Annotated in this window: 61 protein-coding genes (2 of these 61 cut by a window edge); 7 read left to right on the top strand and 54 right to left on the bottom strand. The window is 42.1% G+C overall.

Annotated elements, in window-relative coordinates:
* The 3 genes in view from ABEQ24_RS18770 to hprK are tightly spaced (at most 24 nt apart) and all read right to left on the bottom strand, a layout consistent with a single transcriptional unit that may run on beyond the window.
* A protein-coding gene (locus tag ABEQ24_RS18770) for a nucleoside recognition domain-containing protein (RefSeq protein ID WP_430008222.1) crosses the window boundary here: on the bottom strand, positions 1-401 show its beginning. 550 nt of this gene lie to the left of the window's left edge; the window shows 401 of its 951 coding nt (coding positions 1-401); it begins with the start codon at positions 399-401; its stop codon lies beyond the left edge, outside the window.
* 4 nt (positions 402-405) lie between these two features.
* Positions 406-1,224 (bottom strand): prolipoprotein diacylglyceryl transferase, encoded by an 819-nt coding sequence (gene lgt / locus ABEQ24_RS18775; RefSeq protein WP_430008223.1) that lies wholly within the window; start codon positions 1,222-1,224, stop codon positions 406-408.
* Between the two features lie 24 nt (positions 1,225-1,248).
* The gene (hprK, locus tag ABEQ24_RS18780) at positions 1,249-2,184 is read right to left on the bottom strand and encodes an HPr(Ser) kinase/phosphatase (protein ID WP_070876453.1); all 936 of its coding nucleotides are present in this window, start codon (positions 2,182-2,184) and stop codon (positions 1,249-1,251) included.
* Positions 2,185-2,574: 390 nt separating this feature from the next.
* On the opposite strand from hprK, the gene ABEQ24_RS18785 reads away from it, so the two are divergent.
* Positions 2,575-3,282 carry an N-acetylmuramoyl-L-alanine amidase gene (locus ABEQ24_RS18785; RefSeq protein ID WP_430008224.1) on the top strand — a complete coding sequence of 236 codons (708 nt, stop codon included), beginning with the start codon at positions 2,575-2,577 and terminating at the stop codon, positions 3,280-3,282.
* 34 nt (positions 3,283-3,316) lie between these two features.
* Here ABEQ24_RS18785 and ABEQ24_RS18790 read toward each other — a convergent pair whose 3' ends face one another.
* The gene (locus ABEQ24_RS18790; RefSeq protein WP_430008225.1) at positions 3,317-4,222 is read right to left on the bottom strand and encodes a metallophosphoesterase; all 906 of its coding nucleotides are present in this window, start codon (positions 4,220-4,222) and stop codon (positions 3,317-3,319) included.
* 112 nt (positions 4,223-4,334) lie between these two features.
* On the opposite strand from ABEQ24_RS18790, the gene mscL reads away from it, so the two are divergent.
* Positions 4,335-4,724, top strand: a complete 390-nt coding sequence (gene mscL / locus ABEQ24_RS18795; RefSeq protein ID WP_430008226.1) for a large conductance mechanosensitive channel protein MscL — start codon at positions 4,335-4,337, stop codon at positions 4,722-4,724.
* A gap of 61 nt (positions 4,725-4,785) precedes the next feature.
* On the opposite strand, the gene ABEQ24_RS18800 is transcribed toward mscL, so the two are convergent.
* The 10 genes from ABEQ24_RS18800 to ABEQ24_RS18845 all read right to left on the bottom strand — a co-directional run bounded on the left by ABEQ24_RS18800 (position 4,786) and on the right by ABEQ24_RS18845 (position 17,050).
* Complete coding sequence (locus ABEQ24_RS18800) at positions 4,786-5,154, bottom strand: phage holin family protein (RefSeq protein ID WP_070876457.1); 369 nt, start codon at positions 5,152-5,154, stop codon at positions 4,786-4,788.
* A complete protein-coding gene (locus ABEQ24_RS18805; RefSeq protein ID WP_070876458.1) occupies positions 5,147-5,356 on the bottom strand; it encodes a PspC domain-containing protein in 210 nt (69 codons plus the stop codon). Before ABEQ24_RS18805 ends, ABEQ24_RS18800 begins: the two co-directional genes overlap by 8 nt.
* 5 nt (positions 5,357-5,361) lie before the next feature.
* Entirely contained in the window at positions 5,362-6,450 is a 1,089-nt protein-coding gene (locus ABEQ24_RS18810; RefSeq protein ID WP_430008227.1) for a DUF4097 family beta strand repeat-containing protein, read from the bottom strand.
* 67 nt (positions 6,451-6,517) lie between these two features.
* Positions 6,518-6,838 carry a DUF4870 domain-containing protein gene (locus tag ABEQ24_RS18815; RefSeq protein ID WP_430008228.1) on the bottom strand — a complete coding sequence of 107 codons (321 nt, stop codon included), beginning with the start codon at positions 6,836-6,838 and terminating at the stop codon, positions 6,518-6,520.
* A gap of 838 nt (positions 6,839-7,676) precedes the next feature.
* Complete coding sequence (gene uvrA, locus ABEQ24_RS18820) at positions 7,677-10,553, bottom strand: excinuclease ABC subunit UvrA (protein ID WP_430008229.1); 2,877 nt, start codon at positions 10,551-10,553, stop codon at positions 7,677-7,679.
* 6 nt (positions 10,554-10,559) lie between these two features.
* Positions 10,560-12,542 carry an excinuclease ABC subunit UvrB gene (uvrB, locus tag ABEQ24_RS18825; RefSeq protein ID WP_430008230.1) on the bottom strand — a complete coding sequence of 661 codons (1,983 nt, stop codon included), beginning with the start codon at positions 12,540-12,542 and terminating at the stop codon, positions 10,560-10,562.
* A 316-nt stretch (positions 12,543-12,858) separates the two neighbouring features.
* Complete coding sequence (locus ABEQ24_RS18830) at positions 12,859-13,098, bottom strand: CsbA family protein (RefSeq protein ID WP_070876463.1); 240 nt, start codon at positions 13,096-13,098, stop codon at positions 12,859-12,861.
* Positions 13,099-13,113: 15 nt separating this feature from the next.
* Positions 13,114-14,703: a peptide chain release factor 3 gene (locus ABEQ24_RS18835; protein WP_430008231.1), complete on the bottom strand. Its 1,590-nt coding sequence runs from the start codon at positions 14,701-14,703 to the stop codon at positions 13,114-13,116.
* 240 nt (positions 14,704-14,943) lie between these two features.
* The gene (locus ABEQ24_RS18840; RefSeq protein WP_430008232.1) at positions 14,944-16,356 is read right to left on the bottom strand and encodes a sensor histidine kinase; all 1,413 of its coding nucleotides are present in this window, start codon (positions 16,354-16,356) and stop codon (positions 14,944-14,946) included.
* Positions 16,346-17,050, bottom strand: a complete 705-nt coding sequence (locus tag ABEQ24_RS18845; RefSeq protein ID WP_430008233.1) for a winged helix-turn-helix domain-containing protein — start codon at positions 17,048-17,050, stop codon at positions 16,346-16,348. The genes ABEQ24_RS18840 and ABEQ24_RS18845 overlap by 11 nt, the downstream gene beginning before the upstream one ends.
* Positions 17,051-17,239: 189 nt before the next feature.
* On the opposite strand from ABEQ24_RS18845, the gene ABEQ24_RS18850 reads away from it, so the two are divergent.
* The gene (locus ABEQ24_RS18850; RefSeq protein ID WP_430008234.1) at positions 17,240-18,703 is read left to right on the top strand and encodes an ABC transporter permease; all 1,464 of its coding nucleotides are present in this window, start codon (positions 17,240-17,242) and stop codon (positions 18,701-18,703) included.
* A 13-nt stretch (positions 18,704-18,716) separates the two neighbouring features.
* Positions 18,717-19,412 carry an ABC transporter ATP-binding protein gene (locus ABEQ24_RS18855; RefSeq protein ID WP_430008235.1) on the top strand — a complete coding sequence of 232 codons (696 nt, stop codon included), beginning with the start codon at positions 18,717-18,719 and terminating at the stop codon, positions 19,410-19,412.
* A gap of 472 nt (positions 19,413-19,884) precedes the next feature.
* Here the strand turns inward: ABEQ24_RS18855 and ABEQ24_RS18860 are convergent, their stop codons facing one another.
* The 6 genes from ABEQ24_RS18860 to ABEQ24_RS18885 all read right to left on the bottom strand — a co-directional run bounded on the left by ABEQ24_RS18860 (position 19,885) and on the right by ABEQ24_RS18885 (position 24,662).
* Entirely contained in the window at positions 19,885-20,832 is a 948-nt protein-coding gene (locus ABEQ24_RS18860) for a siderophore ABC transporter substrate-binding protein (protein ID WP_430008236.1), read from the bottom strand.
* Positions 20,833-20,853: 21 nt separating this feature from the next.
* A complete protein-coding gene (locus tag ABEQ24_RS18865; protein ID WP_430008237.1) occupies positions 20,854-21,609 on the bottom strand; it encodes an ABC transporter ATP-binding protein in 756 nt (251 codons plus the stop codon).
* The gene (locus ABEQ24_RS18870; RefSeq protein ID WP_430008238.1) at positions 21,603-22,553 is read right to left on the bottom strand and encodes an iron chelate uptake ABC transporter family permease subunit; all 951 of its coding nucleotides are present in this window, start codon (positions 22,551-22,553) and stop codon (positions 21,603-21,605) included. Before ABEQ24_RS18870 ends, ABEQ24_RS18865 begins: the two co-directional genes overlap by 7 nt.
* Complete coding sequence (locus tag ABEQ24_RS18875) at positions 22,546-23,496, bottom strand: ABC transporter permease (protein ID WP_430008239.1); 951 nt, start codon at positions 23,494-23,496, stop codon at positions 22,546-22,548. Before ABEQ24_RS18875 ends, ABEQ24_RS18870 begins: the two co-directional genes overlap by 8 nt.
* 210 nt (positions 23,497-23,706) lie before the next feature.
* The gene (locus ABEQ24_RS18880; RefSeq protein ID WP_430008240.1) at positions 23,707-24,138 is read right to left on the bottom strand and encodes a MarR family winged helix-turn-helix transcriptional regulator; all 432 of its coding nucleotides are present in this window, start codon (positions 24,136-24,138) and stop codon (positions 23,707-23,709) included.
* Positions 24,139-24,248: 110 nt separating this feature from the next.
* Entirely contained in the window at positions 24,249-24,662 is a 414-nt protein-coding gene (locus ABEQ24_RS18885) for a VOC family protein (protein ID WP_430008241.1), read from the bottom strand.
* Positions 24,663-24,897: 235 nt separating this feature from the next.
* Between ABEQ24_RS18885 and cyoE the strand changes: the two genes are divergently transcribed.
* Positions 24,898-25,812 (top strand): heme o synthase, encoded by a 915-nt coding sequence (gene cyoE, locus ABEQ24_RS18890; protein WP_430008242.1) that lies wholly within the window; start codon positions 24,898-24,900, stop codon positions 25,810-25,812.
* 66 nt (positions 25,813-25,878) lie between these two features.
* Here the strand turns inward: cyoE and ABEQ24_RS18895 are convergent, their stop codons facing one another.
* Positions 25,879-26,199, bottom strand: a complete 321-nt coding sequence (locus tag ABEQ24_RS18895) for a ribonuclease E inhibitor RraB (protein ID WP_309193064.1) — start codon at positions 26,197-26,199, stop codon at positions 25,879-25,881.
* A 158-nt stretch (positions 26,200-26,357) separates the two neighbouring features.
* On the opposite strand from ABEQ24_RS18895, the gene ABEQ24_RS18900 reads away from it, so the two are divergent.
* Positions 26,358-26,516, top strand: coding sequence for a hypothetical protein (locus ABEQ24_RS18900; RefSeq protein WP_430008243.1), 159 nt, complete (start codon positions 26,358-26,360; stop codon positions 26,514-26,516).
* Between the two features lie 68 nt (positions 26,517-26,584).
* Here the strand turns inward: ABEQ24_RS18900 and ABEQ24_RS18905 are convergent, their stop codons facing one another.
* The 33 genes from ABEQ24_RS18905 to ABEQ24_RS19065 all read right to left on the bottom strand — a co-directional run bounded on the left by ABEQ24_RS18905 (position 26,585) and on the right by ABEQ24_RS19065 (position 56,932).
* Positions 26,585-27,313 (bottom strand): MerR family transcriptional regulator, encoded by a 729-nt coding sequence (locus ABEQ24_RS18905; protein ID WP_430008244.1) that lies wholly within the window; start codon positions 27,311-27,313, stop codon positions 26,585-26,587.
* 113 nt (positions 27,314-27,426) lie between these two features.
* Positions 27,427-28,605: a cell division protein gene (locus ABEQ24_RS18910; RefSeq protein WP_430008245.1), complete on the bottom strand. Its 1,179-nt coding sequence runs from the start codon at positions 28,603-28,605 to the stop codon at positions 27,427-27,429.
* A 102-nt stretch (positions 28,606-28,707) separates the two neighbouring features.
* Positions 28,708-29,061 carry a swarming motility protein SwrAA gene (locus ABEQ24_RS18915; protein WP_430008246.1) on the bottom strand — a complete coding sequence of 118 codons (354 nt, stop codon included), beginning with the start codon at positions 29,059-29,061 and terminating at the stop codon, positions 28,708-28,710.
* Between the two features lie 263 nt (positions 29,062-29,324).
* Positions 29,325-30,788, bottom strand: a complete 1,464-nt coding sequence (locus tag ABEQ24_RS18920; protein WP_430008247.1) for a S41 family peptidase — start codon at positions 30,786-30,788, stop codon at positions 29,325-29,327.
* 506 nt (positions 30,789-31,294) lie between these two features.
* Positions 31,295-32,653, bottom strand: coding sequence for a murein hydrolase activator EnvC family protein (locus tag ABEQ24_RS18925; protein WP_430008248.1), 1,359 nt, complete (start codon positions 32,651-32,653; stop codon positions 31,295-31,297).
* A gap of 67 nt (positions 32,654-32,720) precedes the next feature.
* Complete coding sequence (gene ftsX / locus ABEQ24_RS18930) at positions 32,721-33,611, bottom strand: permease-like cell division protein FtsX (RefSeq protein WP_430008249.1); 891 nt, start codon at positions 33,609-33,611, stop codon at positions 32,721-32,723.
* Entirely contained in the window at positions 33,604-34,290 is a 687-nt protein-coding gene (gene ftsE / locus ABEQ24_RS18935) for a cell division ATP-binding protein FtsE (protein ID WP_070878181.1), read from the bottom strand. Before ftsE ends, ftsX begins: the two co-directional genes overlap by 8 nt.
* A 427-nt stretch (positions 34,291-34,717) precedes the next feature.
* On the bottom strand, positions 34,718-35,050 hold the full coding sequence (gene cccB, locus ABEQ24_RS18940; RefSeq protein WP_430008250.1) for a cytochrome c551: 333 nt from the start codon (positions 35,048-35,050) through the stop codon (positions 34,718-34,720).
* A gap of 53 nt (positions 35,051-35,103) precedes the next feature.
* The gene (locus ABEQ24_RS18945) at positions 35,104-35,970 is read right to left on the bottom strand and encodes a YitT family protein (protein WP_430008251.1); all 867 of its coding nucleotides are present in this window, start codon (positions 35,968-35,970) and stop codon (positions 35,104-35,106) included.
* A 363-nt stretch (positions 35,971-36,333) separates the two neighbouring features.
* Positions 36,334-37,435 (bottom strand): peptide chain release factor 2 gene (gene prfB, locus ABEQ24_RS18950; protein WP_133312702.1). Its coding sequence is split into 2 segments (ribosomal slippage): positions 36,334-37,362 and positions 37,364-37,435, totalling 1,101 coding nucleotides; the frame shifts between segments, so codons are not numbered across the junction.
* Between the two features lie 57 nt (positions 37,436-37,492).
* On the bottom strand, positions 37,493-40,003 hold the full coding sequence (secA, locus tag ABEQ24_RS18955) for a preprotein translocase subunit SecA (RefSeq protein ID WP_430008252.1): 2,511 nt from the start codon (positions 40,001-40,003) through the stop codon (positions 37,493-37,495).
* A gap of 348 nt (positions 40,004-40,351) precedes the next feature.
* Positions 40,352-40,924 carry a ribosome hibernation-promoting factor, HPF/YfiA family gene (gene hpf, locus ABEQ24_RS18960; RefSeq protein ID WP_070878191.1) on the bottom strand — a complete coding sequence of 191 codons (573 nt, stop codon included), beginning with the start codon at positions 40,922-40,924 and terminating at the stop codon, positions 40,352-40,354.
* A gap of 206 nt (positions 40,925-41,130) precedes the next feature.
* On the bottom strand, positions 41,131-41,433 hold the full coding sequence (locus tag ABEQ24_RS18965; RefSeq protein WP_430008253.1) for a hypothetical protein: 303 nt from the start codon (positions 41,431-41,433) through the stop codon (positions 41,131-41,133).
* A 79-nt stretch (positions 41,434-41,512) separates the two neighbouring features.
* Positions 41,513-41,863, bottom strand: coding sequence for a flagellar protein FliT (locus ABEQ24_RS18970; RefSeq protein WP_430008254.1), 351 nt, complete (start codon positions 41,861-41,863; stop codon positions 41,513-41,515).
* Positions 41,863-42,264, bottom strand: a complete 402-nt coding sequence (fliS, locus tag ABEQ24_RS18975) for a flagellar export chaperone FliS (RefSeq protein ID WP_430008255.1) — start codon at positions 42,262-42,264, stop codon at positions 41,863-41,865. Before fliS ends, ABEQ24_RS18970 begins: the two co-directional genes overlap by 1 nt.
* A gap of 16 nt (positions 42,265-42,280) precedes the next feature.
* A complete protein-coding gene (locus tag ABEQ24_RS18980; RefSeq protein WP_430008256.1) occupies positions 42,281-44,059 on the bottom strand; it encodes a flagellar hook-associated protein 2 in 1,779 nt (592 codons plus the stop codon).
* 14 nt (positions 44,060-44,073) lie between these two features.
* On the bottom strand, positions 44,074-44,406 hold the full coding sequence (gene flaG / locus ABEQ24_RS18985) for a flagellar protein FlaG (RefSeq protein ID WP_430008257.1): 333 nt from the start codon (positions 44,404-44,406) through the stop codon (positions 44,074-44,076).
* A gap of 253 nt (positions 44,407-44,659) precedes the next feature.
* The gene (locus ABEQ24_RS18990) at positions 44,660-45,484 is read right to left on the bottom strand and encodes a flagellin (RefSeq protein ID WP_430008258.1); all 825 of its coding nucleotides are present in this window, start codon (positions 45,482-45,484) and stop codon (positions 44,660-44,662) included.
* Positions 45,485-45,664: 180 nt separating this feature from the next.
* Entirely contained in the window at positions 45,665-45,889 is a 225-nt protein-coding gene (csrA, locus tag ABEQ24_RS18995; protein WP_133312712.1) for a carbon storage regulator CsrA, read from the bottom strand.
* On the bottom strand, positions 45,889-46,317 hold the full coding sequence (gene fliW / locus ABEQ24_RS19000; protein ID WP_430008259.1) for a flagellar assembly protein FliW: 429 nt from the start codon (positions 46,315-46,317) through the stop codon (positions 45,889-45,891). Before fliW ends, csrA begins: the two co-directional genes overlap by 1 nt.
* 26 nt (positions 46,318-46,343) lie before the next feature.
* Positions 46,344-46,913 carry a DUF6470 family protein gene (locus ABEQ24_RS19005; RefSeq protein ID WP_430008260.1) on the bottom strand — a complete coding sequence of 190 codons (570 nt, stop codon included), beginning with the start codon at positions 46,911-46,913 and terminating at the stop codon, positions 46,344-46,346.
* A 42-nt stretch (positions 46,914-46,955) separates the two neighbouring features.
* A complete protein-coding gene (flgL, locus tag ABEQ24_RS19010) occupies positions 46,956-47,837 on the bottom strand; it encodes a flagellar hook-associated protein FlgL (protein ID WP_430008261.1) in 882 nt (293 codons plus the stop codon).
* A 10-nt stretch (positions 47,838-47,847) separates the two neighbouring features.
* Complete coding sequence (gene flgK, locus ABEQ24_RS19015) at positions 47,848-49,368, bottom strand: flagellar hook-associated protein FlgK (protein WP_430008262.1); 1,521 nt, start codon at positions 49,366-49,368, stop codon at positions 47,848-47,850.
* An 18-nt stretch (positions 49,369-49,386) separates the two neighbouring features.
* Complete coding sequence (locus ABEQ24_RS19020; RefSeq protein ID WP_430008263.1) at positions 49,387-49,866, bottom strand: flagellar protein FlgN; 480 nt, start codon at positions 49,864-49,866, stop codon at positions 49,387-49,389.
* 17 nt (positions 49,867-49,883) lie between these two features.
* Positions 49,884-50,144 carry a flagellar biosynthesis anti-sigma factor FlgM gene (gene flgM / locus ABEQ24_RS19025; RefSeq protein WP_430008264.1) on the bottom strand — a complete coding sequence of 87 codons (261 nt, stop codon included), beginning with the start codon at positions 50,142-50,144 and terminating at the stop codon, positions 49,884-49,886.
* Between the two features lie 71 nt (positions 50,145-50,215).
* Positions 50,216-50,632 (bottom strand): TIGR03826 family flagellar region protein, encoded by a 417-nt coding sequence (locus tag ABEQ24_RS19030; RefSeq protein WP_430008265.1) that lies wholly within the window; start codon positions 50,630-50,632, stop codon positions 50,216-50,218.
* 57 nt (positions 50,633-50,689) lie between these two features.
* On the bottom strand, positions 50,690-51,382 hold the full coding sequence (locus tag ABEQ24_RS19035; RefSeq protein ID WP_430008266.1) for a ComF family protein: 693 nt from the start codon (positions 51,380-51,382) through the stop codon (positions 50,690-50,692).
* Positions 51,379-51,663: a late competence development ComFB family protein gene (locus ABEQ24_RS19040; protein ID WP_430008267.1), complete on the bottom strand. Its 285-nt coding sequence runs from the start codon at positions 51,661-51,663 to the stop codon at positions 51,379-51,381. Before ABEQ24_RS19040 ends, ABEQ24_RS19035 begins: the two co-directional genes overlap by 4 nt.
* 89 nt (positions 51,664-51,752) lie before the next feature.
* Complete coding sequence (locus ABEQ24_RS19045) at positions 51,753-53,183, bottom strand: DEAD/DEAH box helicase (protein WP_430008268.1); 1,431 nt, start codon at positions 53,181-53,183, stop codon at positions 51,753-51,755.
* 29 nt (positions 53,184-53,212) lie between these two features.
* The gene (locus ABEQ24_RS19050; protein WP_430008269.1) at positions 53,213-53,392 is read right to left on the bottom strand and encodes a Myb-like DNA-binding domain-containing protein; all 180 of its coding nucleotides are present in this window, start codon (positions 53,390-53,392) and stop codon (positions 53,213-53,215) included.
* Positions 53,393-53,785: 393 nt separating this feature from the next.
* On the bottom strand, positions 53,786-54,628 hold the full coding sequence (locus tag ABEQ24_RS19055; protein WP_430008270.1) for a DegV family protein: 843 nt from the start codon (positions 54,626-54,628) through the stop codon (positions 53,786-53,788).
* Between the two features lie 390 nt (positions 54,629-55,018).
* On the bottom strand, positions 55,019-55,702 hold the full coding sequence (locus ABEQ24_RS19060) for a response regulator transcription factor (protein WP_070878231.1): 684 nt from the start codon (positions 55,700-55,702) through the stop codon (positions 55,019-55,021).
* 72 nt (positions 55,703-55,774) lie between these two features.
* Positions 55,775-56,932, bottom strand: coding sequence for a sensor histidine kinase (locus ABEQ24_RS19065; protein ID WP_133312725.1), 1,158 nt, complete (start codon positions 56,930-56,932; stop codon positions 55,775-55,777).
* Positions 56,933-57,081: 149 nt separating this feature from the next.
* Here ABEQ24_RS19065 and ABEQ24_RS19070 point away from each other — a divergent pair, with 149 nt between their 5' ends.
* Positions 57,082-57,148, top strand: partial view of a YigZ family protein gene (locus tag ABEQ24_RS19070; RefSeq protein ID WP_430008271.1) — the start only. The gene runs 569 nt beyond the window's last position; only the first 67 of its 636 coding nucleotides appear in the window; its start codon is at positions 57,082-57,084; its stop codon lies off the right edge, out of view.

Consider the following 57,148-nt stretch of genomic DNA (forward strand, 5'->3'; position numbering starts at 1 on the left):
ATCAGTGCAGAGCTGACCGCAAGCCCGACCCTTACAGCGATGATAATCCAAAGCTTGATGCCCACCTTTGCAGCAACCGTCGATTCAATAATCAAGTTATGTGAGAACGATAGCATAACAGCTAAAATAAACACTTCCTTAACGGATAGATCAAGCGTCAGGATTGCAGCAATACCCGCATACAAATTCAGCATGTTCCCAAGAACAAGCGGAATAGCCGCTTCCCCTGATAACCCCAAAATGCCCATAACCGGCTGAATAAGCTTGATCAGCCACGGAAGAACCGGTGTGTGCTGAAGAAGACTGACAATCAGCGTAACCGGAAAAATAACCTTGCCCAAAGTCCAAGTTGTCTGAAGCCCTGCCTGAAGTCCTTTTTTTAAGCTATTAATCAGAAACATCCCCTTATTCGGCTGATTCTAAATATCTTTCTTTTGAATAACCTTTGACTCTCCTCAAAATCAATACAGCAACAGCAATCGCTATTAATACTAGAGAAATAACTTGTGCAACACGCAGAGATTCCGTCAGCATCAGGCTGTCCGTACGCATTCCTTCAATGAAGTAGCGGCCGATTGAATACCAAATGATATAGGTAAGGAATAGCTCTCCGCGGCGCAAATTGGCTTTTCTGAGAAGCATAAGTCCCACAAACCCAACAAGACTCCACAAAGATTCATATAAAAAAGTCGGGTGATAGTAAACACCGTCAATATACATTTGATTGATGATAAACTCAGGCAAGTACAGCCCTTCAAGAAATTGACGTGTTACCTCGCCGCCATGGGCTTCTTGATTAATAAAGTTTCCCCAGCGGCCAATTGCCTGACCTAAGATGATGCTCGGCGCCCCAATATCAGCAAGCTTCCAAAACGATATCCCTTTTATCTTCGCAAAAATATAGCCTGTAACAAATGCCCCGATTAAACCGCCATGAATCGCAAGGCCCCCGTTCCAGATTTTTACGATGTCTCCCGGGTTTTCTGAATAATAATCCCACTGAAAAATCACATAGTAAATACGCGCACAAATAATCGCGATCGGAATCGCAAACAGCACTAAATCGACGAACGTATCTTTATGAAGACCTCTCCGCTCGCTTTCACGGACCGCAAGCCAAAGTCCAAGCAGAGCACCTATCCCGATGATCAGCCCGTACCAGTGAACCTGAATCGGTCCCAGTTCAATAAAGATTGGATCAATCGGCGTAAAATTCTCCTCCATTGTCTATTCTCCCCCTATTGATGTTTATGCGTCGTCATGCTCAGTATCAGTTATGACGTCTGTTAATTTATTTGTAAATTGCTCAGCTGCATTCAGACCCATGCGTTTTAATCTGAAATTCATCGCCGCTACTTCAATGATGACAGCTAAATTTCGTCCAGGACGGACCGGCACGGTTAATTTAGGGACATCTGTATCGATGATTTTCATTTTCTCTTCATCAAGGCCCAATCTGTCATATTGCTTCTTAGGATCCCAGATTTCAAGATCGATAATGAGAGTAATCCGTTTATAGCTGCGGACCGCGCCTGCTCCAAATAACGTCATGACATTGATGATGCCGAGGCCGCGGATCTCAAGCAGATGCTCAATTAAGTCTGGTGCATTTCCGATTAATGTATCCTGATCCTCCTGGCGGATCTCGACACAGTCATCTGCAACTAAACGATGGCCGCGCTTTACAAGCTCAAGAGCTGTTTCGCTTTTACCGACTCCGCTTTTTCCGACAATCAGCACACCTACACCATAAACGTCTACCAATACGCCGTGAACAGCAGTAGTAGGAGCAAGCTTTCCTTCTAAAAAGTTCGTCAGATGGCTGGATAGACGGGTAGTTTTTAAAGGAGAACGCAGAAGCGGAACTGATTTTTCCTCAGATGCATCCGTTAATTCCTGCGGGATCTCCATTTCGCGGGAAACAATTATAGCCGGAGTCGAATCTGTACAAAGCTGATCCATGCGGTTTTTCTTTTCCTCATCTGTCAGCTTTTGAAAAAATGTCAGCTCTGTTTTGCCGAGTATTTGCACTCGTTCTTTCGGGTAATATGTAAAAAAGCCTGCCATTTCAAGCCCTGGACGGGACAAGTCACTTGTAGTGATGGGACGATTAATTCCTTCTTCACCGCTGATCAGCTCTAAATGGAATTTTTCAATTAAATCTTTTGTGCGAACCTTTGCCATTTTTCTGCTCCTCCTTTTTCAAGCTTAAAAAAGTAGATGTTTTTGCGAGATGTTTGCTCCATCTTCTAACTAAGCGCTTACGGTTTTCTGCGGTGTCTAGCTCCACCGCCCAACTCCTCGGCCAGAACAAAATCCCCCAAAAAGTCAAACCCGAACTTTCCGGGTGATTTCTTATCTGTCTGTCGTAGCTAAACGGATGGTTCCGCTTTTCATATAAAATCCTCTCTTATTTTAGCACTTTTACCTATTAAACGGAAACGGGGATTGCTTTCATATCAATATAATCTACTTTCTCTATTTTTTTTACCCGCATAGGGCAATCACCGCTACTCTATCGTGTATACGGCAATATATTAGTAGGGTATTGAATATTTAATAGGAGGACTGCAAGTGAAGATTGCAATTGACGCCGGACATGGTTATACGACTTCCGGGAAAAGAACAGTAGATGGTATGAGAGAGTATGAATTTAATCGTGCTGTGGCAAACGAAATGAGGGACCTCCTCTCTGAATATGAAGATGTTACCATTCTTTTCACTCATTCAGACACAAGTGACGTTCCGCTGAAAGAGAGAACAGATAAAGCCAATAATGCGAATTCAGATGTGTTTGTGTCTATTCATGCGAATGCATTTGGAAGCGGTACTGCCTGGAATAATGCAAAGGGCATTGAAACGTATGTTCATGATTCTAAACCTCAGGAATCATATGCTCTCGCTGAAGCAGTTCATAAAAAGCTTATTGAAAAAACAAAACGGGAGGATCGTGGCGTTAAGCTTGCCAACTTTCATGTTCTGAGGGAAACAAAAATGCAGGCGATTTTAATTGAGTGCGGCTTTATGACAAATCAGGAAGATGCCCAGGCTTTAAAAACAGCAGCTTACCGCAAAACATGTGCCCAGGCTATCGTTGAAGCTCTAGCTGCCTTTTATAAGCTTAAGAAAAAGAAGGCTCCTCCGGTAGTTGCTGCGCCAACGCCTCAGCCGGGAAAATTGTACAAAGTGCAAGTCGGAGCCTTTGCTGAAAAAGAAAACGCCGTAGCCCTTGCCAATGAATTAAAAAATAAAGGATACAATGCAATCGTGCTTTACGAATAAAAGAGTAGAGACAGTGTGCTGCAAAGCGCTGTCTCTACTCTTTTATTTTCAGAAAGAACCTCTCTTTTGGCATATGCTTCTTAGGCCGGAATTTATTCAAGTATGGTGAGTAAGTATCAACCTGAATTCCAGTTAGATCTTGTTTAAAAAACAGCAGACGCATAAAACCATTGCCCCCGTGCTTTTCAGCCTGATAATTCGCAAGCATTTGAAAAACTCTTTGATTTTCTGAAATTCTGGTCTCCAGGAAACCTGTTCCATAATAATGGCCGGATAAGACCATTTTTACATTTGGATTTTTTAATACAACTTTGTTATACAGCTCATCACCTGCAGGACTTCTCTCATCTTTATAGTTCAAATAATCATGAAAAGCGAGTATGGCCGTGTGTTGCCTGTATTGCTTCAAAACTTTGTTCATCCACCTGATCCCGCTCCGGTTTACATCCCAGCCCATATATATCATTATGTACGGCTGATTGTGGATTGTCAGAAGATCATAATGGCCGCGGTTATTTTCAAACGAACCTCCATAAAATGGCTGCCGGATAAACCGGTGATAGCCAAAATGATCCGTGAATACTTTATAGGGCTGTTCCGTATGAACCAAATCATGGTTCCCCGCTAAAACGCCATATGGAATTCGTGTCATATCAAGCATTTTTAATATTTGATCTGTCCTCTCCCATTGCACATCATCATTCGGCTGATCGACAAGATCTCCTGTATGAAAAACATATCGGATGTTGTATTTATCCCGATTTTCAATAATCCACTGTATTTGTTTAATCATGATTTCCGGATAGATTTTCGCGTAATATTGCGTATCAGAAAGCCATACAATCGTTGCATCGCCCTCCTCAAATGAAAATTTCGCGTATGCAGGAGATGCTGTTAAACAAATCAGCAGCAGTACTGCCGCAAACCAAGTTTTCTTCATAACTTTCACCCATTTTTAGCGTACCCACCCTAGCGTGTCCTTATGTTACCGATTTACATTTATCATCATTGGTCTATACTAGATATGGAAACCAAAACGAGGAGACTTGCATATGCTGAAGGAATTTAAAAAGTTCGCCATTAAGGGCAACGTGATTGATCTTGCAGTCGGGGTTATCATCGGAACAGCATTCGGAAAAATTGTCACTTCACTAGTAAATGACATTGTCATGCCGCTGTTCGGCGTCCTGCTTGGGGGAGTCGATTTTTCAAAATTGCAATACCCATTCGGTGATGCCATTATAAAATACGGAGCATTTCTGCAAACCGTTCTTGATTTCTTCATTATCGCTTTTTCTGTGTTTTTATTCATTCGATTCTTTGAACGTTTTAAAAGAAAAGATGAACAAAAGCCTGTCCCAACATTAACAAATGAAGAAAAGCTGCTCACGGAAATTCGTGATTTGCTGAAGAAGGATGTTCAGCGGGAAAGAGAATTTTAAGAACTGATTACATGAATTTTCGGCATCAAAAAGGCGGAATCCAGAGGATCCCGCCTTATGTCTATTTCTTTTTACTTTCTCTAAGCGGCTCAACGACGCCTTTTTGAATCAGCAAGTGCAGCAGCGAAATCACAATCGAAGCTAAGATGGCTGTGCCAAAACCGTCGATGTTAAAGGAATCTCCCATAATCCCCTGTGCAATCATCAGTGTAATCGCATTGATGACAAACAGGAAAAGCCCGAGCGTTACCACCGTAACAGGCAGTGTCAGCAGGATTAGGAACGGCTTCACCAGAACATTTAAAACGGAAATGAGCAAACTTGCAAGAATGGCGGCTCCTACACCGCTGATGTGAAAAGAATCAAAGTACCCTGATACGACAATCAGTATAAGGGCATTGACCAAAATACTGATGGCCCATCTAATCATGCTTAATGACATCCCCCTCATTCGGAACCAGGAAGATCATGACCAAGTAAATGAGACCAAATGGGAAGAATGCAGTCGTGAGCAATAGAATCACAAATAGAATCCTGAGCAGGGTCACGTCCATATTCAAATAATCAGCCAAGCCTCCGATGACGCCGCCAATCATTTTTTTTGATTTGGATCGATATAATTTCTTTTTCATTTGAATTACCTCTCTTTTAATAGAATGGAGCCTGTTTTAGAATCTGCAAAAACAGACATCGTTTGTTCAGACACAGAACTCGATTTGAACCTAAGTTCCTTTTGAACGGTTTCATTCTTTTCAAAAAGCACTTCAAGGTCCTTTAAATCAGCAGCCACTGAACCTAAATTCGATTTCAGTTCACCGTCTATTTTCACATTATCAGGAACATACACGTCTACGTTTCCAGTAGCCGTTTTCGCATAAAGAGTGTGGCATCTTTCGTCTTCAAGCTTAACGATGATATTTCCATTAAAGCTCTGAACATCGATTCTCTCACTTTTTCCGTTTAAGTGGATCAGACCGTTGATTGTTTCTGCTTCAATATGTGCCGCCTCAACATTTGTCAGGCGAATTTGACCATTCGCTGTCTCAGCTTCTATTTTTTCACCCTTAAAATTCAGGACAGAAATGACACCATTTGCCGTTTTCGCATTAAAATCCCTTACATTTAAATCTTCCCCTCTGATTGGGCCGCTAAACAGCTTAATTTTAACAAGCTCATACTGCTCTTCTGGAACAAACAGAGTCATGTTGATTTTTACTGTTTTCTTTTCCGTGAAAAAACGGAACTTTGAACCGTCCACTGAACAATCAACATTCTGCATAAAGGTTTCTCTCGCAATCTCCTGATTCTCGGCCCGGTAAACTTTTGCATCACACTCAACCCGAACATCACCTTGAGTCCAGGATTGAAGATTTACACTGCCATGGATTAACTGAATATCAAAATCACGGATATCAGCATCCTTGAACTGATAAATGTGGTGAACATTAAGAGCACCGCCAAAATTCAAATCAAGATCAAGCTCCTTTACCTTCTTGACTGCTGTATCAATAAAGGTCACAAGCTTTGAAGAAAGAGAGGACCCGGCAGTTTTCTCTTTTTCTACGAAAGGATCCTTTGAGAAACTTTCTGAAGATAAAGACGTCAGCATCTCATTTTCTTTATGACTGTATTCCTCTTCAAGCTTTTCAATGAGAGTCAGTGCTTCACTTGCCGACAGTTTTCCCTGTTCAACTAAATCTAAAATGCGCTTTCTTTGATCCTTCACGTTTCCCATCTCCCTGAATATGTATTTGAAAAGAAAAGCCCTGAGCATGAACCCAAAGCCTTTGAGATTAAACCGATTTTAAAATTTTAATTCCCTGCACAATGTTATAAATAAATACAACAAGATTCACGATGCCAACCAGGATAAACCCAAAAATCACAACTCCCACAGCAAAGGCTTCCGGCGAACTGAACATACCTGCAAACAAAATCATGAAGAATGGGGCAATAATCGTCACGATTGGAATAATATGTGACAGCAAAGATTTTTTCGCGTGCTGCTTAACATCTCGTTCATCTGAAATAAAGTAGACGATGATTGGAAATAAAAACGGCGCAAAAAAAATACTGAAATAGCATAATGATGAAAGTAATTTATCTGTTTTCATTTGAATTCCAACTCCTTATAACAAATATACGATTGAATCAGAGATAAGTTTCATTAAATTTTTGTGCGGAGTCAGGATCTCAGGATTTTCCTGAATTAAAAAGCTAATCTTTTTTTATGAGGGCTTTAGTATGGATTGTTTTTGAGTATTAATGTTGCCTGAGCGGTTCGGCTGGGAATGCTGCCACGTTTACCGATTAAAAGCTTAAGAACTGGCTTCATTCCTGATAGTGCTGCCACTTTGAACGATCCAATGCTTAAAACGTGGCGTCATTCCTAATAGTACTGCCACTTTGAACGATCCAATGCTTAAAAAGTGGCGCAACTCCCAATAGTGCTGCCACGTTTATCGATTCAATGCTTAAGAATTGGCGCCACTCCCAATAGTGCTGCCACTTTGAACGATCCAATGCTTAAAAAGTGGCGCCACTCCTAATAGTACTGCCACCTTAAACGATTCAATGCTTAAAAACTGGCGCCACTCCCAATAGTGCTGCCACGTTGAACGATCCAATGCTTAAAAAGTGGTGCCACTCTCAATAGTGCTGCCACTTTAAACCGTTCAATGCTTAAAAAGTTGCGTCATTCCCAGCAGTGCTGCCACTTCGAACGATCCAATGCTTAAGAACTGGCGCCACTCTCAATAGTGCTGCCACTTCGAACGATCCAATGCTAAAAAAGTGGCGCCACTCCCAATAGTGCTGCCACTTTGAACAATCCATTACTTAAAAACTGGCGTCACTCCCAATAGTGCAGCCACTTTTGATAAGGCAAGGTCACAAAAGAAGGGACTGTCCAATAAGTCAGGAATAAATGACTTGATGGACAGCCCCTCTTATTTAAGCTTTTGCCACTGCTTCTTTTTCTTTTATGGCCTTTTTCATCCGGTCGCGGTCTCTTAGTAAGATAGGCTTTAAATACTTGCCTGTATAAGATCCTTCTACCTTGGCAACTTGTTCCGGAGTTCCCGTTGCGACGATTTGACCGCCGTGGTCCCCGCCTTCCGGCCCAAGATCGATCAGATAATCTGCCGCTTTAATGACATCAAGGTTATGCTCAATCACTAAGACAGTATCTCCATTTTCGACTAGGCGCTGAAGGACTTTCAAAAGTCTTGCGATGTCGTCCACATGCAATCCTGTTGTCGGTTCATCCAGAATGTACAGGGAACGTCCTGTTGAACGGCGATGCAGCTCCGAAGCAAGCTTCACACGCTGCGCTTCTCCTCCGGACAGGGTTGTTGCAGGCTGCCCAAGTGTAATGTAGCCGAGTCCTACATCATAAATGGTTTGAAGCTTCCGTCTGATTTTAGGAATGTTCTCGAAAAATGCGACGGCATCTTCAACCGTCATTTCTAAAATGTCAGCAATGTTTTTATTTTTGTATTTCACTTCCAGTGTTTCGCGGTTATACCTCTTTCCATGGCACACTTCGCATGGTACATAAACATCAGGAAGGAAATGCATTTCAATCTTGATAATTCCGTCTCCGCGGCATGCCTCACAGCGGCCGCCTTTTACGTTAAAACTGAAGCGGCCTTTCTTGTAGCCGCGCACCTTTGCTTCGTTTGTTGTAGCGAAAACGTCGCGGATGTCATCAAAAACACCTGTATAAGTTGCCGGGTTAGAGCGGGGAGTACGGCCAATCGGCGATTGATCGATATCGATGACCTTATCAAGCTCTTCTGTTCCTTTGATTTCTTTATGCTCTCCAGGCTTCGTTTTTGCTTTGTTCAGCTTTTGAGCAAGCGACTTATGAAGAATTTCATTGACAAGCGTACTCTTGCCAGATCCCGATACACCAGTAACGGCAACAAACGTGCCAAGCGGAAATTTCGTTGAAACGTTTTTCAGGTTATTTTCGCTAGCGCCTTTAATCTCGATGAACCGGCCGTCCGGCTTTCTGCGTTCTGCCGGCAGCGGAATGAATTTTTTGCCCGATAAATATTGTCCTGTTAATGAATTCTTATCATTCATGACGTATTCTGGTGTTCCTTCAGAGATGATCTCTCCTCCATGAACGCCTGCGCCAGGACCAATATCTATTAAATAGTCTGCAGCAAGCATTGTGTCTTCATCATGCTCAACAACGATAAGGGTGTTGCCGATATCCCTCATGCTTTGAAGTGTCTGGATGAGCCTGTCATTGTCCCGCTGATGAAGCCCGATAGAAGGCTCGTCAAGAATGTACAGAACACCTGTCAATCTTGAACCAATTTGAGTCGCAAGCCTGATCCGCTGTGCTTCTCCGCCTGAAAGTGTTCCGGCAGCACGGCTTAAAGACAGGTAATCAAGACCGACATTGTTCAAAAAGCCAAGTCTCTCTTCAAGCTCTCTTAAAATCAGTCTTGCAATCTGCATTTCTTTTTCTGTAAGGTCTACTTTTTCAAAGAAATCGATTGCTTCATGAACAGATAATGAAGTGACATTTCCAATGTGATTGCCATCAACAAGAACAGACAGGCTTTCTTTTTTTAAACGATGCCCTTTACACTTAGGGCATGCCTGCTGAGCCATATATTTTTCCATCTGCTCGCGGATATAGTCTGAGCTTGTTTCCTTATAGCGGCGCTCTACGTTACGGATGACACCTTCAAACAGAATGTAATTTTCACGCACCTGACCGAAGTCATTTTCATAGCGGAAGTAAATTTCATCGTTTCCGCTGCCGTATAAAACCTTGTCAAGCATGTGGGATGGGATTTCTTTTACCGGGACATCCATCGGGATGCCGTAATGATTGCACACAGCCTCAAGCAGCTGCGGGTAATATTGAGAGCTTGTCGGTTCCCATGGTGCCAGCGCATGCTGCTTGAATGATAACTCCCTGTTTGGAAGGACTAAGTCTACATCGACTTCAAGCTTCGTTCCAAGTCCGTCACACTCGTTGCAGGCGCCAAACGGACTGTTAAAAGAGAACATTCTGGGTTCCAGCTCTCCGATAGAAAATCCGCAGAGCGGACAAGCGTGATGCTCGCTGAAAAGAAGCTCCTCTTCTCCGATGACATCAATCATGACTCTGCCTTCGCCCAGACCAAGTGCAGCTTCAAGCGAATCTGCAAGCCGTGCTGCAATTCCTTCTTTGATGACGATGCGGTCTATTACTACCTCAATACTGTGTTTTTTGTTTTTCTCAAGGGTAATCTCATCACCGATCTCCATCATCTCGCCGTTCACGCGAACCCTTACGTACCCTTGCTTTTTGATCTCTTCAAAAACCTTGGCATGAGTTCCTTTTCGGCCGGAGACAATCGGTGCAAGCACCTGAAGCTTTGTTCGCTCAGGGTATTCTAAGATCCGGTCGACCATTTGCTCAATCGTCTGCGATGAGATCTCAATGTTATGATTCGGACAGGTCGGTCTGCCGACACGCGCAAAAAGCAGTCTCAGGTAGTCATAGATTTCTGTCACGGTCCCTACTGTTGAACGGGGATTCCGGCTCGTTGTTTTCTGATCGATGGAAATCGCCGGTGAAAGTCCTTCTATTGAATCTACGTCCGGCTTATCCATTTGTCCAAGGAACTGACGGGCATATGCAGAAAGAGATTCAACATATCTGCGCTGTCCTTCTGCATAAATCGTATCAAACGCAAGCGACGATTTCCCCGAACCTGATAAGCCTGTCAAAACGACAAGCTTATCCCGCGGTATCGTCACATCTATATTTTTCAAGTTGTGAGCGCGCGCACCTTTCACAATAATTTTATCAATTGCCATCTAGTTTCATCCTTCCGCTTTTAGCTCTAGAATCAGATCGCGAAGCTCAGCTGCACGCTCGAAGTTCAAGCCTTTTGCAGCCTCTTTCATCTCTTCTTCCATTTGTTCGATCACCTTTTCGCGCTCTTTTTTCGTCAGCTTGCCAAGCTTTGGAACTTGTGCACCCAACTCTTCCCCATCCTCCGGTGCAATAACAGCGCGAATCGTTTCTCGAATTTTTTTCTGTATCGTTTTTGGCTCTATGCCGTGCTTTTTATTAAAAGCCTCCTGCGTTTCGCGGCGGCGTTTCGTTTCGTTCAGGGCAATTTCCATTGAATTCGTCACTTTATCGGCATACATAATAACGTGTCCGTTTGAGTTCCGGGCTGCACGTCCGATCGTCTGAATGAGCGATCTCTCAGATCTCAGGAAACCTTCTTTATCTGCATCGAGAATGGCTACTAAGGACACCTCAGGGATATCGAGACCTTCTCTTAGCAGGTTGATTCCGACCAGAACGTCATACTTTCCAAGCCGGAGTTCACGGATGATTTCAATCCGCTCTAAGGTTTTGATTTCTGAATGCAGGTAGTTCACCTTGATGCCTATGTCCTTCAGATAATCAGTCAGATCCTCGGACATTTTTTTCGTCAGTGTTGTGATAAGGACACGTTCATTGCGTTCTGTTCTGGCCTGAATTTCTCCGATCAAGTCATCAATCTGACCCTGAATCGGCCTTACATCAATGGTCGGATCAAGAAGTCCCGTCGGGCGGATGATCTGCTGAACCATTTCAGGTGTATGATCAAGCTCATATGGGCCTGGAGTAGCCGATACAAACAGGATATTATTGATATGTTTTTCAAACTCGTCAAATTTAAGCGGACGGTTGTCTTTTGCTGATGGCAGGCGGAACCCATGGTCAACGAGCACCTGTTTTCTAGCCTGGTCGCCATTGAACATCCCTCTGATCTGAGGAATGGTCACGTGGGATTCATCCACGACAATCATGAAATCTTCCGGAAAGAAATCAAGCAAAGTATAAGGAGTGGAACCTGCAGGACGAAGTGTCAGGTGTCTTGAGTAGTTTTCAATCCCCGAACAAAAGCCCATTTCCCGCATCATTTCAAGATCATAGCGGGTACGCTGTTCGAGCCGCTGAGCTTCTAGCAGCTTGCCGTTCTCATGCAGATCTTTCAGCCGTTCATCAAGCTCCTGCTCGATATTCGTTATCGCAACCTTCAGCTTTTCCTCTCGGGTAACGAAGTGGGATGCAGGGAAAATGGAGATATGTTCACGGTCTCCTTTGATTTCTCCCGTTAATGCATCCACTTCTCTGATCCGGTCGATTTCATCTCCGAAAAATTCAACTCTCACGCACTGCTCGTCTCGTGACGCAGGGAAAATTTCCACAACGTCACCGCGCACTCTGAACGTCCCGCGTTTAAAATCAATATCATTTCTTTCATACTGTACATCTACTAATTTTCTGAGCAGCTGATTGCGCTCAATCTCCATGCCCGTACGAAGAGAAACGACGAGGTCACGGTATTCTTCAGGCGAACCCAAGCCGTAAATGCACGATACACTCGCGATGATAATGACGTCTTTTCTCTCAAACAGCGAGGCAGTCGCGGAGTGTCTGAGCTTATCAATTTCATCATTGATGCTAGCGTCTTTTTCTATGAATGTATCAGTCTGCGGCACATAGGCCTCCGGCTGATAATAATCATAGTAGCTGACAAAGTATTCGACCGCGTTGTTTGGAAAGAACTCTTTAAATTCGCTGTATAATTGTCCAGCCAATGTTTTATTATGGGCAATAACAAGCGTCGGTTTGTTTACTTCCTGGATGACGTTTGAAACGGTAAACGTCTTTCCTGTACCTGTAGCGCCAAGAAGCGTCTGATGCTTCTTTCCTTCTTTAATGCCCTGGACGAGCTGTTTTATAGCCTGTGGCTGGTCGCCCTCTGGCTTATAATTCGAGACTAAATCAAAACGATCGCTCAACAGGAGGACCTCCATTCATATGTAATCAATATTCATATTTTACCATAAACGAGTGAAAAATCACCAAAGATACGAACTATAGTTCGTATCTTTCGTTCGACATTTTGTATTTGATTCTATCATTATCGCCTGATTTTGCTATTTAAATGCCTGACTTATCTTTTTCCATACCTTTTTCGGAGGGATAGTAAACCGGCGGCAGCCAGGCGGTCGAAACATGTAAACTGATAAAAGATCATTTTAGACTGATACATCAATGAAACTCGGTTCGCTGCAAAACAAAAAAACCCGCTCCCATAGGGAACAGGTTCATGCCTTAATTCGTTTTTTCGCGTCTTGTGCGCCGTGCCATTTTCGCAGCATACAAAAATCCGGCCGCAACAGATATCACATCTAAAACAATGATGATCCATGAATCCATATAGCCTTTTGTATATGCTGCAGCTAAAAGGGCAATGGTCAGGACAGTCGCTACGTAGTGGTTATATGAGACCCTGGCAAACAAGGTCAAGATAATAAAAGGCAGAGTCAGGGCCAGAACGGCTTTTAGTAACATGGAATCAGCTCCTGCTTACTTCTCTGAAGCAGAAAAGCTTTGATAGTCATTTTCCTGCAGAAGATCGATCAATTCGATCTCTTTATGATTTTCTTTAAAATGCCTGAAGGTAAAATCATTTTCAAAAAGGACTGCATATTGATCATTGCGGTCTCGTACAAGCAGGCTTCTTGAATCAAAGAAGCGCTTTTCGAATTTTTCATTGCCGATCCATCTTGGAATGCGGTCGCCCATAGGTACAAATTCGATTTCTACGTTGTACTCAGCTCTCATCCGGTATTCAAATACCTCGTACTGAAGCTGTCCGACAGCGCCAAGAATGATGTCGTCCGTTGAATCCTGGCGGAAATACTGGATGGCGCCCTCTTGAACAAGCTGGTCAATTCCTTTACGGAACTGCTTCGCTTTCATGACGTTTTTCACGCGTACTTTTTTGAACATTTCCGGCGGGAACTGAGGAAGCTCATCATAATGATAGCCTTCTTTTCCTGCCGTAAGCGTATCGCCGATTTGATAAACGTTCGGATCATAGATTCCGATGATGTCGCCTGCGAATGCTTCATCAACCGTCTCTCTGTCTTTTGCCATAAACACCTGCGTCTGATTCAGCTTGAGCGTTTTATTCGTTCTGCTCAGCTGTACGCTCATGCCTCGCTCAAATCGTCCGGAGCATACGCGCAGAAACGCGATGCGGTCACGGTGGGCAGGGTTCATATTGGCTTGAATCTTAAAGATATAACCTGAGAAATCTTCTGTTTCAGGTGCAATGAAGCCCTGATTTGTTCTTCGCGGCTGCGGAGGAACGGCGTATTGTAAAAACACATCAAAAAATGATTTTACACCGAAGTTCGCAAGCGCGCTTCCAAAGAAGACAGGTGTCAATTCTCCGCGCTTAACACGCTCAGCGTCGAACTGGTTGCCCGCTTCCTCAAGCAGCTCCATTTCATCCTTTGTTTCCAAGTAAGTCGGATGGCTGCCAATCTCACTTGCATCCACTTCATCTGATGGGATAATTTCTTCCTGCTCGTTTCCTTTAAACTGTACAACAGTATGCTGTTCGCGGTCGATTATGCCCAGGAAACGCTTCCCCATGCCGATCGGCCAGTTCATTGGATAAGATTCAATGCCGAGTACTTCCTCAATCTCAGAAAGCAGCTCAAGCGGATCTTTTCCTTCACGGTCAAGCTTATTAATAAAAGTAAAGATAGGAATGCCTCTCATGCGGCACACCTTGAAAAGCTTGATCGTCTGAGGCTCGACCCCTTTTGTAGAGTCGATGATCATCACTACGCTGTCTACTGCTGTAAGCGTGCGGTATGTGTCTTCACTGAAATCTTCATGTCCGGGAGTGTCGAGAATGTTCACGTGGAAATCGTGGTATGGAAAACTCATGACACTTGATGTAACCGAGATTCCGCGTTTTTTTTCAATTTCCATCCAGTCGGAAGCCGCAAATTTGCCTGTCTTCTTCCCTTTAACCGTACCTGCTTCACGGATGACTTTGCCGAAATATAATAATTTCTCTGTTAGTGTCGTCTTTCCCGCATCCGGATGGGAGATGATGGCGAAAGTCCGTCTCTTTGATATTTCATTATCTATGTTCATTTACATTACCCTCACAAAGTTTACTTCGTTTGAAATATATCACATTTGGAGCAATAGAACAATTTCACTCTGGACTTTCTCCTGCTTTATACCGGCGCTGTAAAAAAGAGCACATTCACTGCAGCCATCACGACTGCGCCGATAATAATAAATGCGGTATCCTTCTTTTTCATGTGTTTACCCCCTTATAAATTTGTTTTCACATAGTGTATCAGGAATTTATGTCTAAACTATTAACAATCAATCATCATGCTTCTTATCAGGAAATTTCAGAATAAATTTGGTGCCTTGATCTTTTCGGCTATCAATCTCGATTTCTCCATGATGAAGGTGAACAAGCTGTTTGACAATCGATAATCCAAGGCCGAATTCGCCAAATTGATGGCCGGTTCTGGACATATCTGCTTTGTAAAAACGCAGCCAAATGGACTCAACTTCTTTGGGGTCCATTCCGATTCCTGTGTCTTCAATTTCAATAATTGTTTCCTTATACCCCTTTTTCCCCCGCAGCCAAACGGTCCCGCTCTCTGTAAATTGAATACTGTTTTTCGTGATATTGATTAAGATTTGAATGAGGCGGTCATAGTCGGCAAAAACCGTTATTTCTTCATTTCCGCCAATCTTGAGCTCCACCTGTTTTTCTTCTGCCTGAAAAAATAAATGCTCTTTAATGATTTCAAAAGCTTCTGTCAGCTGAATTTCCTCTTTAAAAAGCTTCACCTGATTGGAACGGATTTTTTCATAATCAAGGTTTTCATTTACAAGTCTGATCAGGCGTTTTGCTTCCTGACTGACAAGCTGAATGCCTTTTTCTTTTTCAGCCTCTTCTATCATGTTGTTTTTAAGCCCTTCAATCACTCCGCTGATGGTCGTAAGCGGTGTTCTTAATTCGTGAGAGACATCCGCCATGAATTTTCTTCTTCGATTCTCTAAACTTTCGATTTCCTGATTGGATTGCTTAAGCTGCTCTGCCATATTATTAAAATCGTTTGCAAGCTCCCCGATTTCATCAATATTGGACGATGGCACCGATATATCATATTTTCCTTCTGCAATCATGGAGGTCGCATTCCGGATCCGCTGAATTCTTTTCACATGAACGTTTGAGAGAAACCAGCTTAATAAAAGCGAAATGGATAATGAAATTAAAATGGTATATAGAAGATAGCGGTTAATTTCGCTGATGGTTTCTCTGGATCCTTTAATCGGAGATACAAGCAGAATCCCGCCGGATAGATTGCCGTCCTCAAGATACGGAAGGGCAACTAAAGAAACCTCCTGATCAAAACGCTTGATCTCATGCTTAACGACGATTCTCTCGCCTGCTTTCAGATTCTGCCATTCTTCCTCTGTCGGCTGAAACCTTGGAGCGTTGCCTGCATAAGGGTAAAAAATCATTCCTTTTTCGTCAAAAAGACTAAATCGAATACCTCTCGCACTCAGCACATGCTCATATTCTCTCAGCGCCCGCTCTCCCCTGTTATTTTTTACGTCAGTTAAAATTCTGTTGCCATACTGCTCAAGCTCTTCCACTTTGTTTTCATAAACAAAGGATTCCGCATATTGGGCGACAACAAGACTTAAAATCATAAAAGCGATAATGAGAATGCTGATATGACTTAAAAACAGCTGATAAATATACTTAATTCTCATTCGGATCTACCGTTTCATCGAATTTATAGCCCACTCCCCATACCGTATGGAAAAAAGGCCTTGTTTGCGAGCCCAGCTTTGCCCGCAGTCGTTTAATATGAACATCAACCGTCCGTTCATCTCCGTAAAACTGATAGCCCCAAACCCGCTCAAGCAGCTGTTCGCGCGTAAAAACCTGACGCGGGTGCTGCGCGAAATAATATAAGAGATCAAATTCTTTAGGCGTTAAGTTTTCGACTTTAGTGTTTTCAAGCAAGACTTCCCGTGTCTGCTTGCTGATTTTGAAATAAGAAGTTTCAAGACTGCCTGTCTCTTTTTTAGGTGCTTGCGATACGGAGTGCCGGCGGGATACCGCTTTAATGCGCGCCATAAGAGCAAGCGGGCTGAAAGGCTTTGTTACATAATCATCTGCTCCCATCTCTAAACCAAGCACCTGATCAGACTCGCTGTCCTTTGCTGTCAGCATAATGATCGGAACCGAGCTCTTTTCTTCCCTGATTTTTCTGCATAGCGTAACCCCGTCCATCCCCGGCAGCATCCAATCGATAATCAGCACGTCCCATTCTTCCCGTTTATATGCATGGTAGCCTTCAAGTCCGTCATTTATAAAAGCACCCTGAATGCCTTCTTTTGAAAAAAACATTTCAAGCATCGCACTGACACTCTGATTATCTTCTATTACTAAAACCTTCATATTTGCACCATCCAAAAATATGACTTTCTTTTCAAAGTAAAGTGAATTTCATCGTTTCGCAACAGTTTTCTAAATTGTTCCCTGTTTTTTAAAGGTTAAGAAATAGTTTGGACATAGTTTGTTCATTTCTCTCGCCTATTCTTTGAAAGCAGGGAAGTTGTACTACGTCTAATACAAAGGAGAAACAAAATGAATTTTATCAAACGCGGTTTTTTAAGTGTGAAAGCACGTGCAGGAAAAAGCCTGCTTCAAGTCTTTATTTTTACTGTCATTTGCGTATTTGTTCTATCAGGTCTCTCAATTCAGTCCGCTGCTGAAAAATCAAGCGTGCTTGCGAGAGAATCTCTCGGAGGCGAAGTGACTCTGAATGCTGATATGGAAAAGATCATGGAACAGCAGCGCAGCCAAAGCACAGAAGGCGAAAGAGTCCGTTTTCAGTCTGTTCCCATACCGGTAGAATCAGCTGAAGAACTAACAGCTTACTCTCAAGTAAAAGGCTATAATTTCTTATCCTCAACTTTCGGAACAGCAGTAAACTTCGAGCCAATCGAAAATGATGCCGCTGATACATCAGAAACAGAAGAAGATGCTCCTCGCGGGGGCATGGGCGGCGGACCTATGGCTGCAGCTGATATTACGCTGCAGGGCGTTATGTTTACCGATTCTGCCGAGTCCTTCTTAAACAGCGAATCTACTATAGTAGAAGGCCGTCACCTGACAGATGAAGATTTAGAAAAAAATGTGACAGTCATAGAAAAAACACTCGCTGAAGACAATGAGCTTTCAGTCGGTGATAAGGTCACTGTGCAATCAACAGCTGATGAAGAGTCATCTTTAGAACTTGAGATTGTTGGCATCTACGAAACCTCCTCGGCAGGCACGGATCTTGGCGGAAGAAACGTCACAGCTATGAATCCATATAACCTGCTTTATGTCCCATATACAGCTGCCTCCGCTCTTAAGGGAGCAGATTACGAAGGAACTATTGATCAGGCCGTTTATTACATGAATGATCCTGAGAAAATCGACAGCTTCACAGGGGAGGCAAAAGAAAACAGCAGCATCGATTTTGAAACGTTCAAATTGGATGCCAATGATCAGGCGTACCAGCAAATGATCGGACCAATAAACAATGTCGCTTCTTTTTCAAAAAATGTCGTGTATTTAGTAACGATCGCCGGTGCCGTAATTTTAGGACTTATTATCATGATGTCTATTCGCGAACGCAAATATGAAATGGGCGTTCTGCTTGCGATTGGAGAAAAGAAGTGGAAACTCGTCGGACAATTTCTGTTTGAGATCTTAATTGTCGCTGTCCTTGCTCTTTGCGTTTCATCTTTTTCCGGCCAAGCCGTGGCAAAACAATTCGGAGATCAGCTGCTTTCTCAAGAGCTTACTCAAACTGAGGAAACCGCATCAAATCCAGCTTCATTTGGAGGCGGACGGGGCGGCATGGGAATGGGCGGACCGTTTGGCATGCAGCAGTCTGCAGCAGAGGCAGATCCGATTGATGAGCTTCAAATTGAAGTGACCGGCAAGGACTTAGGCTTACTCTTTGGCATCGGACTGTTAATCGCCATTATTTCAGCCCTCATCCCAGCTTTATCAGTGTTAAGACTTCAGCCGAAAACCATCTTAACGAAACAAGACTAAGGAGGAAACTTCCATGACAAATCTGCTGCAATTTGAAAACGTCAGCTACTGGTATCATCATGAAAATAAAAAACATGTGATCTTGAACGACATATCCATTGGCTTTAACAAAGGAAACTTCTATACCATCGTCGGTCCATCCGGCTCAGGAAAAACAACCTTTCTGGCACTCGCAAGCGCACTGGACGTTGCGAAAGAAGGTTCCGTTTTATATGAAGGAAAAAACATTAAGAAAATCGGCCTTGCCAACTTCCGCAACAAATACGTATCCATCGTTTTTCAATCCTATAACCTGCTGCCGTATATGACAGCCCTTCAAAACGTAATAACGGCTATGGAGATCACTGGTTCAAACCAGCCAAACAAAACAGAATATGCTTTACAGATGCTTGAAAAGGTTGGCATTTCCGAAAAACAGGCACGGCAAAAAGTTCTGACTTTAAGCGGCGGGCAGCAGCAGCGCGTTTCCATCGCCCGGGCACTTTCCTGCAAGTCTGATTTAATAATTGCAGACGAGCCGACGGGGAATTTAGATGAAGACACAGCGAAAGACATCGTCCGGCTCTTTCAGGATCTGGCCCATAAGGAAGAGAAATGCATCATTGTTGTCACACATGATCAAAACATCGCGGCGATCTCAGATGTGACGGTAAAACTTTCTAAAGGCAGTTTTTATGTGCAGAAGAATCGGGGATTGGTTCATTATTAATAACGAAAGGCCGGCTCTCTATATGAGCCGGCCTTTCGTTATTATTTTTCTGCGATGCCTGAGAGGATCAGCTCCCATACTGATTCAAACTCTTCGTTGATTCGCGGGGTTTCCTACAAGCAGGAAAATTGAAAGTCAACTTCTTCGTTTTTTATAATTGGTTAGAATAGTTGTATATACACATTGAAATAAGGAGTGTTCACATTTGAAAGCATTATTGCTGAAAAGCAAAGGCGAATGGAAAGAAATGCGCGTCGGAGAGACAGAAAAGCCTTCTCCTGAGCTGAGAAGCTGATTCCTTGCTGAAACCAGGTTTACTTTCCAAATCAAGGTCTTTACTTGCCAGTTTGTCCTATTTACTGGCGAAAACCGCTAAAATACTAGCCGATTTGTCTGATTTACTTTCTTTTTTCCATTTACCTCCTAAAATCAAAAAAAACTGCGGGAACACGTCCCCGCAGTCTCAGCTTTATTATTGAATAGCCCCCGCTGCTTCTTCCGTCATCCCTGCAACAGATTCAAGTCCGCCGCCTGACAGGTACCAGTAGTCAGGATCAAGATAAATGATTTTCCCATTTTTATAGGCTTTTGTATTTTTCACCAAATCATTTTCTACAACTTGCTTCGCAGAAGATTCACCGCCGACAACTGCACCTCTATCAATTACAAATAAGTAGTCAGGGTCTTTTTCGACAATGTATTCAAATGAAATGCTTTGCCCGTGAGTAGATGCTTCAATCTTTTCATCCGCAGCTGCAAATCCAAATTCGTCATGGATGATTCCAAAGCGTGAGCCTGCTCCGTATGCACTTACTTTGCCGTCATTTGCGAGGACGATTAACGCTTTTTCATCCCCTGCTGAAGCTTTTTCTTTAAGCGCTTTAATAGACTCTTCTACACTAGCAAACTCTTTTTCAGCTTCATCTTCCTTGCCGAAAATCTCGCCTAATGTTGTGACATTTTCTTTAAATGAATCCATATACTTCGTTGTGTCCACACCCATGAAAATCGTTGGGGCAATTTTGCTCATCTCTTCGTATGAATCCTGCTGTCTGCCTGAAATGATAATAAGATCAGGTTCCATTTCGTTGATCTTTTCAAAGTCAGGCTCTTTTAAGCCGCCGACATTTTCGTATTTCGCATCTTCATATTTTGAAAGGTAAGAAGGAACATTTTTCTGCGGCACTCCCGCTGCTTCAATGCCCAGTTTATCCATTGAATCCAGCGTTCCGAAGTCAAAAACTACAACTTTTTCAGGGTTTTTAGGTACTTTGGTTTCGCCCAGCTGATGCTTTACTGTTATTTCTTCTTTCGCCTTCGCACCGCTTGCAGCTGTTTTTTCAGCCTCTTTCGTTCCGCATGCCGCTGCAAAAACAGCAAGTATCATTGTTAATAAAACGAATACTAAATTCTTTTTCATTTTCTTCACTCCTACTATTTTTTAAAAATAAACACAAATGCGATTGCCGTTAATTGTTTGGATATCGATATCCATTTCATAGATTTCTTTTAAAACAGGTGATGTAATGATTTCTTCAACAGGACCTTCCTTCACGATTTTTCCGTCCTTTAACGCGACAATAAAATCCGAATAGCAGGAAGCAAAGTTGATGTCGTGAATTACAATCACAACTGTTTTTCCAAGCTCGTCCACAAGCCTTCTCAGCACTCTCATAATCTGCACCGAATGCTTCATATCGAGGTTGTTCAGCGGCTCATCAAGGAGGACATATTCCGTATTCTGAGCGATGACCATGGCAATAAATGCCCGCTGCTGCTGACCTCCGCTCAGCTGATCCAAGTATTTATCCTCCATGTCCTGAAGTTCCATATACTCAATCGCCTCATCAATGTGCCTCACATCGTCTTTTGTCAGCTTTCCTTGAGAATAAGGAAACCGTCCAAAGCTGACGAGGTCTCTGATTGTTAATCGGATATTCAAATGATTGGACTGCTTTAATATTGAAATTTTTCTCGCCAGATCATTGCTCTTCCATTCACCAATATCTGTGCCGTCAATAAATACTTGTCCACTATCCTTTTTAATCAAGCGGCTGACCATCGACAGCAGCGTGCTTTTTCCCGCTCCGTTCGGTCCGATAAAAGAGGTGATTTTCCCTTTCTCGACCCTGACGGATACATCTTCTACTACATTCTTATTTCCATACCGTTTTGAAACCTTGCTGACTTCTACCATGATTTATTCTCCCTGAGCAGCAGATAAATAAAGTACACGCCGCCAATGAAATTGATGATCACGCTGAGCGTTGTTGAAAAGGTGAATACTTTCTCCACGATAAATTGACCGCCGAGCAAAGCAATGATGCTGATTAAAATAGATCCTGAAATCAGAAATTTATGCTGATGTGTTTTTAAAAACTCATGCGCCACATTTGCGACAAGCAGACCGAGGAATGTAATTGGACCAACAAGAGCTGTCGCAATAGAGACTAAAATAGCAACGATAATCAGCAGTCTTTTCACCACGCCATCATAATCGATCCCGAGATTTACAGCATGCTCTCTCCCAAGCGAGAGCACATCAAGGAAAGGACTGAATTTCATAAAATAAATCCCTATCGCCGCTGTGATAAGAATCGCAACAACCAGCAGATCGGTATTTACATTGTTAAAACTTGCAAACATCCGGTCCTGCACAATCTGAAATTCATTCGGATCGATCAGCACCTGCATAAACGAGGACATGCTTCCGAATAACGTTCCAAACACAATCCCGACTAACAGGAGAAAATAGATGTTTCTCCCTTCTCTTTTAAAGAGCAGCTGATAAAGCAGCAGCGCAAACAAAACCATTAAACCGACAGATATAAGAAAGTTTAAATTCTTATTAGCCATCGTCAGGGACTGAGACCCAAAGACAAAGATGATGAACGTCTGAATAAAAAGATAGAGAGAGTCTAATCCAATGATGCTTGGCGTTAAAATCCGGTTGTTTGTAATCGTTTGAAAAATCATCGTTGAAAACGCGATGCAGCTTCCGGTCAAAACAATCGCCAAAATCTTGATTCCGCGTTTTGGAATAACATAATCGGGATTCCGTCCGACATCATAGAATAGGAAAACAGCCGCGAATAATACAGAGATAAAAGCAAGGATGATCAGTTTCGTTTTATTATTCATAGGCCTTTCTCCTAAACAGTAAATAAATGAAAATGATGCTTCCGATTACACCGACAGTCAACCCAATCGAAATTTCATACGGGTATATGATGATGCGCCCCAAAATATCACAGAACAGGATAAATACAGCACCAAGCAAGGCTGTATGAGGCAGGCTTTTTTTCAAGTTATCACCTAAATAAATGCTGACGATGTTCGGTATGATCAATCCCAGGAACGGAATGACGCCTGCTGTCAAAATAACGACTGTTGTGACAAGTGCTACAATGATAAGCCCGATATTGACAACCTGCTTATAATTCAGGCCAAGATTGGCTGAAAACTCTTCTCCCATTCCCGCTACCGTAAACCGGTTCGCATAGAAATAGGCAATAATGACAAGAGGTATACTTATGTAGATCAGCTCATACTGCCCTTTTACAATCATTGAAAAATCGCCCTGGAGCCACGACGACATATTTTGAATCAAATCATTCTTGTAGGCGAAAAAGGTGGTAACTGAACCGATGATGTTGCCGAACATTAAACCTACAAGCGGAATGAAGATCGTATCTTTAAATCTGATTCTCTCTAAAATTTTCATAAAAATGAACGTACCTGCTAATGCAAAAAGAAAAGCAACACCCATCTTTTCAAGCGGACTTGCCGAAGTGAATATCATCAGCGAGACTAAAATGCCCAATCTGGCTGAGTCCATCGTACCTGCAGTTGTCGGAGAGACAAATTTGTTCCTCGTTAACTGCTGCATAATTAAGCCGCAAATGCTCATACTTACACCGGCAATCAAAATGCTGATCAGCCGAGGCAGCCTGCTTATCAGGAGGATTTGCACCTGGTCATCCTGCAGATTCAGAAGATCTAGCGGCGTAATGTCCTTCACCCCGATGAAAAGGGAGCAAATTGATAAAATGGTCAGCGCTAAAAACAAATATCTCTTCTTCATTTCATAACGTTTCCTTACATGCTTGTATTTTTGAAGCTCATTTTCCGGGAATCACCTCATTCGTCTTAATAAAGATAATCATTCTCATTTAACCCTAAAAAAAAGAAGCTTTCGCTTTGTTGTTATCTACCCTTTAAATGATAATGATTTTCATTGTCATTTGTCAATATAAATTTACTTGTTTAAACAAGTATTTATGAAAAAAAACATTTATTTTAAGTTATTTCTGATTTTATCAAGGACGGCGAGACAGATTTCCATGTCCTGTTCACTAATTTCTGCTGAAGCATCTGCAATGGTTTGACTGGCTAATCCTTCGAGTTCTGTCTGCAGAGCTTTCATTGCTTCAGTCAAAAAAATCAAATTTGTGCGCTTATCACTTTCGTGAGGAACTCGTTTCACGAGCCCGCGCTTGATCATATTATCAATAAGCCGTGACACACTTGCCTGGTCTCTTTCATTAAGCAGAGCCAGCTGATTTTGCGTTTGGCCGTCCTTTTCATAAAGTCTGCACAGAATTTGCCACTGTTCATATGTAACAGAATAATCACTTAAATTTTGATTCAAACGGTTGCAAATAAGCCTTGAAGCATGAAACAGCTTATATCCGAGTGAGTTGTCCAAATAATATTTTTTGACCATAGGTGCACACCTCTTTTTATCAGTATGTCCACTAATAATGGTAGTAGAAGATACTTGTTTGAGCAAGTATTATTCAAAAGAGAGATAACAAATCGTTATCTCTTTAAAACTTATTTAGCTTTTTCAAAATTCAAATCCCAGATAATCCCGAATGTATCCTTCACCTTTGCAAAAGTAGCACCCCAAAATGTATCCTGAAGCTCCATTAAGATCGTTCCTTTTTCAATTAGAGCACTGTAAACAGTTCTGATTTCATCCTCTGTTTCAAACTCCAGGACCAATGAAAGATTGCTGCCGGTTTCAACGGGGCTGTCTGGAAAGGCATCTGAAACCATCAGAAGAAACTCGCCTTTTTTCAAGCGGGCATGCATGATCTTATGTTCAGCTTCTGGCGGAGTTGGATAATCCGCTTCGCCATACGTCTGGATTTCAGCAATCTCGCAGCCGAAAACTCCTCTGTAGTATTCCAGCGCTTCTTTTGCATTCCCATTAAACATGAAATAAGGTGTAGCTTGATGCTTCATGAACAAACACTCCTTTGTTATGGATGATACTGTCATTATAGTGGACAGTTTCCAGATACTCAATCCAATAATTATCTGAAAAATATGAAAACGTATGGAAAATGTTCACAAAGATACGACATCTTTTTGTCAAATGCACCCGACTATTACTTTCCAGTACAAATAACTGTTAATATGTTAGATAATCAAGTATGTTGGTATAGGTTTTGGATTTAATAAGAAAAGGAGAATTGTGATGAAAAGTACAGAGGTAATCGTAGAGGATTCTCTTTCTATAAAAAGCATCTTTTCTTGGAGTAATTTTAAAGCTATCGTCAAAGACGGCATTGTGAAGTCTAACCTTCTCGGTATGTTTGCCGGCCTTTCTGTAGCATTATCTGTATATAATGTCAGCTTCGTTGATAATATTCTGGTCGTCATTCTTGCTCTGCTTGGCACAGCAGCTGTTGTAGGCGGTGCAGGTGCGATTAATAACTATTACGACCGTGATATCGACTCTCTAATGAAACGTACGATGGAGAGACCGACAGTAACGGGGTCCATTCATCCCAAGTTCGCTTTATGGCTTGGAACCGCACTTTCAATAAGCGGAATTGTATTCTTATTTATCATTTCGCCTTTAACAGCTTTTATTGGAGCTCTTGGCTTATTTTTATACCTTGTCCCTTATACAATGTGGACAAAAAGAAAAACAATCTATAACACTGAGGTAGGAAGCTTATCCGGCGCCATCGCCCCTTTGATCGGCTGGGCAGCGATTTCGCCTGACATGTTCCACCCTGCAGCAATCGGACTATTCGTTTTAATGTTTTTATGGCAGCCGCCGCATTTCTATGCAATTGCCATCAGACGTTTAGAAGATTACAAGAATGCAAGTGTGCCGATGCTTCCTGTTGTCAAAGGAACACCGCGCGCTAAAATTCAAACAATCGTTTATTTAATTTTGCTGCTTGCATCATCATTCCTGTTTTTATCATTCAGCAAAGTCGTCGCTTTCTCCATGTTCGCCCTGACGCTTGCTTGGATGCTTGCCGGAATCATCAGCTTTAAAAAAATGGATGATTACAAGTGGGCAACAATGATGTTCATTTTCTCACTGAATCATTTGACGATTATTTTTGCAATGCTTATTATTGTTTCTTTCCTATAAGAAAAGCGCAAAATTCTATACTTTCTTATCTCTATAAACAAAGTCAGCCCTAAGGCTGACTTTTTTCTATTCCGTCATGACGCTCCATCCATCTGCATAGCCGCCAAGAGGCTTGGTGATGGCATCAAGCTTCTTTTGCATGGCTGTAATCTCATTATGCTTTAAATGCATCTTAACAGAACCAAAGCACGTCCACTCTTCCACATCATCGTCATACTCCATCATAAATTTATAGCCTTTATCAGCCAGTGCTTTCAAGATGGCTTCCCCGTTCTTCTGATCTGGAACCGCCACATAAAAATCAACCATATGGGGCTTTTTAAAATTAACGCCCTCTTTATACAGCATATTCAGTACTTTTCCATCTTCATCCTTTGGAAAATTCATAGAAACCCTCCATTCATTAAAAGAAGTGCATCTTCATTATCTTACAACTAACAAAAATTGCAATCCCCATCTAAAGTCTGAGAAAACTTCATTCCAATGATGAATTTTTCCGCGCAGTTTTTTCCATATAATGAAAGTAACAAAAGGAGGCGGAAACGATGGATACAAACAACTTTTACGTTTTAGAAGAACTTAGAAAATTGGAGCAGGAGAACCTTCATAAAAGAATGCAGTATAACGAAACCTATCAATTATATCCTGAGGTGCCGAGAAAGAAAGTATGCGCGGACTTTATCTTGTTTAAAATTTGCATGTAAAAGAATAACAGCCAGATCTTACATCTGGCTGTTTTCTTATTCAATAAACGCTCAACATTAAATTATTCTTATTTCTTTTGGTTATCCGCGTAAACAGCCATGGCATCCCGCATGTATGCAGCTAAGCCTTCACCGAACTTATCTATATTTTTCGTAAATCGTTCATCATCTACGTACATTTGACCGAGACCTTTAAATGCATCAAGGGAATAATCGCCAAACTCGTTCAGCAGGACATACCATTCTCCGATTGCAGCCTGCGACTCTTCTGAAGAAGGGGATTCATGACGCAGATCTGCAAGCTTTCTATAAAGATTGTTAAAGTTCTCCTCCATTTCTTTTGTCATGCCGGCTGCTTTTGCGTTTGCCTTATCAACCGCCTCGTCTCCAAAGCGTTCACGCGCTTCCTGTTCATAAGGATTTTGACTGAAGTCAAAGCCTTCAAATTTTTCTTTTTGTGACATCTCAATATCTCCTTTCGCATGTTTGATTGTTTTCTCAACCGTTGCAATCATCAGATCCAGCCTGTTCCGCTTCTCAAGCAGCATTTTTCTGTGCAGCCTGAGCGCTTCTTCCCGGTCAAAGGAAGGACTGCTGATAATTTCTTTTATTTTCTTTAAAGGGAAACCAAGCTCTTTAAAAAATAAGATCTGCTGCAGCGTTTCAAGATTTTCATTGGAATAAAGCCGGTATCCAGAATCGGTCACCTCATCTGGCGTCAACAATCCGATTTCATCATAATGATGCAGTGTGCGCACACTAATTCCAGTTAAATCCGCGACTTCTTTTACTTTCATCAGCTGTCAGCCTCCCTTCACTATTCACTTTAAGGTATGACGTAACGTTAGAGTCAATCTATTTTTATTTTTCCAAAAAAAAAGACTTTAGCATTATGCTAAAGTCCAATTTGTCAGACTGCTTCTGTCCCCCACTTCTTCTCATCCTGCACAAACAGAATGCCAAGCTCGTGGTGTTCGCCTTTGTAAATGGCTCCCTGGACATAGCGGATCTCTCCGTTTAAGCCGATGACTTCCATTTTGCAGAAAGCACCGTTAATTTGCAGAGCCTGGTAAAACTCATCGACCGTCTTGACCGAGGCTCCATTTGTTTTCATAATGATTTCGCCAACTTCAAGCTCAAGTTTAACGGCAGGTGAGTGCGGCAAAATGCCAAGCACCATCAGGCCGTGATCCCGCTTTGAGAAATAGAAGGCTGCCGAGTTATCATTCATTCGCTGCCTGACGGTTAAAAATTCCCTGCCGATGATGGCGAGCAGTGCTGCTGCGAATGCAAGCGGCATAAACCAGACACTTACGGCCGCAGCGGCAGAAATAATCAATCCAAGCCACATGACGCGCTTAGACGTAACCATAATACTTTCTTTAGGCAATGAACCCTGAACTCTTTGATGAAACCCAATGATGTAAGGAATGAAGACAAAAAGAAACGGCTCGTCTCCAATAGTAAGTACAGGCCACCAAGACAGGCTTTCCGTTAAAGAGCCTCCCGGAATGAGCAAAAACAGCGGAAGCAGCCATGTCCGGTTTGCGACATGATTTCCAATCGGAAGTCCCCTGCTGCTTTTTAAGAGAAACGGAGAAGTCTTTAAATGCGCTGTCCGGTAAGCAAGCACACCTTCCGCGATCAAAAGCAGTCCCATTACGATCGCAAGGATAGAAAAGCTTGTCTCATTTAAATCAGGTAAAAAAGAGACGGCATCTGTCTGCATTAGGAAAAATGCAGCAAAGATGGTCAGTCCCATCGTATAAGCAGGCGTAAGAAAGCGCAGCTGAAAAGTAAGCGACAGAATAACAGTCACAATTGCCAGCAGAACAATGGAACCGAGCGGAATCATCACGCCAAGTCCAAATGTAACGGCAGACAAAAGAAGACCAGCCATCAGCCCTTTAGAATATGTAAAGCGCACTTCTTCATAGATATCTTGAATTCTTGTATGGAAGGATTTACGCTCCCGCTTGATGCGAATAAACCCAAGCACAAGTGAATAAATAAGGAAAAAATAAACGAGAGGATGAATAAAAAACCTTCCCATTGCCAAAAGAAATTCCAGCAACCAGTTTTCGAGCAAACTTCATACACCACCTTGATTGCTTTCGTCTGTTTTATAAGTAAACGATTAATGCTATTTTATCAGATATAGAATAGGATGAATATCTTATTCTGACCGAGTTTACTTTAATTTGCTCCAAAGATGCAAATTCGAAAGTGAAAAATCAAGGAGTGAATCATCTACTTTAATATCCAGCACTTCTTCAATCAGCTGCATAGACCGTTTTATATCCGTGAGGTTTAACGAAAGACGCTTGTAGTTCTCCGTTAAATAGTGAAAGTATTCTTGAATGCAAACTTTATCGATTTCCTGCAGTCTCTTAACATCTGTGTAGTTTGCCAAGTACATGCAGAACAGCTGAACCCATTTGCTGACCTTCGCATGTGAGGAATTTTCAGTTTGTAATCGTTCTTTGAATTCTTCTGTCAACTGTCGATAAGTTTGTTCTCTCATCACACTTGCCCTTTTTTTCAATTGATCTCCCCATCTTTCTGTGTTTAGAGTGTGTTGTAGAACAGTACTTCCATCGTAAAACTATTATCCCGATTAATCAACTAGCTAAAGTTTCATTTTTATGTGCGCGAAAAGTCTGAACTAATTATAAAAATACGGAAATCCCTTCTGATTTTCGTCGTATTTTCCACAAATAAATTGAAAATCGTCCTAAATGTAGCTATTTTGTTAGTAATTCCCATAAAAACAGGGCCAGCTCACTAGTTTGCAAGCTGACCCTGTTTTTATTTAGATAATGTTTCAATCGCTTTCTCAAGCTGAAGATCATGTTTTCCGTCCAAACGCTGCTCAGAAACCTTTTGATTAATGGTGTCTGCTGTCTGAACATCAATATTCCCTGTAGCTGCAAGTTTATTTTTCTTTTGAAAATCCTTTACGGCTACAGCCATCTTCTTGCCAAAATATCCATCTTCTCTGCCCGGATCATAGCCTAATCCCTTTAGAAGAATTTGTGCTGTTTTGATTTGTTCATCATTCATATCGACTGCGAGCGGTTTTTCCAGCTGAATCGGCGGGGTTGTCAGATGTTTAGGCTGTGAGACCCTAACGGTTGGTTCAACCCCTTTTTTATGAATCCAATTGCCTTCAGGTGTGAGCCATTTATAAAGAGTCAGCTTGATGTTGCTTCCGTCACCCATAGGCACAGCCTGCTGAACAGTGCCTTTACCAAAAGAAGTCTCGCCAATAATCTCATACTTCCCGGCTTCTTTTAAAGCACCCGCAAGAATTTCAGAAGCAGATGCACTTCCTTTATCAATCAGCACTGTAACCGGATAGTCTTTTTTCTCAGTCAAGCTTGAGAAATAGCGTTTTTTATCGCCATTGCGCTCTTCAATTTGAATATATGGCTGTTCCTTTGTCACAAACTGCTTCAGAATCTCCTCGACACTCTGCAAGTAACCGCCCGGATTTCCGCGAACATCAAGGACTAATCCTTTTATGTTTTTTTGCTCAAGCTTTGTTAATTCTTCATTGAAATCTTTAGCCGTATCCTCTGAAAAAGAGGTAATTTCAATATAGCCGTATTTTGATTTCCCTTTCGTTTTAACTGAGCTGAAGACTGTTTCAATTGGAATTTCGTCACGGGTCACATCAAAGCTCAGCTTTTCTTTTGAACCGGTCCGCAGAACTTCAATCTTAACCTTTGTCCCTTTTTTACCGCGGATCTTCAGAACCGTATCGTTCAAATCGCTGCCCACTACAGACTCGCCATCAATGGCAATGACCTGATCATTCGGCTGCAAACCTGCTTTTTCTGCAGGTGAATTTTTAAACGGGGAGACGATAATGATTTTGCCGCCATCCATTCCCACTTCAGCTCCGATGCCTTCAAAAGAAGAATCAAGACTGTCAGAGAATTGCTTGGCCGTTTCTTTATCCATATAGACAGAATAAGGATCATCGAGAGTCGACAGCATGCCTTGAATGGCACCCTCAAGCAGCTCCTCCTCATCGACTTCTTCCACATATTTGCTCGAGATTAACTCATAGGCCTGTTTCACTTTATCAAGGCCTTCAACTTCCTGATTCCGGTCTTGCTTTAACACATCAGTCACAGCAGGAACGGCAAGCTCTTCTGCTCTTGTCTCCTGCTGATCATGCTCCATAAACTGCTGACCTGCGTACATGCCGCCCGCACCCAGTGCCACTGAGAGAACCATCATAAGAGCTGTGACTTTTTGCTTCATCTTGTTCCTCCTTCTAAAAGGTAAAGTATGTACGGTCTTTTATATAAACTCGTATCTCTAGTATATGTGAAAAAAGGATAAATCATGTAGGACAAGATGATTCCTCTGAAAATTAGGGGAACATACGAAAAGCGCGAGCGTCTTGGTCAAATCCTGCAGGCAGATAAGGATCCGAAGGAAAAGAGAGGTTAGCGGTGGTATTCTAACCCTCCGTTACTGTTATTCGGTTTGGCGGGGTACGATTCTGGCGGTTTCCTACCCTCCCATATCGTTACTCGATTTGCCGGGGTATGATTCAAGCGGTTTCTTACCCTCCCATATCGTTTTTCGATTTTGCAGGGTACGATTCTGGCGGTTTCTTACCCTCCCATATCGTTACTCGATTTGGCGGGGTACGATTCAGACGCTTCCTTATGTTAGATTGTTGTTTTTACTATAAAAATAATAAATCAATACACGTGACAAATAAAAAACTCCTAAAACAAAATGTTTTAGGAGTTTGATTACTATTGTAAGAACTGCATTGGGTTAACTGGGTTTTTCCAAGCACCATCGTGAATTTCGAAGTGAAGATGCTTCCCTGTTGAACGTCCTGTGTTACCCATGAATCCAAGCTGCTGGCCTTTGCTTACAGATTGTCCGCTGCTTACATGGCGTGCATCTAGATGAGCATAAACAGTTGTGTATACTTTACCGTCGATGTTATGTGAGATGAATACACAGTTTCCATAGCTGCTTGAGTAGTAAGAACGGATAACTGTTCCTGCTGCTGCTGCAACAACCGGTACATTGCTTGCTCTGTTTGCAATATCAATACCAGCGTGCAATTTGCCCCAGCGATGGCCATAACCTGATGTAAATGTACCTTGTGCAGGCCACATGAACTTGCCTCCAGTTACTGCCGGTGCAGGTGCTGGCTCTGGAGCCGGAGCTGGCGCTGCTGATTCGTTAGAAGAACTGTCAGATGAAGAAGCTGCAGGCTTAGCCGCTGCTGCCTTTGCAGCTGATGCTTTCGCTGCCGCCGCCGCTGCTGCTTCCTGTTTTGCTCTTGCTGCAGCTTCTGCCGCTTCACGCTTACGCTGTTCTTCTAATTGTTTTTGACGTTCCATTTCTTTTTGGATTGCTGCTTCCTGCTCTTTCAAGAATGATGCTTCGTCTTCTAATTCATAGATCGCAGCTTCTGTTTCTTGATGCTGGGCTTGTACTTGCTTAACTAAAGCAGCTTTTTCTTTTGCCTGCTTATTTAACTGCTGTTTTAATGCCTCTAATTCAGTTAAAGCTGTTTCAAGCTTCTGAAGCTGGCTACTTAGTTCTGCTTCACTTTGCTCTAGAAGTTTTTTGTCTTCCTCGTGAGCTTTGATAATTTCTTTATCTGCATCAACGATCGTTGTCACTGCACTTACGCGTGTAACAAGATCACCGAAATCCTGAGCACCTAGTAGCACATCTAAATAGCTTACTACGCCGCCGCTCTCCTGTAGAGATCGCACACGGTCCTCTAGAAGTAGATTGCGTTTTTTGATACGCTCTTTAACTTCTTCAATTTGAATCTTTAATTCTTCGATTTTCTGTTTTGCCTCTTCGATCTCAGCTTGACGCTCACGGATTTTCTCATTTGTATCCGCTGTTTGCTTATCAAGTTTTTCGATTTCGCTGTTCAAGCTTTTCTCTTTTTGTTCAAGCTCTGATAATTGACCTTGTTTTTCTTGAATGTTTGAATCAATGCCGGAACGCTCATTTTGAATATCTGCTTTTTTCTTTTCAAGATCAGCGTTTGCATAAGCTTTTTCTTGGGTAATTGGAATAATAATAGAGCTTGTCCCTATTAAAGCAGCCAACCCAAGCGATAAGATTTTCTTTCTCACTCTCTAGTTCCTCCCTTTATCTATCATCCTCTGAACGAGGAAACCAGCAATCAGTCAGATTGCCAGTTTATACTCTTAAGAACTTGCGGACAGACATTAAGCTTCCCCATACTCCGATTAATGCGCCTATTAAGATCAGAATAGCTGATACTTGGAAGACGAATGGACTAAACGGAAGTAATTGAACGAATGAACCTGCAACTTTCGGTTCAACCCATGTAAATAAATAGTTGTACGTGGCCATTACGAGTACAATCGGAATGATTGAGCCCATAATTCCAAGCATTAATCCTTCTAAGAAGAACGGCCAGCGGATAAACCAGTTTGTTGCGCCTACTAGTTTCATAATCTCGATTTCATGCCTTCTGGCAAAAATCGTAATTTTAATTGTATTTGAGATAAGGAACATGGCCGTAAAGACTAATCCAATAATCAATGCGATGCCGATGTTTCTTGAGATTTCAACGAAATTGAACAGTTTTTCTACTTCTTCCTTGCCGTACAGAACTTTATACGCTCCATTAAAGCCCTCAATCTTCTTCGCGATTTGAGGTGTATCGCGCGGATCTTCCGTTTTGATGACGATCACATCATTCAAAGGATTGTTCTGTTCAAAAAGCTGATATGATTTCCCCTGTTCTCCCATGCTGCTGATCAGGTTATCAAGCTCTTTTTCTTTCGGAGAAAGTTTGGCAGATGCAATTCCGCTCAGGTTATCTACCTTGTTCCTGAGCTCTTTTTGTTCCTCCGGCGTGCTTGTCACATCAACCAGCACCCGTATTTCAACGTCCTCTTCAACTTTAGAAGCAAAGTTGTTTAAGTTCATCATAATAACCAGGAACGTTCCGACAAGGATTAAAGTGACAGTTACGGCACTGACTGACGCAAATGTCATCCAAGCATTACGGCTTAAGCTTTTTAACGTTTCTTTGAAGTGACGCCCAAGGGTTCTAATCATAAATCCCATACTCCCCTCTAGCCTCGTCACGCACAATCTTTCCATCTTCGATCGCGATGACGCGTTTTTTCATGGTGTTTACTATCTCACGGTTGTGTGTCGCCATCACAACAGTCGTTCCTCGATTGTTGATTTCCTCGAAGATGCTCATGATCTCCCAGGACGTATCAGGGTCAAGGTTTCCTGTCGGCTCATCTGCAATGACAACCCCAGGATTGTTAATAATTGACCGTGCAATCGATACGCGCTGCTGTTCTCCTCCTGATAACTCATTAGGGAAAAATCTAGCCTTATGCTTGAGCTGAACAAGATCTAAAACGTCCAGCACTTTCTTTTTGATAATTCTAGGATTCTCTCCAATAACTTCAAGGGCAAATGCAATGTTCTCAAAAACTGTTAACTTAGGCAAAAGTTTAAAGTCCTGGAAAACAACACCGATGCTTCTTCTTAAATAAGGAACTTTCTTTTCCCGCAATTTAGCAAGATTAATTCCATTGATCACAATTTTGCCGTCTGTTGGTCTTTCTTCACGGTACATCATTTTAATAAATGTTGATTTACCAGCACCGCTCGGACCGACAACATAAACAAATTCGCCCTGATCTATTTTTACATTTATTCCATTAATGGCGAGTACGCCATTTGAATACGTTTTAAAAACGTCTGTCATTTCGATCATATTTTTATCACCCAAAGCTGTTTATTTTGTAGATTACGTGGTGTCCGCTGGTTCGTGTTTAGTAGAGTCTCGGAATATGTATCCAATATTTTCATATATTAATAAGATTACCCACAAAAAATATTATAACATCAAAGTTCGGCAAAAATAGACTTAAAAATATTACAGTTTCATTTCAACGTCGTAAATTGTAGAATTTTATCGATTTACAATCATTTATAGTTCCAATGTTAGAGCTATTGACAGCGCTTTAATCTAAATATTAGAACTTTCTGACTAAAAAGACAATCTTTTTTTAGGGATTTATTAATGGAAAATATTTCTGAGTGTCGAAAGGTTTTACTTGCGGATTTGGATTAATTAGGTTAAATAGGGGGATAAAAACAGGAAAACCAGCCATATGATCTGGCTGGCCTTTTTATGCAAATTACTTTTTCTGAGCAAGCCATTCTGCTACGACAGCTGCGTCTGTTTCATTAATAAGACCTGCAGGCATTCCGCCCTGACCTTTGTTAATAATGCTTTCAATTTTCTCTTGATCATATTTACCGCCTACTTTTTCAAGGCTTGGTGCCGCCCCGCCGCCTTCAAGATTTTGACCATGACAGCTGATGCAGTTTTGCTGAACGATTTCTTCAGCTTGTGCCGTATCCTTTGACCCTGTATCGTCCTTCGGCTCTTCTCCGGCATTATCTCCGCCTCCGCATGCCGCGAGCGCAAGTGATGTTCCAAATAATAGTGCGAATAGTTTTGTTTTCATTGCCAAAATCCTCCTCAAATAAGGATATAAAATACATTTCTATTATATCCTATCTAGGCCCTCTTGAAACCTTCACCGAGGACATCAGAAGCATCCATAACGACGACAAACGCAGACGTATCAATGCTTTTTACGAGTTGTTTCAATTTGGTGAATTCTGTTTGATCGACTACACACATCAAAATCGGCCGTTCATTCTCCGTGTAGCCTCCAAAAGCAGACAGCTTGGTAACGCCTCTGTCGATTTCACTGAGAATCGCCTTTCTGACCTCTTCTTCCTGGTTCGTAATGATCATCGTCATTTTTGAACGGCCAAGGCCAACTTGAACGATATCAATCGTTTTGCTGGTCACATAAAGAGCTACAAGCGCATAAAGGCCGAGTTCAATATCAAAAACAACCGCCGCTGTCAGCACAATCAGACCATCTATTAAAGCTACACATGTTCCGAGAGACAGACCCGTGAACTTATGAATGATCTGTGCAGCAAGGTCTGTCCCTCCTGTTGAGGCTTTTCCTCTAAAAACAAGACCGAGGCCAAGGCCAACCCCGATCCCGCCGAAAATCGCTCCAAGCAAAGGGTCTGTAGTTGCAGGTGACATATCTTTCGTTAAAAAAACGACAAACGGAAGGAAAATAGTTCCTATCAATGTTTTTAAACCAAATTGTTTGCCCAGGAGCAGCACTCCCGCAATAAATAAAGGAATGTTGAACGCCCACTGCACATAAGCAGGTTCAAATCCAAATAACGAATCTGTAATCGTACTGATGCCGCTCACTCCACCGGATGCTATGCGGTTAGGCAGAAGAAACAAATTAAAGGCGATGGCAACGATTCCAGACCCGAGTAAAATAAAGAAATAGGAAGAAATTTTTTCTAAAACAGGATTGTATGTACGAGTGCGTTTACGCTGAAACATCTTATATCCTCCATCTATGAAAACACTTGTTTTTTAACATAACCTTACAGAGTATAGCACCAGGCTGATCAAGCTGTAAATAACAGTGAAATAACGTGCTAAAGAGGTAAAGCGGTGGAGTTAGTTTTTACTATAGAATAAAGATTTAGCCATATTTAGTTTAAGTCGAAACAGTTAACTTCGCTGAATTACTGTCCGAAATTGGAACTATACTTGCCGAATAGCGTATTTTACTTGAAAAAATAATAGAAATACTTGCCGAATTGATTCATTTACTTTCTTTTTTCCAGACACCTCCTAATTTTCCGACCGTGCAGTTGGCCATAAAAAAGCAGCCGCCCAAAGGACAGCTGCTTCATTTCTTTATGAAAGTTTTGAACGCAAGTAAGCATCAATAAACGGATCCAAGTCCCCGTCCATGACACCTTGAACGTTTCCGCTCTCCGTACTTGTACGGTGATCTTTTACAAGAGAGTACGGGTGGAAAACGTAAGAACGGATCTGGGATCCCCAGCCGATTTCTTTTTGTTCTCCGCGGATTTCGTCAAGCTCTGCCTGCTGCTCGTCAAGCTTCAGCTGATAAAGCTTTGCCTGAAGCATTTTCATCGCTCTCTCACGGTTTTTAATCTGTGAGCGCTCAGTTTGGCAAGTCACAACCGTATTGGTAGGAACGTGTGTGATGCGGACGGCTGAGTCAGTTGTATTGATATGCTGACCGCCGGCACCGCTCGCACGGTACGTATCAATTTTCAGGTCCTCTGTGCGGATATCAATATCAATTTCATCATTGAATTCAGGCATCACTTCGCACGATACAAACGATGTATGGCGGCGGCCTGATGCATCAAACGGAGAAATACGGACAAGACGGTGAACACCTTTTTCCGCTTTCAAGTAACCGTAGGCGTTATGGCCTTTGAAAAGAAGCGTGACACTCTTGATGCCGGCTTCATCGCCAGGCAGATAATCAAGTGTTTCAACCTTAAAGCCTTTCTTTTCGCCCCAGCGGGTATACATGCGGAGCAGCATGGAACCCCAGTCCTGGGACTCCGTGCCGCCAGCGCCCGGATGAAGTTCAAGAATCGCATTGTTTTTGTCATGAGGCTCGCTTAATAGGAGCTGAAGCTCAAATTCGCTCATAGCCGTTGTCAGGTCTGTTACTTCACTTTCAAGTTCAGCATGAAGTTCAGCATCAAACTCTTCTTTTAAAAGCTCATGAGTCATTTCGAGATTTTCATGTGTTTCGTTCATTTCATTAAATTGATTGACCGCTTCTTTTAAAGCATTGCTTTCATTAATAACTGCCTGTGCTTCACTTTGACTGTCCCAGAAATTTGGATGGGACATCATTTCATCTAGCTCATCAATGCGAGCCTGTTTATGATCGAGGTCAAAGAGACCCCCTAAAAGCCGCTAATTTCTTAGCCATTTTTTCAAGTTCGTTCCGGATATCTGCTAGTTCCATCATAATTCTCCTCTAAAATGGGGTAAAGAGAGGTGCTTAACACCTCTCTTTCCTGATTTACTTACCGCAGCAGTTTTTGTATTTTTTGCCGCTTCCGCATACACATGCTTCATTTCGGCCAATTTCCATCTGCTTTTTCACAGGTTTTTTCTTAGGCGCCTCGTCTCCCTCTTTCGTGTGTGTGGCCTCCTGTGGTTTTGCAACTTCCTCACGCTCAAGGTTGTTGCGGATTTCTGCTTTCATGATATATTTTGCAGCATCTTCTTCAATCGATGCAATCATGTTTTCAAACATTGCAAAGCCTTCCATTTGATACTCGCGAAGCGGATCTGTCTGACCATATGCGCGAAGGTGAATACCTTGACGCAATTGATCCATCGCATCAATATGATCCATCCATTTCGTATCAACCGCACGAAGCAGAATAACCTTTTCGAATTCGCGCATCTGCTCTTCGCCGAACGCTTCTTCTTTTTGGCTGTAGCGTGCTTTTGTTTTCTCAAGCACAAGCTCTGTGATTTCTTCAGATTCTTTTCCTTTGAAATCATTCACTGTAAACACGCCTTCTTCAAGAAGATTGGCATTCAGATAATCAAGCAGTCCTTCAAGATTCCATTCCTCAGGAAGCTCGTCCTTAGGAGTGTACATCGCAACCACACGCTCAACAGTGGATGTAACCATTCCTTCAACGATGCTGCGAAGATTTTCTGAATCAATCACATCAAAGCGCTGCTTGTAAATAACTTCACGCTGCTGACGAAGAACATCATCATACTGCAGAAGCTGTTTACGCGCATCGAAGTTATTGCCCTCAACACGTTTTTGCGCAGATTCAACCGCACGGGTAACAATTTTACTTTGAATCGGCTGTGAATCATCCATTCCGAGACGGTCCATCATCGCCATCATATTCTCAGAACCGAAGCGTCTCATCAATTCATCTTCCATTGAAAGGTAGAATTGAGTCACACCAGGATCTCCCTGACGGCCGGAACGTCCGCGGAGCTGATTATCGATTCGGCGTGATTCATGACGCTCAGTACCGATTACAGCTAAACCGCCAAGCTCTCTTACACCAGGTCCAAGCTTGATATCCGTACCGCGTCCAGCCATGTTTGTTGCGATTGTAACAGAGCCTTGGTGACCGGCATTTTCGATAATTTCGGCTTCGCGCTCATGGTTCTTCGCATTAAGAACATTATGAGGAACACCTTTTTTCTTCAAAAGCTTAGAAATAAGCTCTGACGTTTCAACAGCGACTGTACCGACCAAAACGGGCTGTCCTGCAAAATAACGAGTCGTTACATCATCTACAACTGCTTTAAACTTGCCTTCCATTGAACGGTAAACAAGATCTGCGCGGTCATCACGAACAACATCACGGTTCGTCGGAATCGCAACAACCTGCATGTTGTAAATGTTGCGGAACTCCTCTTCTTCCGTTTTCGCTGTACCGGTCATACCGGAGAGCTTCTCGTACATGCGGAAGTAGTTCTGGAACGTAATCGTCGCAAGCGTCATGCTCTCATTTTGAATCTCAAGACCCTCTTTAGCTTCAATCGCCTGATGAAGACCATCACTGTAGCGGCGGCCTTTCATTAGACGTCCTGTAAACTGGTCAACGATGACAACATTTCCTTCTTCGACTACGTAATCTACATCATTGTGCATCACAACATGCGCTCTTAATGCCATATTAATATGATGATTCAATGAAACATGTGTAAGATCAAATAGATTTTCAATATGGAATGCTTTTTCAGCTTTGGACATCCCGTCTTCTGTCAGCTGAACGCCCTTTGTTTTTTCATCAAACGTATAATCCTCATCACGTTTAAGAGAACGGACAAAACCGTTTGCCTGCACATAAAGCATAGTTGACTTAGCAGCAGAGCCGGAAATAATCAGCGGTGTACGCGCTTCGTCAATCAAGATGGAGTCAACTTCATCAATAACAGCAAAATGAAGCGGACGCTGAACCATCTGCTCTTTGTAAAGCACCATGTTATCGCGCAAGTAATCAAAGCCTAATTCATTATTAGTAGAATACGTAACATCAGCCGCATAAGCTGCACGCTTTTCTTCTTTTGAAAGGCCGTTTGTATTTAAGCCTACCGTTAGACCAAGGAATTCATACAGCTTGCCCATTTCAACAGCATCACGGCTTGCCAAGTATTCATTGACTGTTACAACATGAACGCCTTTTCCAGAAAGAGCATTCAAATAAACAGGCATTGTGGAAGTCAATGTTTTACCTTCCCCTGTTTTCATCTCAGAGATATTCCCGTCATGAAGGGCAATACCCCCCATTAGCTGAACAGGATAAGGATATAAGCCAAGAACACGCTTTGAAGCTTCACGTACGACTGCGAATGCTTCAGTCAGAAGGTCGTTTACGCTTTCGCCTTTTGCAATGCGCCCTTTGAACTCCTCTGTTTTCGCTTTTAGATCTTCATCAGAAAGCTTCTCCATGTCTGATGCAAGCGACTCTATTTGATTAGCCATTTTTTCATATTTATTTAATGCACGTTTGTTAAAATCAAACACCTTATTTAAGATTCCAAGCATTTTATACGCTCCTCTGTCTAATGAAGTGCCATACATGAACAGTATTCATGAGAACCCGCTAGAAATTTCAAAACTATTATCTATTTTACCATATATTTAATGTTTTCAACAGTATATCGGGTATGCACACAAAAAGCATGTTTCTTGTTGAAAATATGGGCTGTTTTCGCATAGATTGATGTGTTTTCGATTATAAATGTATTTCGTTTCATTCCGCTTAGAGTTTTAACATTTTGTCTATAAGCGACAAAGATTATGAAAAGAACAAAAAAAATAAGACCAAGATAAAATCCGGTCACATTAAAATGCAGCCCGCTCGGTAGAACGGACTGCATTGGGTTATTGGTATTATTCAGTTGGTTCAATAATCGCGTATTTACCGTCTTTGCGCTGATAAACCACATTCGTTGTATTCGTTTCAGCATTTGTGAAAACGAAGAAATTATGGCCCAGCATGTTCATTTGAAGAATCGCTTCTTCACTGTCCATCGGCTTTAAGTTAAAGCGCTTTGTGCGGACAACTTGAATTTGATCTTCTTCTTCCTGAACAGCCGTTTGCGCCTGTGCACCTTCCGGCTCGTCTGTTCCATTAGCGAACATGAATTTAGCAGAACCCTGCTCGCGCAATTTGCGGTTTACTTTCGTTTTATGTTTACGGATCTGACGCTCAAGCTTGTTTGTCACAAGATCGATCGCAGCGTACATATCCTCGTTGTATTCCTCAGCACGCAACACTAAATTGGTCATTGGAATCGTCACTTCAATCTTTGATTCTTGATCATTGTAGAATTTTAAATTCACATTTACGTTTGCTTCAATTGAATCCTCAAAATAGCGTTCCAGTTTGCCGATTTTCTTCTCGACATACTCTCTTAAAGCTGGAGTTACCTCAATGTTTTCGCCTCTGACGTTATAATTCAAAATGAACTCCTCCTTTGTAAAGGATATGTAAACTTAATTCTTCTTTTCCCTCTAGTATTCCTGCTCAAACTTAAAAATAATGTTAAACGTTTGTGAATTTTGTTGAAGATTGCGGATGAACGTCTGGCCTGGAAGGATGTGAATAGAATATGCCGGGGAATCTTTATTTATTCTAAAGAAAAAATCCCATCCGGATACAGATGAGATTACTGGAGAATATATGGCATAAGGTATGCCTGAACCTCCCTTTTCCACTGGAGAAACAGGACGGAAAGCTCTTCTTTAATAAAAACCTGAAATGAAAACACATCGTCCTTATTTAATGTAAACGGCTTCAACACTTCAATGATCTGATCAAATAAGAGAATCTGATTTTGGAGATACTCATCTTCTCCAGCCAGGTGAAACATGCCGGAATGTTTCGTATCTATTTGGATGAACGCATCCACAAGATCGTCCATGACATGCTCGCCTTCTGTGTATTCCATCGATGAAAAGCTCTGAATCAAAAAGACCAAGTCCTCCTCAATGCAATTCAGCAATTCATTATAGGCATAAAAGAGCTCATATTCACTTTGTGTGAGGAGGTTATTTCCGTTTATCATAATACATCCCGTCCACTGATGCGTTCTGATAAGGATTAATATACTTCTGATTCGATGTTTTTTGGACTCTAAGCCTGGTTATATCATTTTTGATTTCCTGTTTCAGCAGATTCAGCTTGTCATGAATGATGGCGTTCCATTCGTTAATCTCTTTGCCAAGCTGTTTTTCCTCACGATTGTACGGAGGCTTCAGCTGATGGATCAGGCTGTCACGCTGTTCAATCCACTCCTGGATGTTCACGATGTGGCTGTCTCTCATGTCTTTATCCCCGGCACCGTGCACTTCTGACAGCAATTGCTTTGTAAGCTGATGCAGTTTGTTTACGGCACTCACTACACCTGACCGCCTTGCCCGAACTGCTGCTTGCGGTTCGATTGAATCACTTGCTTCCACGCATCGCGGAACTCCGTTACATACTCTTCCACTTCATGAAGAATTTCCAAATCGTTTGATATATTAGCTTCTACTAAACGGCGATTTATATAGTCATACATCGCCATCATCGATTCTGATACAGCAGCTTCAGGATTTAACGTGATCATCAGCTCCTGAATAATCCGCTGTGCTTTTTGAAGATTGAGGTTTTTCTCTTGCGTATTTTTCTGCTGAATTGCCTGGCGTGCCTGCTTAATAAACTTAAGACAGCCATTATAAAGCATCAGCGTTAATTCGCCCGGTGAAGCTGTACTCACAGAATTTTGCTGATACGCTTGATAAGGGTTGTTAAGTGCCATATTTATTCCTCCTTTTTTAACCGAATTGCTGCATAAGATAACTCATTTGTTCATTTGAACGCTGAATCGCTTTTTCCATCGCCGTGAACTGCGCCCAATAGCGGTCTTCCACTTGCGTTAACCTGTCTTCAAACCGATTAATTTGATTGTCAATCGATGAAAGGTTTCTGCCGATTGTAAACTGCTGGCTAGTTGAGCTTGAAGTTCCTGCCTTGGCATTCAGCTTATCCATTGTAGTCTTCAGATTGTCATAGAGATTTGTGATAATCCCTTTTTCACCGCTTGTCGCACCGCTGCTTGTGAATAGCTTCTCCACACCTTCAGGGTTCTCTTCAATCGCTTTTTTCAGCTTCGCTTCATCGATAATCAGCTTGCCGCCTTCACGATAGTTCGAAGTAGTTGAGATACCAATGTTAGACAGATGAGTGAAAGACGAGCCAGATGCGGCTGATAGAGTAGAATAAAAATCTGAACGCATTTGGCTGAGTGCACCCGTTAAGATGGAGTCTTTTCTGAGCAGTCCGCTTTGCGCCTTTTCATCCCATTGTTCCTGCTGTTTATCCGTCAGAGATTCGCGCTCTTCATCCGACAGCGGCTGGTAATCACGGTAGCGTGTTTCATCTGTTTTACCCTGAATTTTAGCAATGGTTTCATTATATAGAGTCACAAACTTTTTAATGTTGTCGAAGACAGCGTTCGTGTCGTTTGTGATGTTAATGGAAACGGCAGGGTCTGCTGCTGTGAATGTGTCTTTTAGAGTAAAGGTAACTCCGCTCATTTCAAAGGTGTTCGATGTACGCTCTGTTGAAAGACCATTGATCGTGAATTTTGCGTTCTGGCCGCCCGTTTCCGTTCCAGAACCAAATCTCAGCACATTGTTCAAGAAACCGGTAGAAGTAATGATTTCATTGCCAGCTGTATTAAAGTCACCTGTCTCTTTTCTGGTCAGCGTAATTTTATCTGAAAAAGAATCATATAAAGCGGTAACACCCAGCTGAGATGAGTTTATTTTATTAAAAACGGTATTTAAGGAATCTGTTCCCTTGATCAGAAAATTTTCTTTGATTTGCCCTTTGGACGTGTGTGTCTGCATATCAAAAGACATGTAATTGTCTGTACTGTCGATTACGTAATCCACTTTTACTGTACTGCCTTTTTTGACAGTCTCTCCGAATGTGAGATTGCCGGCACTGTCTACCTGTACTTCTCCAGCCTGCGGCGTTCCTGTTACTAGAGTAAACGATTTTCCGTCCACTTTTACGACTGCATCTTTATCAAAGTTTTTAAGAACTTCTCCGCTCTCTAATGTCAGTTTTAAAGAACTTCCATCGGCAGCAGCAGTAATCGTCTGATTTTTCACCGTCCCTGTCTGCCAGTTGAAATTCTGGTTGGCAAACGAATCTTTGATTTCGTAAAGAGACTTTGAAGGATCAACCTTTGATCCGGATGCCGAGATGGCACCAGCGTTAACTTTAGTTGCAGCAGTTGCCAGCTGGTCTACCTTCGAAATACTATAAGAAGATGTACTAGCAGAACTCGTCGCAGTTGCCGTTACCTTATCGGAGTTCGAGCTGTTCGTTGCCCGTGCACGGTAGTTGCTGGAGAACTTCATATCAAATGTCGCATTACGAAATGTAAACAGAAGGCTGTTCATTTCCCGATAGCCGTCCCGCTGCCACTCGAGCGTCTGTTTGCTTTGCTTTAATTTATTTAGCGGCATTCTCTCTGCTTTCATAAGATCGGCTACAAGCGAATCAATGTCCATCCCGCTTGCTAAACCACCTATTCGAACCATGCTGAATCACCTCTTTAAATTTTCTTATCTACAACAAAGCCAAGGAACTCTGTCATAGCTGCATATAAATCGAGCATTTTTTTCGATGGAATTTCTCGTACAATCTCTTTTGTTTGATTATCAACAACTGTTACGTAATATTCATTTAGCTTTTCATGCAGCTGGAATTGAATATGCGTGTTAGTAGGCTGCAGAAAATCATTCATGCCATTTATCACTTTTTTTAATTCATCTTTGGGAAAAACAGGTTTGTATTCTTCTTTATTATGTTCTGGAAGTTTAATAGGTATTGTGTCGATTTCTGAGATGCGCGGACCAGGCTGCGATGACATTTTTTCGATCATCATGGTGGGTCGCTCCTTGGATTTTATTCTATTTGTAATATCGGATGTTTTAAGAATTTTTTACACTTTATATCAAAACATTTTATTTTTGTTGGAAAGCAAGACATAAAAATAGAACTACTATCTCTTCTTAGCAGTTCTTAATTTTTTTATTTATTTTGATTTTAATATTCAGGAAAACTGATTTTGTATTGCACACATCTATTAATGAAAGAGGAACCCTCATTACTAGGGTTCCATGTATAAAATACCTGTATTAACGTAATAATTGTAAAACGCCTTGAGGAGCCTGGTTGGCTTGAGCTAGCATAGCTTGAGAAGCTTGAGCAAGGATAGAGTTCTTAGTTTGCTCCATCATAGTTTTAGCCATGTCTGTATCTCTGATACGAGACTCAGCTGCAGTTAAGTTTTCAGATGTAGTTCCAAGATTATTGATGGTATGTTCTAAACGGTTTTGAACAGCTCCTAAGTTAGAACGGTTTTCAGAAACAGTGTTAATAGCATCTTGGATTTTTGTTAAATTAGCTTTTGCAGTTGCGTTAGTTCCATCTAATGCTACAAGCCCAGCAGCAGTATCTACTCCTAATGTTGCTGCTTTGTTATCAGTCAAAGTAAGAGTGATCGTTTCGTCAGCATTTGCACCTACTTGAAATACAACATCACTTGTACCATCAAGTAATGATTTCGTATTAAATTTTGTTTGTGTAGCAACATTATCGATTTGGGCAGATAATTCTACTAGTTCAGCTTGAATTTTATCAGAATCATCTGTAGTTAGTGTTTCGTTTGCAGCTTGAGTAGTTAACTCTGCCATACGTTGTAGCATAGCATGTGTTTCGTTTAATGCACCTTCAGCTGTTTGAATTAAAGAAATACCATCTTGAGCGTTACGAGATGCTTGATCTAATCCACGTACTTGGTTACGCATCTTTTCTGAAATTGCAAGACCTGCCGCATCATCTGCAGAACGGTTAATTTTCATTCCTGATGACAACTTCTCCATTGACTTAGCTTGTGCATTGTTTGCATTTCCAAGCTGACGGTAAGTGTTCATTGCTGAAATATTATGATTAATTCTCATTTTAAAATTTCCTCCTTGAAATAAGTGTAGTAATCCACATCCATGTGAATTCTTATATACTAGCAGTCGCAACGGTCGGCCGCCTGTTGGTTCTGCTTGTTACACTTCTTATATCGACATGTTCTGGAGTTGTTTTATAGCATTTAGAAAATTTCATAAAAAAACCTTAAGCGAATGTGCTTAAGGTTTTCTGTTCTTCAATTGAGCAAGCATATCTAAAGATACTTCTGCTGCTTTGTTATTTTCTTCTTGAATGGAGAGGTAGATTTCTTTTCTATGAATATCTACATTTTTAGGAGCGTTAATACCGATTTTGACTTGATCGCCAGCGATAGATATCACTGAAAGTTCAATATCATCGCCAATTTGAATGGCTTCTCCCGTTTTTCTGGTTAAGACAAGCATTATGCTCCCTCCCATAAACGGTGTTTGGTTGTGTACTCCGGCTGGTTTAGGATGAGCTGCTTGCCCAATTTTTTGCCTTTATTTAAGATCAGCGGACCTTGTAAATTTGCCGTTGAGTTCGTAAACGGATCACTCACTGTTAAAATCACAAACACTTCGACATCATTTGGAGATTCTATCATTAGTAATTCTTTTGTTGATTCATCCAAATCAAATTCATAGTCTTTGAAAAAGACAAAAGGGCTCGTTACGACAAATGCTGTGTTTTGGGATTGAACGGATTGCAGAATAAAGAATGACGAGTCATCTTCAAGCGGAAGCATGATAAAGTGCTTCTCTTCAATAAATCCTGGAATCCCATGTTCAAAGGTGATCTTTTGGGCTTCATCAATTGTTGCTTCCCCATGATATTTCGTTTGAATTAACATGCTTCACATTCCTTTTTTTGAGTCTATTAAATCTTTCTGTCGATTGAAACGAAGTCTATCTTCAGCTGGTTTTTTTCAGCAAGTTCCACTTTGACCTCTCCAGCTTGATACTCCATGATCGGCTTGTTGATTTTGCTCTCAATGATCGGAGCATTTCTTTGTACATCGATTTTCACTTCAGCAGGCTGATAGTCGAGCTTGACGCTAAAATGTGATGGAAGAAAGCCAATGTTAAATTGCTTGATTTCGCGTTCGCTGTTTTTTTTCGCCTGAGCCGTAAGAGGCTTGCCGCCATTTTCAATTCTCATTTGTTCGTCGCCTTGCTGGATTCGTCTTGCAATACCGGAGAGAACATCTTGATGACCTTGATCTGCCGCTTCAGCTATCCGCTTAGAAATATGCTTTAAATCAACATCTTCTCTGGCTTTTGTCTGATCGATTGTTAGCTTACCTGGTGTAGTTTGAATGGATAGCTCTGCTTTAGGCTGCTGGATGGACAGGTCCGCTTTGGGCTGCTGAATATCAAGTGAAGCATTGACCGTTTCTAAACCTAGTTTAGCAAACCGGCTTTCCAGTCTTATTTGAGGAATGTTCATGTTTGTCCTCCTAGTAAAAAAGCTATCTTATAAAAAGATAGCTTATCTTAAAAAGTCCATTAATGTTGGCTGTATGATTCTTGCGCCGACCGATAAGGCAGCGCGGTGGATGCTTTCTTGTGCCGTCATATCCATGATGACCTTCTCTAAATCTGCATCTTCATTTTCAGAAAGGATGCGCGTGGAGACAATTTCTTGTTTGCCTACTCGATCTTCGATTAGCTCTAAGCGGTTGTACCTCGCTCCAAGCTCTGCACGTTCTGCTGACATTAAGTCCATTTTTCCGTCAAGATCAGAAAGTAATCCGTCTAGTCCGGAGGCATCACCTGAACTTAACGCCTTTTCTATTGAGCCCATCACTGCAAATAAATCCTCGCTGAAAACATTGTCGGAATTAATATTCGCTTTCAATTGAACACCTTTAGAAACCTCAATTTCAAAGGGTGATTTATCAATATTTACCGTTACTGTTCCATCTGCATTCAAAGTAACAGGTGCCTTTTTCGTTTCAGTCCCATTAAAAATATAATTCCCTGCCACCTGCGTATTCGCAGAACCGACTAAATCTTCTTTCAGCTGTTTAATCTCGGCACCGATTGCTTTTAAATCTTCAGGTCCGTTCGTGCCGTTACTGGCTTGAACCATCAGTTCACGCACGCGCTGCAAAACTTGTGTTCCTTGTTCAATCCCGGCCTCTGAGTTTTCCATCCACTGATAGGTCTCAGAAATATTGCGCTGGTATTGTTCGACTTCGGTTAAGTTTGTGCGATAGTGCATTCCCTTCATGGCTACCACCGGATCATCTGAAGGACGGTTGATTTTTTTGCCGGTTGCGAGCTGATCCTGGTAGGTGCCCATTTTTTCATAGCTTTTACTTAAATTGCGGAGTGAGTTGCCTGCTAGCATGCTTTGGGTTACGCGCATGACTGTTCACCTACCTTCTTAGTCCGTTAATAATGGTATCGAGCATTTCATCCTGCAGTGAGATCATTTTGGCTGAAGCATTGTATGCGTGCTGGAATTGGATCATGTTTGTCATTTCTTCATCCAGTGAGACAGCGCTGACTGACTGGCGGCGCTGGTCGACTGCTGAACGGAGCACATCGCTGTTGCTGACTAAGCGGTTTGCTTCCTGTGCATCAACGGCCATGCCTCCAATTAAGCTTTCATAAAAATCCTGGATCGTTGTCGTTTTGCCTCCGATTGAGAAGGTCTGATTCTTCACTTCTGCAAGTGCAAGCGCATTTTTGCCATCACCGATGTTGCCATTTGAAGAAGCTGCAATGTTATCAGTTGAGTCAATGATAGACTGATGAAGGGTTAACAAAGATGCTGCGTCTTTTGGCGGATCTGTCATGTTAGTAAAATCAAAAAACGGTGTACTGCTTGCCCCGCCTTCCTCAATTCTCTTGATGCTGTATCCTGCCTCCTGAACTTTGTTCACTTCAGTTGCAAAGCTGTAAGCCAGCTGATCAAGCTGTCCAAGCATTTCCGGATACAGCCCGGCTGCTTCTCCGTCAAGATTGTATCCGTACGAATCGATTAGACTGCGGATTTCTCCAACACTGCCAAAATCTTTTACATCTATTTTATTTGACCCGATAGAAACTGAGTCTGCTAGTCCATTATCAGAAGAAAAGTCAATGCTGATTTCATTGACGGCTTTACTTTTACCATCAACTAAAGTTCCAAGAGATTTACCACTCGAATCCATGATTTCAATGGTGACAGAGCCTTCTGCTATAGAAAGCGAGTTCCCGCCGCTTTTTTCGTTCGAAATTTTAATGTTCGCAAGACCTGATAACTGATCAAGCAGGCGATCGCGTTCATCGTATAGATCGTTCGCCAGGTAGCCATGCGGTTCTATCTCAGAAATTTGTTTATTGATGCTGTTAATTTGCTTTGCCAGTGAATTGATTTCTTTTGTCGATACTTCTAATTCACTTTTCAATTCTCCCTGTACAGCTTTAAGAGAAGTTGATAAGTATTTGAACGTTTCTGCCACTGCAGCCCCGCGTTCGCGGACAACCGCACGCGCCCCTGCATTTGTAGGATTCAACGCAAGGTCCTGCATCGACTGCCAGAAGCGGTCAAAGCTTTTGGAAAGACCCGTTTCCGATGGCTCGTTCATGATCTCTTCCATTTTCAAAAGAGAATCGGCACGAGAATCCCAGTAGCCTACTTTGTTATTTTCATAGCGGAATTGTGTATCGAGAAAGCTGTCTCTCACCCGCTCAATGGTTCCCGCTTCAACACCCGTGCCAATTTGACCCGGAAACTCAGGTCGGTTCATGGATGGTGCAGGATATGGCTCTGTCTGCACAAAATTAACACGCTGTCGTGTGTAGCCTGGCGTGTTGGCGTTTGCAATATTATGTCCAGTTGTATTTAAGGCGCTTTGCTGTGTAAACATACCTCTTTTTGCGATTTCAAGACCTGAAAAAGTCGAGCGCAAGGTTCATTCCTCCGAGCATTAGGCTTTTGAATCAAATAAAGATCTTCGTTTTGGTACTGAAGCCGTTCCGCCCGGAGGCTTATAGGCTGGAGATTGTTCCTTCGGCATCAGCATGTCCAAAGAGATTGAGACAAACTGCAGGGCCTGGATGGTCAGCTGCTGATTCAGCTTGTTCGCGTTCTTCAGCTTCTCCATAACTTCTGTTAATGACTGAAAAAGACCTGAAAATTTTTCTTTGTCTGCTCCCTCTGCTTTTTCAATGCAGGCTGATAAAGTTAAATCATTTTCACGTTTTAAATAAGCCGAAGCAAGGGCGATCCGTTCATTTTCCACTTGCCTGATGGCCTGTACATAGATTTGTTCCTGCTTGAGTGTTTGCTGCAACACAGTCAGGTCTTCTGTCTTCAGGGCTTCTGTTTTCGTTTGAGCTAATTGATACAGCTGCTGATTCAGCCCGAGCAGCTTTTCAAGTTTTAGAATTAATGAATGTGCTGACACTGCAAGTCCTCCCGAATCTACTTTTGATAGTGTTTAATCACGCTGCTCGCGATAGCTTTTGGATCAATCGTATAGGTGCCTGTTTCCACCTGTTTTTTTATGGCAGCTACTTTTTCCTGTCTTGCCTGATCAATGGCATTTTGCTGCTGAAGCTCTTTAGCCTGTGTTGAGATTTCAACTTTATCCTGCTTTTTTGCCGGCTGCGCTGCTTCCTGCTGCTTTTCTGTATTTCGTTTATAAGGGTTTATCCCTGCTGAGTTTAAGTGATTGATCTTCATCCCTTTTCCTCCATTCTTTCGTTCTTCACGTTACTGTTTATATCGGCTGAAAAAAGTCGTTGTTAATATATTTAGGTATTTTTAGGCTGAATGGTATAGTAGGTTGCCTGCTTTTCTGTGACTTTTTGCCGGCGTTCTTCTTCTTGCTCTAATTCAAACAGCTGGGTTTTGATGTCTTTTCCGCATGAAGTGCAGAGGTTGTTTTCTCTGATCAGCTTTCCGCATTTCCGGCACGGATATCCAAGGTTTGGAAAGTTAGCCAGCTGAATTCTGCCTTGTCTGATGAATTTCAGAATCAAGTCTTCTTCTACATCTGTTTGTTCTTCCACCTCGAAAAGTGTTGCCATTCGATTTTTACTCTGCTTTAAAAAGCCGTAAACCACTTCGAATTTTTGTTCTACTTCTTTATAACATGCATCACAGACGGTTTTAAACTGTGTTCTCACAAATAGCTGGTAGCATTCCGGACAGTTCGATAGTTCTCCCATTGATGATTCTCCTATCATTGTACTATATCTTTACTATCGGAAGCTGGCTGAAAACGTTTAGCCCCGGACGAGCGTAAGTGAAGAAACAGTTTCAGCGCCGTTGCCGATTAGAAGTTTGGCTGCGTGTCTGATTGTGGTTCCTGTTGTATAAATATCGTCAATCAGCAGCAGTTTTTTTCCGTATATTTCAGAGGCATTATCAATGTAAAAAACATTTTCAGTCTGAAGGCGTTCCGTTCTTGTTTTCTTGGATTGTTTTTCTAAGTGAATTCGCATGAGCGGTTCGCGGATGGGGGCATTGAGCAAGTCAGCCAGCAGGCGGGCCTGATTGAACCCTCGTTCATAAAGCCGTTCTTTACTTAGGGGAATGGGGGCAATAAGATAATCCTTTGAGAAGTGTTCCAAGAAGACGGTTCGGAGGGGGGATGAAAAGAGATCCGCTAATTGGGCATCGCTTCTATATTTATATCTGGCAATCAGCTCTTTCATAAATTCATTGTACTGATATACAGATCGATTACCCGCAAGAACGCTGCCAAACACAGGATCTGCTTGCCATCTTTCACAGTCATAGCAGGTCTCAGCATTCGATTGAGGCCGATCACATATTGGACATGCAGTCTCCCCAATCAAACTGAACTTAGATGAACAAACAGAACAGCAGGCAGTTCCTTGCTCATCTAAAAAAAATACGCTCCTCCAGGAGACAGTTCTTTCAAGCTCAGCATGGCAAATGAGACATTTGCTCATATCTCACCTCTCACATAAGTTTCGCACCGCGGCATGTTTGAGACCATTTTTGCACATTCAGCTAAATTGACGATTAAAGACGTCATCTGCTGTTTGTCGACAAATTCAGCTTTTACATATGCAACCTTCTCAGGATTGGTTACATATCTTGGCTGAACACGGTTTAAAACAAGGGCAAGCACGTCATTTAAGCATTCTTCACACGTACAGGACATCTGCAGGGCACTCTTATATTCATATAATAAATCAATCATGATTCGTTCCATCGCATTTACTACCAACGCTCTATCCCCTGTCTGTTTATCTTTTAAATGATTATGCCACAGAAGGAATATGTTGGATAGAAATAACACTTTAAACAGTTACAAAGTCACTTCTTCGCCTCTTCATTCATCATTTGAATGTGCTTTTTGGCACGGAGCATCGCTTCTGTTTTCCCGTAATGGAAAAAGCGAACATCGCCGCTTGGATACTTCGCACTTCTGCCTGCCCGGCCGGCAATTTGCACAAGTGCGCTCTCTGTAAATACGCTGTCCTCTGCACCTAACACAGCGACATCAGAATTCGGGATGGTGACGCCTCTTTCTAAAATAGTGGTTGTAATCATAATGGGAATCCCTCCATTTCGGAAGCGCTGAACCTTTTCCTTGCGGTTCGGGTCTTCTGCATAAACTCCTTCTATTAGAGGGTTCTGCTTTTTTAATAGAGCCGTTGTTTCTTCTAATACCGGGATGGATGATACGAACAGAAAGGCTTGTTTTTGATTTTCCAGATGGGAAGTGATCCATGCTTGAACGTTTTTGGGAAGGCTGCCTTTTTGAATGGCGCGTTTGTAATTTCCGCACCATGAAAAGTCAGGTACAGGAAGAGGATGACCATGGTATCTCTGTGGGATTTTGACTTGATTGACGATTTGTTTTTTCAGGGCAGCGGATGGAGTTGCGGTTAAATAAATAAGGGTACTGTGTTCTTTTTTTGCCCGTTCTGCAGCAAACTGGAGACTTTGATCAGCTGAGTAAGGAAAGGCATCAACTTCATCTATGACCATTAAATCAAACGTTTGTTTAAAACGGAGAAGCTGGTGGGTTGTGGCTATAGTGAGGCTGGCACGCTTAAATCGGTCTTCGCTTCCACCAAATAGAGCGGCAATTTCCGCTTGAGGAAAAACGGACTTAAGTCTCGGAGCGAGTTCGAGAACAACATCTGTGCGGGGAGTAGCAATGCAGACTTGCTTTCTCTCAAGTAAGGCTTGTTCAATTCCTTTAAAGAGCATTTCTGTTTTTCCTGCACCGCATACAGCCCATATGAGCAGATCACTTTTATTTTTTAGAGCATCAAGCATGCGGTCTGACCCTTTTTGCTGCTCTTTTGATAGCTGCCCGTCCCATTGCATCGCATTAAATTCAGGCTGCTGGAACTCTGATTCAGGACCTGTCCATTCAAGAAGAGGTGTACATTCGCTGACTCTTCCCATAAGGATGCAGGCGCGGCAATAAGAGCAATGTTCACCGCACCTTGCACACTTAAAAGCACCGATCATGCTTAGATCACTGTTATTGCAGCGATTGCATTTTTGTCTTTTATTCACTTTCTCCAAGCCATACTCATATTTAATATAGCCGTTCTCATAATGCTGTTGTATGATTTCGAATGGAAATGGGATTTCATCAATGAGCAGCTTTCTTCCCTGAAGGTGTTTTTGGAGGTCTTTGGAATATGCAGACGATGGATTGATTTGGCTAACACGGAGGTGATGCTTTGAAATTGGGAGTCCTTCTTCGATTTTCTCTGTGGGTTTCAACAATCCGTTATGTATGAGAAATCTCATTTTTAATTAAATTTCGTTTTTTCGATTTTTCTGAAACGTTTTTCCACACTAATAGGTGTACGGTTTAATTGTTGAGCAATTTCTCTGAATTTAACGCCTTTTTTCCTCAAGTCTACCAGCTTTTTGTCTTCTAATGTCGTCCAGTGCCGGTATGCCCGTTTCTGGATGTCAGTTTCCTGCATATCATCGCTCCTCTACCATAATGAAGTATTATCCTTAGTATCTAAAATTTTGCAGGAAATGTCTAGTGTTATCCACAAATAACATCTATAGAATTCAATATTTTCGGTGCCGTTTTCGTTATTTTTTCGTTGATTTTCATATTTTGTTGTTTCGTGGACCGAAAGATCGTTGCGGGCCTTTTAAAAACAAGGAAAAATTGCTCGTGCATTGAATTAGTTGAGCGTTTTTAAGATGGATCTTTATAAACACAATGACGAAACAAATTTTCAGTTTGACCTCTCAAATTTTTATTTTGCCTATCAGCTGATTTTTCAATATAACAAATCCATCTGCATAAAAAAACTGACTCTTAAAGCCGCATGCTGCGACTTTAAGAGCCAGTCTCACGTTCCTTATCTCTTATACCATCCAAGTCCCATCGCACCTTCGCCTAAATGCGTGCCGATCACCGGTCCGAAATAGCTGATGGAGTATTCAACATGGGGATACTTCGCTTCTAGTTCTTCCTTCATTTGCTGCGCTTCATCCGGGCGGTTGGCATGAATGATGACTGCGCGCATTGGCTCTTTAGCACTTGCGACTTCATCAAAAAGATCATAAATACGGTTGATTGCTTTTTTGCGTGTGCGGATTTTTTCAAACGGGACGATCTTTTTATCGACAAAATGCAGGATCGGCTTGACCTGCAGGATGCTTCCGATCAGAGCCTGTGCACCGCTTAAACGTCCGCCGCGCTGTAAATGGGATAAATCATCTACCATGAAATAAGCTTGATTTGTTTTTTTCACTTCGTTCAGCCGTGACATGATTTCCTCAGGCGATTTGCCTTCTGCAGCAAGTTCTGCAGCCTCAACCGCATAAAACCCTTGAACCATACAGCTGACTTCTGAATCAAATGCATAAACATCGATGTTATCAACCATTTGGCCCGCTGAAACAGCCCCGTTGTAGGTTCCGCTGATTCCGCTTGATAAATGAACACTGATGACCGCATCATTTTCCTTTGAAAGCTCTTCGAATAATTCAACAAATTTTCCAACTGACGGCTGTGACGTAGTCGGAAGCTCGCCTCTGTTTTTCACTTCTGCATAAAAGTCTGCAGCTGTAATTTCCACTTCCTCCTGGTACACTTCCCCGCCAAAAATCACGCTCAGCGGAATCATATGGATATTTAACCGCTCCCGAGTTTCTTTTGGAATATAAGCTGTGCTGTCCGTAACTATTGCCGTTTTCATATATGTACCATCCTTGTAATCGACTTCTCTTATTGTTCTTTTATTTTATAAGATAATTCTTTTGATTTCATTACTTTGTTAGTAAAGGCTGTTTTTCATGGATAGTTGTTTTGATTATTAATGTTGTCCGTTGCTTTCCGCGGGGAGCGTGGAAGCCTCCTCGGCGAGCCTGCGGGGTCTTCCATTTCGCTCTATTTTCCCGCAGGAGTCAAGTTCCTTCCGCTGCAATCCACTCAACGTTTTTAACATATAGTCTAAAAGTGTTTACGAAAGTGCCTGTGTAAATAAACGGTGAACAAAAATAAATCCCTGCTATCTACTATAACAGGGATTTGAGAGATATAGAATGCATTCTGGCTGTGAAAAGCAAAAAACCTGCCGAAGCAGGTTTTATCGCACTTCCACCCAGCCGTTTTTGATGGCAACGACTACAGCTTGAGTACGGTCATTTACGTTCATTTTTTGAAGAATGTTGCTTACGTGATTTTTAACGGTTTTCTCACTGATGAAAAGGGCTTCGCCGATGCCGCGGTTGCTTTTTCCGTCCGCAAGCATTTGCAGCACTTCACATTCACGGCGAGTTAAGATATGTAATGGACGTCGGATTTCAGTCGTGATGGTTGTTGTGCCTCCGCCTGATCCGCTTGTTGCAAGACGTCTGAATTCATTCACAAGGTTATGTGTTACTTTAGGATGCAAGTATGAACCGCCATCAGAAACGACTTTTACAGCTTCGATCAGTGTGTCTGCATCCATTTCTTTTAACAGATAGCCGCGAGCGCCTGTTTTCAAAGCGTGAGTTACATAGTTCTCATCGTCGTGAATCGACAGAATGATTACCTTTGTTTCCGGATTTGCTTCCACAAGCTGTTTTGTAGCTTCCACGCCGTTTACTTTAGGCATGTTGATGTCCATGATGACAACATCAGGCTTGCTGTCTTCAACGATGGCTAATGCATCTTCGCCGTCATCGCCTTCTGATACAACTTCAAAGCTTGGTTCGAAATCCAAGATTCGTTTGACGCCTTCTCGGAATAATTGGTGATCATCGATTATCGCAATTCTTGTCTTCATGCATACGCCTCCCATTTTTTTATTCTAGTCTATTACACAGTGATGCCGTCAATATGCCTTTAGTCTATTTTTTCAGACGTTGAGCGGCACTTGTATCATGATGAATGTCCCAAGACCTATTTTAGAATCAATTGTAATTCGGCCGTTTAAGAGCTCTACACGCTCTCTCATGCCAAGGAGACCGAACGATTTGTTCTGATTTTGCTTCATTTCTTTCGTATCGAAGCCTTTACCGTTATCTTTGATCATCAGAATAATATTATTCTGATTCACCTCAACCTTAACCTGAATCTCACGGGCTTCAGCATGCTTCAAAGCATTTGTGACTGCTTCCTGGGCCAGTCTGAACAGCGCTACTTCAAAACGCGGCGGAAGCCGGTTTTCTTCAAAATCGCCGAGGCTTGAAAATAAGATGCGGGTTTTGCCGTTATACTCTTCGATTGTATAAAGGTACTTTCTGAGGGTCGGTATGAGTCCAAGGTCATCCAGTGCCATTGGCCTTAAATCATAAATAATCCTCCGAACCTCATACAGGGCATTGCGCACATTTTGGCGGAGGCTGCGGATTTCTTTAAATCCTTCGTCAGAACCGCGCTCTCTGAAGATCCGTTCAATCAGCTCAGAACGCATCATGACATTTGCAAGCATCTGCGCAGGCCCGTCGTGAATTTCCCTTGAAACACGCTTGCGCTCTTCTTCCTGAGCTTCAATGATTCTCAGGCCGAAATCCTGCTTCTGCTGTGCATCTTCAATCAGCATGCCGACCTGCCGAAGATCCTGATGCAGATAATTCAAGACAACAGAGATTTGGCTGACAAGCACCTCAGCCCGCTCAATTGTCTCCTGAAGCCCAAGCAGTCTTCTCTCCAAGTCATCACGCCGGTCTCTGAGCTGCTTTTCCTTTTGCTGAAGCATGGTGAGCTCCACCTGAAGCTTGTGGGCTTTCTCATAGGCTTCCCGGATCTCTTCCTCGCTGAATTGCTTAAAGTGCTTGCTCACCTCAGACAGACGCGACCTTGCAAACCTGGCATGGACCTCAAGCTTGTCTCCCTGTTCGATCACATCATTAACCTGTATTTTAATTTGTTTTAGTTCTTCTACAAGCTCTTCGTATTGCTGACGGGACTGTTCGCCGATTTTAAAAATCTCGCCTTTGCTGCCGTCAACCGTCTTTACCATCTTATCCAGAATTTGATCAAGCACTTTGCAGTCAAGCTTCTTGGAGTCCACTATATCTCCTCCACTAATGGGTTAAAATAAACTTCACACAATATCACACAATATAATGATTGAAGTGAAAATTTTGTCGCTTTATAATAGAAGAATGTGCATTTATAATTCCATTTGCCTTCTATAAGCTTGCAAGGAGGTGTACGAGCATGCTTTCACACTATTATACCGTAAAAGGATACGGAGAGCATGAAATATCCATACAGAAATCACGTT

It is taken from the genome of Metabacillus idriensis, from assembly GCF_050483325.1.
Classification (GTDB): Bacteria; Bacillota; Bacilli; order Bacillales; family Bacillaceae; genus Bacillus_P; species Bacillus_P idriensis_A.

What these genes read in the sequence shown, in the direction of transcription:
- ABEQ24_RS19050 (WP_430008269.1), bottom strand. Translation starts at nt 53,392, where the DNA reads ATGCAGGAAACTGACATCCAGAAACGGGCATACCGGCACTGGACGACA.
- ABEQ24_RS18865 (WP_430008237.1), bottom strand. Translation starts at nt 21,609, where the DNA reads ATGGTAGAAGTCAGCAAGGTTTCAAAACGGTATGGAAATAAGAATGTA.
- flgL (WP_430008261.1), bottom strand. Translation starts at nt 47,837, where the DNA reads ATGCGCGTAACCCAAAGCATGCTAGCAGGCAACTCACTCCGCAATTTA.
- ABEQ24_RS18835 (WP_430008231.1), bottom strand. Translation starts at nt 14,703, where the DNA reads ATGAACATAGATAATGAAATATCAAAGAGACGGACTTTCGCCATCATC.
- ftsE (WP_070878181.1), bottom strand. Translation starts at nt 34,290, where the DNA reads ATGATCGAAATGACAGACGTTTTTAAAACGTATTCAAATGGCGTACTC.
- ABEQ24_RS18875 (WP_430008239.1), bottom strand. Translation starts at nt 23,496, where the DNA reads ATGAAGAAGAGATATTTGTTTTTAGCGCTGACCATTTTATCAATTTGC.
- ABEQ24_RS18830 (WP_070876463.1), bottom strand. Translation starts at nt 13,098, where the DNA reads ATGTTACTAAAAGCCGTTCTGGCCCTGACTCTGCCTTTTATTATCTTG.
- ABEQ24_RS19035 (WP_430008266.1), bottom strand. Translation starts at nt 51,382, where the DNA reads ATGAGCAAATGTCTCATTTGCCATGCTGAGCTTGAAAGAACTGTCTCC.
- fliW (WP_430008259.1), bottom strand. Translation starts at nt 46,317, where the DNA reads ATGTTAATTCAAACGAAATATCATGGGGAAGCAACAATTGATGAAGCC.
- ABEQ24_RS18845 (WP_430008233.1), bottom strand. Translation starts at nt 17,050, where the DNA reads ATGAAGGTTTTAGTAATAGAAGATAATCAGAGTGTCAGTGCGATGCTT.
- ABEQ24_RS18905 (WP_430008244.1), bottom strand. Translation starts at nt 27,313, where the DNA reads ATGAAAGTAAAAGAAGTCGCGGATTTAACTGGAATTAGTGTGCGCACA.
- flgM (WP_430008264.1), bottom strand. Translation starts at nt 50,144, where the DNA reads ATGAAGATCAATCACTTAAACTCAGCAGGGATAAACCCTTATAAACGA.
- lgt (WP_430008223.1), bottom strand. Translation starts at nt 1,224, where the DNA reads ATGGAGGAGAATTTTACGCCGATTGATCCAATCTTTATTGAACTGGGA.
- ABEQ24_RS18920 (WP_430008247.1), bottom strand. Translation starts at nt 30,788, where the DNA reads ATGAAGCAAAAAGTCACAGCTCTTATGATGGTTCTCTCAGTGGCACTG.
- ABEQ24_RS18840 (WP_430008232.1), bottom strand. Translation starts at nt 16,356, where the DNA reads ATGAGAATTAAGTATATTTATCAGCTGTTTTTAAGTCATATCAGCATT.
- fliS (WP_430008255.1), bottom strand. Translation starts at nt 42,264, where the DNA reads ATGGCACTTAACAACCCTTATCAAGCGTATCAGCAAAATTCTGTGAGT.
- cccB (WP_430008250.1), bottom strand. Translation starts at nt 35,050, where the DNA reads ATGAAAACAAAACTATTCGCACTATTATTTGGAACATCACTTGCGCTC.
- flaG (WP_430008257.1), bottom strand. Translation starts at nt 44,406, where the DNA reads ATGATGATCGAAAAAATGTCATCGCAGCCTGGTCCGCGCATCTCAGAA.
- ABEQ24_RS19055 (WP_430008270.1), bottom strand. Translation starts at nt 54,628, where the DNA reads ATGAAAACGGCAATAGTTACGGACAGCACAGCTTATATTCCAAAAGAA.
- ABEQ24_RS18855 (WP_430008235.1), top strand. Translation starts at nt 18,717, where the DNA reads ATGACAAATCTGCTGCAATTTGAAAACGTCAGCTACTGGTATCATCAT.
- ABEQ24_RS18980 (WP_430008256.1), bottom strand. Translation starts at nt 44,059, where the DNA reads ATGGTTCGAATAGGTGGTTTAGCAAGCGGGATGGACATTGATTCGCTT.
- mscL (WP_430008226.1), top strand. Translation starts at nt 4,335, where the DNA reads ATGCTGAAGGAATTTAAAAAGTTCGCCATTAAGGGCAACGTGATTGAT.
- ABEQ24_RS18860 (WP_430008236.1), bottom strand. Translation starts at nt 20,832, where the DNA reads ATGAAAAAGAATTTAGTATTCGTTTTATTAACAATGATACTTGCTGTT.
- cyoE (WP_430008242.1), top strand. Translation starts at nt 24,898, where the DNA reads ATGAAAAGTACAGAGGTAATCGTAGAGGATTCTCTTTCTATAAAAAGC.
- ABEQ24_RS18900 (WP_430008243.1), top strand. Translation starts at nt 26,358, where the DNA reads ATGGATACAAACAACTTTTACGTTTTAGAAGAACTTAGAAAATTGGAG.
- ABEQ24_RS18945 (WP_430008251.1), bottom strand. Translation starts at nt 35,970, where the DNA reads ATGTTTCAGCGTAAACGCACTCGTACATACAATCCTGTTTTAGAAAAA.
- csrA (WP_133312712.1), bottom strand. Translation starts at nt 45,889, where the DNA reads ATGCTTGTCTTAACCAGAAAAACGGGAGAAGCCATTCAAATTGGCGAT.
- ABEQ24_RS18790 (WP_430008225.1), bottom strand. Translation starts at nt 4,222, where the DNA reads ATGAAGAAAACTTGGTTTGCGGCAGTACTGCTGCTGATTTGTTTAACA.
- ABEQ24_RS19030 (WP_430008265.1), bottom strand. Translation starts at nt 50,632, where the DNA reads ATGGGAGAACTATCGAACTGTCCGGAATGCTACCAGCTATTTGTGAGA.
- ABEQ24_RS18805 (WP_070876458.1), bottom strand. Translation starts at nt 5,356, where the DNA reads ATGAAAAAGAAATTATATCGATCCAAATCAAAAAAAATGATTGGCGGC.
- ABEQ24_RS18800 (WP_070876457.1), bottom strand. Translation starts at nt 5,154, where the DNA reads ATGATTAGATGGGCCATCAGTATTTTGGTCAATGCCCTTATACTGATT.
- ABEQ24_RS18850 (WP_430008234.1), top strand. Translation starts at nt 17,240, where the DNA reads ATGAATTTTATCAAACGCGGTTTTTTAAGTGTGAAAGCACGTGCAGGA.
- ABEQ24_RS18880 (WP_430008240.1), bottom strand. Translation starts at nt 24,138, where the DNA reads ATGGTCAAAAAATATTATTTGGACAACTCACTCGGATATAAGCTGTTT.
- ABEQ24_RS18885 (WP_430008241.1), bottom strand. Translation starts at nt 24,662, where the DNA reads ATGAAGCATCAAGCTACACCTTATTTCATGTTTAATGGGAATGCAAAA.
- hprK (WP_070876453.1), bottom strand. Translation starts at nt 2,184, where the DNA reads ATGGCAAAGGTTCGCACAAAAGATTTAATTGAAAAATTCCATTTAGAG.
- ftsX (WP_430008249.1), bottom strand. Translation starts at nt 33,611, where the DNA reads ATGATTAGAACCCTTGGGCGTCACTTCAAAGAAACGTTAAAAAGCTTA.
- ABEQ24_RS18870 (WP_430008238.1), bottom strand. Translation starts at nt 22,553, where the DNA reads ATGAATAATAAAACGAAACTGATCATCCTTGCTTTTATCTCTGTATTA.
- ABEQ24_RS18895 (WP_309193064.1), bottom strand. Translation starts at nt 26,199, where the DNA reads ATGAATTTTCCAAAGGATGAAGATGGAAAAGTACTGAATATGCTGTAT.
- ABEQ24_RS19060 (WP_070878231.1), bottom strand. Translation starts at nt 55,702, where the DNA reads ATGAAGACAAGAATTGCGATAATCGATGATCACCAATTATTCCGAGAA.
- ABEQ24_RS18990 (WP_430008258.1), bottom strand. Translation starts at nt 45,484, where the DNA reads ATGAGAATTAATCATAATATTTCAGCAATGAACACTTACCGTCAGCTT.
- ABEQ24_RS19005 (WP_430008260.1), bottom strand. Translation starts at nt 46,913, where the DNA reads ATGAACATTCCTCAAATAAGACTGGAAAGCCGGTTTGCTAAACTAGGT.
- uvrA (WP_430008229.1), bottom strand. Translation starts at nt 10,553, where the DNA reads ATGGCAATTGATAAAATTATTGTGAAAGGTGCGCGCGCTCACAACTTG.
- secA (WP_430008252.1), bottom strand. Translation starts at nt 40,003, where the DNA reads ATGCTTGGAATCTTAAATAAGGTGTTTGATTTTAACAAACGTGCATTA.
- ABEQ24_RS18815 (WP_430008228.1), bottom strand. Translation starts at nt 6,838, where the DNA reads ATGAAAACAGATAAATTACTTTCATCATTATGCTATTTCAGTATTTTT.